At 62.7% G+C, this 55,988-nt stretch carries 52 protein-coding genes, 1 tRNA gene and 3 pseudogenes (2 of these 56 cut by a window edge); 34 read left to right on the forward strand and 22 right to left on the reverse strand.

Annotated features, from left to right (window positions below; genetic code table 11):
* From HX881_RS22385 to HX881_RS22395, 3 genes are all read left to right on the forward strand, one after another.
* Nucleotides 1-472, forward strand: the 3' end of a protein-coding gene (locus HX881_RS22385; protein WP_177086645.1) for an aminotransferase class I/II-fold pyridoxal phosphate-dependent enzyme. It extends 662 nt beyond the left edge of the window; the window shows 472 of its 1,134 coding nt (coding positions 663-1,134); its start codon lies off the left edge, out of view; its stop codon occupies nt 470-472.
* The gene (locus HX881_RS22390) at nt 472-1,443 is read left to right on the forward strand and encodes a Rossmann-fold NAD(P)-binding domain-containing protein (RefSeq protein ID WP_177086647.1); all 972 of its coding nucleotides are present in this window, start codon (nt 472-474) and stop codon (nt 1,441-1,443) included. Before HX881_RS22385 ends, HX881_RS22390 begins: the two co-directional genes overlap by 1 nt.
* 416 nt (nt 1,444-1,859) lie before the next feature.
* On the forward strand, nt 1,860-3,185 hold the full coding sequence (locus HX881_RS22395; protein WP_017129484.1) for an OprD family porin: 1,326 nt from the start codon (nt 1,860-1,862) through the stop codon (nt 3,183-3,185).
* On the opposite strand, the gene HX881_RS22400 is transcribed toward HX881_RS22395, so the two are convergent.
* Genes HX881_RS22400 through HX881_RS22415 form a run of 4 tightly spaced genes read right to left on the reverse strand, consistent with a single transcriptional unit; the run spans nt 3,164 to nt 6,217 of the window.
* Nucleotides 3,164-4,000, reverse strand: a complete 837-nt coding sequence (locus HX881_RS22400; RefSeq protein ID WP_017129483.1) for a GGDEF domain-containing protein — start codon at nt 3,998-4,000, stop codon at nt 3,164-3,166. The two genes, HX881_RS22395 and HX881_RS22400, sit on opposite strands and share 22 nt — an antisense overlap.
* A gap of 22 nt (nt 4,001-4,022) precedes the next feature.
* A complete protein-coding gene (locus tag HX881_RS22405; RefSeq protein ID WP_017129482.1) occupies nt 4,023-4,412 on the reverse strand; it encodes a DUF1987 domain-containing protein in 390 nt (129 codons plus the stop codon).
* 19 nt (nt 4,413-4,431) lie between these two features.
* Nucleotides 4,432-5,001, reverse strand: a complete 570-nt coding sequence (locus HX881_RS22410) for a SiaB family protein kinase (protein ID WP_017129481.1) — start codon at nt 4,999-5,001, stop codon at nt 4,432-4,434.
* Nucleotides 4,994-6,217, reverse strand: coding sequence for a SpoIIE family protein phosphatase (locus tag HX881_RS22415; protein WP_042937205.1), 1,224 nt, complete (start codon nt 6,215-6,217; stop codon nt 4,994-4,996). The genes HX881_RS22410 and HX881_RS22415 overlap by 8 nt, the downstream gene beginning before the upstream one ends.
* A 299-nt stretch (nt 6,218-6,516) precedes the next feature.
* On the opposite strand from HX881_RS22415, the gene HX881_RS22420 reads away from it, so the two are divergent.
* The 8 genes from HX881_RS22420 to HX881_RS22455 all read left to right on the forward strand — a co-directional run bounded on the left by HX881_RS22420 (nt 6,517) and on the right by HX881_RS22455 (nt 12,620).
* Nucleotides 6,517-6,792: a BufA1 family periplasmic bufferin-type metallophore gene (locus tag HX881_RS22420; RefSeq protein WP_017129478.1), complete on the forward strand. Its 276-nt coding sequence runs from the start codon at nt 6,517-6,519 to the stop codon at nt 6,790-6,792.
* Nucleotides 6,789-7,226: a DoxX family protein gene (locus HX881_RS22425; RefSeq protein ID WP_017129477.1), complete on the forward strand. Its 438-nt coding sequence runs from the start codon at nt 6,789-6,791 to the stop codon at nt 7,224-7,226. The genes HX881_RS22420 and HX881_RS22425 overlap by 4 nt, the downstream gene beginning before the upstream one ends.
* Nucleotides 7,227-7,290: 64 nt before the next feature.
* The gene (locus HX881_RS22430; RefSeq protein WP_103033063.1) at nt 7,291-8,055 is read left to right on the forward strand and encodes an alpha/beta fold hydrolase; all 765 of its coding nucleotides are present in this window, start codon (nt 7,291-7,293) and stop codon (nt 8,053-8,055) included.
* A 46-nt stretch (nt 8,056-8,101) separates the two neighbouring features.
* Complete coding sequence (bufA2, locus tag HX881_RS22435) at nt 8,102-8,368, forward strand: BufA2 family periplasmic bufferin-type metallophore (protein WP_017129476.1); 267 nt, start codon at nt 8,102-8,104, stop codon at nt 8,366-8,368.
* A gap of 158 nt (nt 8,369-8,526) precedes the next feature.
* On the forward strand, nt 8,527-9,378 hold the full coding sequence (gene bufB / locus HX881_RS22440; RefSeq protein WP_017129475.1) for an MNIO family bufferin maturase: 852 nt from the start codon (nt 8,527-8,529) through the stop codon (nt 9,376-9,378).
* Complete coding sequence (locus tag HX881_RS22445) at nt 9,375-10,121, forward strand: HvfC/BufC N-terminal domain-containing protein (protein WP_177086649.1); 747 nt, start codon at nt 9,375-9,377, stop codon at nt 10,119-10,121. The genes bufB and HX881_RS22445 overlap by 4 nt, the downstream gene beginning before the upstream one ends.
* Before the next feature lie 31 nt (nt 10,122-10,152).
* Nucleotides 10,153-11,211, forward strand: a complete 1,059-nt coding sequence (locus HX881_RS22450; RefSeq protein ID WP_177086651.1) for an alpha/beta fold hydrolase — start codon at nt 10,153-10,155, stop codon at nt 11,209-11,211.
* Nucleotides 11,212-11,285: 74 nt separating this feature from the next.
* The gene (locus HX881_RS22455; protein ID WP_177086653.1) at nt 11,286-12,620 is read left to right on the forward strand and encodes an acetamidase/formamidase family protein; all 1,335 of its coding nucleotides are present in this window, start codon (nt 11,286-11,288) and stop codon (nt 12,618-12,620) included.
* Between the two features lie 96 nt (nt 12,621-12,716).
* Here HX881_RS22455 and HX881_RS22460 read toward each other — a convergent pair whose 3' ends face one another.
* On the reverse strand, nt 12,717-13,667 hold the full coding sequence (locus HX881_RS22460) for a helix-turn-helix domain-containing protein (RefSeq protein ID WP_017129471.1): 951 nt from the start codon (nt 13,665-13,667) through the stop codon (nt 12,717-12,719).
* A gap of 287 nt (nt 13,668-13,954) precedes the next feature.
* On the opposite strand from HX881_RS22460, the gene HX881_RS22465 reads away from it, so the two are divergent.
* The 3 genes from HX881_RS22465 to lepB all read left to right on the forward strand — a co-directional run bounded on the left by HX881_RS22465 (nt 13,955) and on the right by lepB (nt 16,876).
* On the forward strand, nt 13,955-15,271 hold the full coding sequence (locus tag HX881_RS22465) for an ABC transporter substrate-binding protein (RefSeq protein WP_177086655.1): 1,317 nt from the start codon (nt 13,955-13,957) through the stop codon (nt 15,269-15,271).
* Nucleotides 15,272-15,329: 58 nt separating this feature from the next.
* Nucleotides 15,330-16,103, forward strand: coding sequence for an L-iditol 2-dehydrogenase (locus HX881_RS22470; protein ID WP_017129469.1), 774 nt, complete (start codon nt 15,330-15,332; stop codon nt 16,101-16,103).
* 104 nt (nt 16,104-16,207) lie between these two features.
* Nucleotides 16,208-16,876 (forward strand): signal peptidase I, encoded by a 669-nt coding sequence (gene lepB / locus HX881_RS22475; RefSeq protein WP_177086657.1) that lies wholly within the window; start codon nt 16,208-16,210, stop codon nt 16,874-16,876.
* A gap of 13 nt (nt 16,877-16,889) precedes the next feature.
* On the opposite strand, the gene HX881_RS22480 is transcribed toward lepB, so the two are convergent.
* Together HX881_RS22480 and HX881_RS22485 are read right to left on the reverse strand one after the other, a co-directional pair.
* Nucleotides 16,890-17,510: a glutathione S-transferase family protein gene (locus HX881_RS22480; RefSeq protein WP_177086659.1), complete on the reverse strand. Its 621-nt coding sequence runs from the start codon at nt 17,508-17,510 to the stop codon at nt 16,890-16,892.
* 182 nt (nt 17,511-17,692) lie between these two features.
* Nucleotides 17,693-18,589: a LysR substrate-binding domain-containing protein gene (locus HX881_RS22485; protein ID WP_017129466.1), complete on the reverse strand. Its 897-nt coding sequence runs from the start codon at nt 18,587-18,589 to the stop codon at nt 17,693-17,695.
* Nucleotides 18,590-18,697: 108 nt separating this feature from the next.
* Here HX881_RS22485 and HX881_RS22490 point away from each other — a divergent pair, with 108 nt between their 5' ends.
* From HX881_RS22490 to HX881_RS22510, 6 genes and pseudogenes are all read left to right on the forward strand, one after another.
* Entirely contained in the window at nt 18,698-19,618 is a 921-nt protein-coding gene (locus HX881_RS22490; protein ID WP_177086661.1) for an alpha/beta fold hydrolase, read from the forward strand.
* Between the two features lie 241 nt (nt 19,619-19,859).
* A pseudogene (locus tag HX881_RS33290) lies at nt 19,860-20,567 on the forward strand (cache domain-containing protein); the annotation flags it as partial.
* Nucleotides 20,568-20,936: 369 nt separating this feature from the next.
* Nucleotides 20,937-21,425, forward strand: a pseudogene (locus HX881_RS33295) (methyl-accepting chemotaxis protein); the annotation flags it as partial.
* Nucleotides 21,426-21,587: 162 nt separating this feature from the next.
* On the forward strand, nt 21,588-22,331 hold the full coding sequence (locus HX881_RS22500) for a gluconate 2-dehydrogenase subunit 3 family protein (protein WP_017129463.1): 744 nt from the start codon (nt 21,588-21,590) through the stop codon (nt 22,329-22,331).
* 2 nt (nt 22,332-22,333) lie between these two features.
* The gene (locus tag HX881_RS22505; protein ID WP_042937110.1) at nt 22,334-24,109 is read left to right on the forward strand and encodes a GMC family oxidoreductase; all 1,776 of its coding nucleotides are present in this window, start codon (nt 22,334-22,336) and stop codon (nt 24,107-24,109) included.
* Between the two features lie 12 nt (nt 24,110-24,121).
* A complete protein-coding gene (locus tag HX881_RS22510) occupies nt 24,122-25,483 on the forward strand; it encodes a cytochrome c (RefSeq protein WP_017129461.1) in 1,362 nt (453 codons plus the stop codon).
* A gap of 136 nt (nt 25,484-25,619) precedes the next feature.
* Here the strand turns inward: HX881_RS22510 and HX881_RS22515 are convergent.
* The 7 genes from HX881_RS22515 to HX881_RS22545 all read right to left on the reverse strand — a co-directional run bounded on the left by HX881_RS22515 (nt 25,620) and on the right by HX881_RS22545 (nt 31,554).
* Nucleotides 25,620-25,695 (reverse strand) — tRNA-Asn (locus tag HX881_RS22515).
* A gap of 67 nt (nt 25,696-25,762) precedes the next feature.
* Nucleotides 25,763-26,422, reverse strand: a complete 660-nt coding sequence (locus tag HX881_RS22520) for a glycoside hydrolase family 19 protein (RefSeq protein WP_177086663.1) — start codon at nt 26,420-26,422, stop codon at nt 25,763-25,765.
* Between the two features lie 59 nt (nt 26,423-26,481).
* Entirely contained in the window at nt 26,482-27,078 is a 597-nt protein-coding gene (locus HX881_RS22525; protein WP_158683279.1) for a phage tail protein, read from the reverse strand.
* Nucleotides 27,065-29,851 carry a hypothetical protein gene (locus HX881_RS22530; protein ID WP_017129458.1) on the reverse strand — a complete coding sequence of 929 codons (2,787 nt, stop codon included), beginning with the start codon at nt 29,849-29,851 and terminating at the stop codon, nt 27,065-27,067. Before HX881_RS22530 ends, HX881_RS22525 begins: the two co-directional genes overlap by 14 nt.
* Before the next feature lie 126 nt (nt 29,852-29,977).
* Nucleotides 29,978-30,319 (reverse strand): hypothetical protein, encoded by a 342-nt coding sequence (locus HX881_RS22535; protein WP_017129457.1) that lies wholly within the window; start codon nt 30,317-30,319, stop codon nt 29,978-29,980.
* A 37-nt stretch (nt 30,320-30,356) separates the two neighbouring features.
* Nucleotides 30,357-30,938, reverse strand: a complete 582-nt coding sequence (locus tag HX881_RS22540) for a hypothetical protein (protein WP_146049236.1) — start codon at nt 30,936-30,938, stop codon at nt 30,357-30,359.
* A gap of 67 nt (nt 30,939-31,005) precedes the next feature.
* Nucleotides 31,006-31,554 carry a hypothetical protein gene (locus HX881_RS22545; protein WP_017129455.1) on the reverse strand — a complete coding sequence of 183 codons (549 nt, stop codon included), beginning with the start codon at nt 31,552-31,554 and terminating at the stop codon, nt 31,006-31,008.
* Between the two features lie 298 nt (nt 31,555-31,852).
* On the opposite strand from HX881_RS22545, the gene HX881_RS22550 reads away from it, so the two are divergent.
* Nucleotides 31,853-34,402, forward strand: a complete 2,550-nt coding sequence (locus HX881_RS22550; RefSeq protein WP_177086665.1) for an ATP-binding protein — start codon at nt 31,853-31,855, stop codon at nt 34,400-34,402.
* Nucleotides 34,403-34,529: 127 nt separating this feature from the next.
* Entirely contained in the window at nt 34,530-34,952 is a 423-nt protein-coding gene (locus HX881_RS22555; protein ID WP_017129453.1) for a hypothetical protein, read from the forward strand.
* A gap of 38 nt (nt 34,953-34,990) precedes the next feature.
* Here HX881_RS22555 and HX881_RS22560 read toward each other — a convergent pair whose 3' ends face one another.
* Nucleotides 34,991-35,536: a hypothetical protein gene (locus HX881_RS22560; RefSeq protein WP_017129452.1), complete on the reverse strand. Its 546-nt coding sequence runs from the start codon at nt 35,534-35,536 to the stop codon at nt 34,991-34,993.
* Nucleotides 35,537-35,678: 142 nt separating this feature from the next.
* Between HX881_RS22560 and HX881_RS22565 the strand changes: the two genes are divergently transcribed.
* The 4 genes from HX881_RS22565 (at nt 35,679) to HX881_RS22580 (ending at nt 41,749) form a co-directional block, all read left to right on the forward strand.
* Nucleotides 35,679-36,020 carry a hypothetical protein gene (locus tag HX881_RS22565; RefSeq protein WP_177086667.1) on the forward strand — a complete coding sequence of 114 codons (342 nt, stop codon included), beginning with the start codon at nt 35,679-35,681 and terminating at the stop codon, nt 36,018-36,020.
* Between the two features lie 100 nt (nt 36,021-36,120).
* Nucleotides 36,121-37,386 carry a TolC family protein gene (locus tag HX881_RS22570; protein WP_177086669.1) on the forward strand — a complete coding sequence of 422 codons (1,266 nt, stop codon included), beginning with the start codon at nt 36,121-36,123 and terminating at the stop codon, nt 37,384-37,386.
* Complete coding sequence (locus HX881_RS22575) at nt 37,383-38,633, forward strand: efflux RND transporter periplasmic adaptor subunit (protein ID WP_177086671.1); 1,251 nt, start codon at nt 37,383-37,385, stop codon at nt 38,631-38,633. The genes HX881_RS22570 and HX881_RS22575 overlap by 4 nt, the downstream gene beginning before the upstream one ends.
* Entirely contained in the window at nt 38,630-41,749 is a 3,120-nt protein-coding gene (locus HX881_RS22580) for an efflux RND transporter permease subunit (RefSeq protein ID WP_177086673.1), read from the forward strand. Before HX881_RS22575 ends, HX881_RS22580 begins: the two co-directional genes overlap by 4 nt.
* 41 nt (nt 41,750-41,790) lie before the next feature.
* On the opposite strand, the gene HX881_RS22585 is transcribed toward HX881_RS22580, so the two are convergent.
* From HX881_RS22585 to HX881_RS22595, 3 genes are all read right to left on the reverse strand, one after another.
* The gene (locus HX881_RS22585; RefSeq protein ID WP_177086675.1) at nt 41,791-43,245 is read right to left on the reverse strand and encodes a hypothetical protein; all 1,455 of its coding nucleotides are present in this window, start codon (nt 43,243-43,245) and stop codon (nt 41,791-41,793) included.
* On the reverse strand, nt 43,232-43,603 hold the full coding sequence (locus HX881_RS22590) for a hypothetical protein (RefSeq protein ID WP_177086677.1): 372 nt from the start codon (nt 43,601-43,603) through the stop codon (nt 43,232-43,234). Before HX881_RS22590 ends, HX881_RS22585 begins: the two co-directional genes overlap by 14 nt.
* Nucleotides 43,604-43,788: 185 nt before the next feature.
* Complete coding sequence (locus HX881_RS22595; RefSeq protein ID WP_177086679.1) at nt 43,789-44,631, reverse strand: type 1 glutamine amidotransferase domain-containing protein; 843 nt, start codon at nt 44,629-44,631, stop codon at nt 43,789-43,791.
* A gap of 102 nt (nt 44,632-44,733) precedes the next feature.
* Between HX881_RS22595 and HX881_RS22600 the strand changes: the two genes are divergently transcribed.
* The 5 genes from HX881_RS22600 to HX881_RS22620 all read left to right on the forward strand — a co-directional run bounded on the left by HX881_RS22600 (nt 44,734) and on the right by HX881_RS22620 (nt 49,690).
* Nucleotides 44,734-45,639, forward strand: a complete 906-nt coding sequence (locus HX881_RS22600; protein ID WP_177086681.1) for a LysR family transcriptional regulator — start codon at nt 44,734-44,736, stop codon at nt 45,637-45,639.
* A 105-nt stretch (nt 45,640-45,744) separates the two neighbouring features.
* On the forward strand, nt 45,745-46,059 hold the full coding sequence (gene hcnA / locus HX881_RS22605) for a cyanide-forming glycine dehydrogenase subunit HcnA (RefSeq protein WP_017129443.1): 315 nt from the start codon (nt 45,745-45,747) through the stop codon (nt 46,057-46,059).
* Nucleotides 46,056-47,453, forward strand: coding sequence for a cyanide-forming glycine dehydrogenase subunit HcnB (gene hcnB, locus HX881_RS22610; RefSeq protein ID WP_177086683.1), 1,398 nt, complete (start codon nt 46,056-46,058; stop codon nt 47,451-47,453). Before hcnA ends, hcnB begins: the two co-directional genes overlap by 4 nt.
* A 3-nt stretch (nt 47,454-47,456) precedes the next feature.
* Entirely contained in the window at nt 47,457-48,725 is a 1,269-nt protein-coding gene (hcnC, locus tag HX881_RS22615) for a cyanide-forming glycine dehydrogenase subunit HcnC (RefSeq protein ID WP_177086685.1), read from the forward strand.
* Nucleotides 48,726-48,769: 44 nt separating this feature from the next.
* A complete protein-coding gene (locus HX881_RS22620) occupies nt 48,770-49,690 on the forward strand; it encodes a LysR family transcriptional regulator (RefSeq protein WP_177086687.1) in 921 nt (306 codons plus the stop codon).
* Between the two features lie 6 nt (nt 49,691-49,696).
* Here the strand turns inward: HX881_RS22620 and HX881_RS22625 are convergent, their stop codons facing one another.
* From HX881_RS22625 to HX881_RS22635, 3 genes and pseudogenes are all read right to left on the reverse strand, one after another.
* Nucleotides 49,697-50,638 carry a cupin domain-containing protein gene (locus HX881_RS22625; RefSeq protein WP_177086689.1) on the reverse strand — a complete coding sequence of 314 codons (942 nt, stop codon included), beginning with the start codon at nt 50,636-50,638 and terminating at the stop codon, nt 49,697-49,699.
* A 148-nt stretch (nt 50,639-50,786) separates the two neighbouring features.
* Nucleotides 50,787-51,101 carry a helix-turn-helix domain-containing protein gene (locus HX881_RS22630; RefSeq protein ID WP_017129438.1) on the reverse strand — a complete coding sequence of 105 codons (315 nt, stop codon included), beginning with the start codon at nt 51,099-51,101 and terminating at the stop codon, nt 50,787-50,789.
* Nucleotides 51,091-51,440, reverse strand: a pseudogene (locus tag HX881_RS22635) (toxin). Before HX881_RS22635 ends, HX881_RS22630 begins: the two are co-directional and overlap by 11 nt.
* A 272-nt stretch (nt 51,441-51,712) precedes the next feature.
* Between HX881_RS22635 and HX881_RS22640 the strand changes: the two are divergent.
* From HX881_RS22640 to HX881_RS22650, 3 genes are all read left to right on the forward strand, one after another.
* Nucleotides 51,713-52,882: an aromatic ring-hydroxylating oxygenase subunit alpha gene (locus HX881_RS22640; RefSeq protein WP_177086691.1), complete on the forward strand. Its 1,170-nt coding sequence runs from the start codon at nt 51,713-51,715 to the stop codon at nt 52,880-52,882.
* A 62-nt stretch (nt 52,883-52,944) separates the two neighbouring features.
* Entirely contained in the window at nt 52,945-54,606 is a 1,662-nt protein-coding gene (locus HX881_RS22645) for a choline dehydrogenase (RefSeq protein ID WP_177086693.1), read from the forward strand.
* Nucleotides 54,607-54,636: 30 nt separating this feature from the next.
* Entirely contained in the window at nt 54,637-55,668 is a 1,032-nt protein-coding gene (locus HX881_RS22650; protein WP_177086695.1) for a GlxA family transcriptional regulator, read from the forward strand.
* 43 nt (nt 55,669-55,711) lie between these two features.
* Here the strand turns inward: HX881_RS22650 and HX881_RS22655 are convergent, their stop codons facing one another.
* Nucleotides 55,712-55,988: the 3' portion of a class II aldolase and adducin N-terminal domain-containing protein gene (locus tag HX881_RS22655; RefSeq protein ID WP_177086697.1), read on the reverse strand. 458 nt of this gene lie beyond the right edge of the window; only the last 277 of its 735 coding nucleotides appear in the window; its start codon lies beyond the right edge, outside the window — the gene reads right to left on this strand; it ends in the stop codon at nt 55,712-55,714.

The raw sequence follows: 55,988 nt of genomic DNA on the forward strand, positions 1-55,988 counted from the left end.
ACCCTATGGCCTGCCCGGGCTGCGTATCGGCTGGATCGCCTGCCAGGACGCCGGGCTGCTGGTGCGCATGGAGCGGATGAAACACTACCTGTCCATCTGCAACTCGGGTCCCAGCGAAATCCTCTCGATCATCGCCCTCAAGGCCCGCGAGCGGATCCTCGCGCGCATCCACAAGCTGATGTCACACAACCTGGAAGTGCTGGACGGGTTCTTCGCCGAGTTCAGCGAGCGGTTCGACTGGTATCGTCCGGACGGTGGCTGCATTGCCTATCCGCGCTACCTGGGCGGGGAAGGGGTGGAAAGCTTTACCGCCGACCTGGTCGAGCGCACCGGGGTGTTGCTGCTGCCGTCCAGCATTTATACCTCGGCGCTCGGCCCGGTGCCGACGGATCGTTTCCGGATCGGCTACGGGCGGGCGAATATCGAAGAGGGCCTGGAGGTGTTCCGGCGCTACCTGAAAGGAGCGGCCTGATGTTGCCGGTGCATGACTGGCCGGCCTTGCGCGCGGTCCTGCGGCACGATGCGATACTGGCTGCCATCCGTGAAGCATTTATCCGGCATGCCGACGGCCAGGTGGTATCGCCCGCGCCCGGCGAGCTGCTGTTCGACCAGACACCCGGTGATTGCCATATCAAGTACGGCTACTTCAAGGGCGGCCCGGTCTTCGTCATCAAGATCGCCATGGGCTTCTACGACAATGCCCGGCACGGCTTGCCGACCAATAACGGCCTGATGGCGGTGTTCGATGCCCGCACCGGGCAGACCCTGGCACTGCTCAACGACGAAGGCTGGCTGACCAGCTGGCGCACCGCCGCATCGGGTGCCCTGGCGGCCGTCGCCCTGGCCCCCAGGCACATCACCGCGCTGGGGATCCTGGGCAGCGGCCATCAGGCGGAGCTCCAGGCCTTGTGGGCGTCCGTTGCGCTGGGCATCGACAAGGTCGTCATCTGGGGCCGCGACCCGCACAAGGCCGAGGCCCTGGCGGCTCGCCTGCGCGAGGAGGGGATCGCTGCCCACCCGATCGTGCGGGTCGAGGACCTGCTGCGCCAGTGCAACGTGATCATCACCTGCACCCCGGCGACCGAGCCGTTGTTTCCTGCCGCGGCGGTGAGGCCCGGCACCCATATCGTCGCGCTGGGTGCCGACAGCCATGGCAAGCAGGAGATCGATCCCCTGCTGTTCCAGGTCGCCGGCCGGGTGGTGGCGGACGATATCAGGCAGTGCACGGATCGTGGCGACCTCGGCCATGCCGTCCGTGACGGCCTGCTGGAACCCACCTCGATAGTGCTGCTGGGTGATGTGTTGTCGGGCAAGGTGAAGGGGCGCGAGAGCGAGGACGCCATCACCCTTGTCGACCTGACCGGACTGGCGGCCCATGACGTTGCCATCGCGACCCTGGCCATTGATGCCTTGCAGGACCCGGATACGCGCAACGCGATCTGATCCCCCTCTGGTTAATTGCTTCCCCTAGTCGAGTTAATATCAATGAAAAATCTTTCATGGCTAATTAACCCGACGAACATGGCTCGCTGTAATAAAAAAATATATATAGAAGCTGGCAGTCAAAAATAACAATAGAGGCCATTGGTTGATTTTCCGAAGTGTTCCGTTCCTGTATTGCACATGCCCTGCAAGGCAACTGTCGCCTGCGCGTCAGTGGCCGCAGGGCGTGCTCCGGAGCACACCCGGCAAGAGCTCGACCTGACCCACCTTCTGCAGCAGCGAAGATTGTCTTTGGCCTTCGGGCACTTCTGCCATTGATTGTTCCATGTTTCCACTCTCCTCGCGGATGACGGAGTGCGTTCTGTCGTTCGCACTAACAAGAGAGTGAAACTTTATTAACCAGGGGAATTACAACGATGTCGGTAAAAATCAACTTGCTCACACTGGCGGTATCGCTGGGCATGACCCAGTTCGCCATGGCGACCACCGTGACCGACCAGAGCGACGCCAAGGGCTTCGTCGACGACAGCAGTCTGAACCTGCACCTCAAGAACCAGTACTTCAACCGCGACCGGAAAAATGACAAGTCCGACCTCAGTGACTGGACCCAGGGGATCTTTGGCAACTACAGCTCCGGTTTCACCCAGGGTACGGTCGGTTTCGGCGTCGATGCCTTCGGCTACTGGGGCATCAAGCTCGACGGCGGACCGGGCACGGCCGGTACCGGCAACCTGCCGGTGGGACGCAACGGCTCTCCCGAAGACGATTACGCCAAGGCCGGTGGCGCGGTGAAGATCCGCGTCTCCAAGACCGAGTTGCTCTACGGTGACATGCAACCCACCGCACCGGTGTTCGCTGCCGGTGGTACGCGGCTGATCCCGGAAACCGCCACCGGTTTCAACCTGCTCAGCAGCGAGATCAAGGACCTGGACCTGGAAGCCGGCCACTTCACCAGTGGTACCGGGGTGGTCACCACCAGCAGCGACCATGACCTGTTCGCCACCTATGCCAACGTCACCACCAGTGCCGTCAACTACCTGGGCGGCAAATACACCGTCAACGACAACCTCAACTTCACCCTCTACGGTTCCGAGTTCGAGGACGTCTGGCGCCAGTACTACACCAACGCCAACTACACCTTGCCGATTTCCCAGGCACAGTCGCTGAACTTCGATTTCAACCTCTACCGCACCCTGGATGAGGGCGAGGCCAAGGCCGGTCCGATCAACAACACCGCGTTCTCCTTCGCCACCGCGTACACCTTCCTGACCGCCCACACCGTGACCCTGGCTTTCCAGAAAGTCCATGGCAATACCCCGTTCGACTATGTCGGTTTCGGGACCAACGGTCCTGGCGACGGCGGCGACTCGATCCTGCTGGCCAACTCCGTGCAGTACTCGGACTTCAACGGTCCTGGCGAGAAATCCTGGCAGGCGCGTTATGACCTGAAGATGGCGACCTACGGCGTTCCGGGCCTGAGCTTCATGACCCGCTACATCCACGGCGATGATATCGACGGCAGCAAGATAGCCGCGGACAGCCCTTACCATGCCTACGGCTATGGCGCCAACGGCGAGCACCACGAGACCGATGTGGAAGCCAAGTACGTGGTGCAGAACGGCCCGGCCAAGGACCTGTCCCTGCGCCTGCGCGAGTCTATCCACCGGGGCAATGCCGACCAGGCCGAAGGCGACAACAACGAGCTGCGCCTGATCGCCGACTATCCTATCTCGATCTTCTGATCGGGAACGGGAAGAGGAGGGCGCGGGTTCTCTTCTTTCGCGTGTTCCGGCGTACAGGCCGCGGCGTCTGCCCGCGCCGCCTCGACGCGATTGCGGCCGGAGCGCTTGGCCTGGTACAACGCCGCATCCGCCAGCCCATAGGCACTGTCGAAACGGGTGCCGACGGGGCTGGCGCTGACGCCGAAACTCGCGGTGATCCGGCGGTTTACCGGCTGGCCGAAAACATGCGAGGCAATCGTGTCGCGCAGGGTTTCGGCCAGGGCCAGGCCTTCCTCGAGCGTGCCGGCGGGCATCAGCACGGTGAACTCCTCGCCGCCCACTCGCCCGATGAATCCGCCATTGCCGACGACACGCCGCAGGCAACCGACGATGCCCTGGATTACCGCATCGCCGGCGGGGTGGCCGAACTCATCGTTGACCTGCTTGAAGTGGTCGATATCCAGCACCACCATCACCGCACCGGTTTTCTGCAGGGCCTGGACGGTCAGGTCAATGACCGCGCCACGATTCAGCACGCCGGTCAGCGCATCGTGGGTGGCGCGGTATTCGAGCTGATGGGCCAGGGTCTGCAACTGGGCATTGAGCGCGTTCATCTCGCGCTCGGCACGGTCGCTGCGGCGTATCAGGCGGCGTGTCTCGCGCATGAGCCGCTCGAAGTGCACGGTCAGGTCGGCGAGTGCCTGCTGGTACACCGGAGCCTCTGCTTCAGTCAGGGCCAGAATGGAACGGGCATGTTCAAGCGCGTCAGTTTCGCTTTTGAACAGGTCCGGTTCAGCGTCATCCTGTGCGCCAGCGAAAGTGACTGAAGCGGTCATGCTCATCATCCTTCTCGGGGTGTCATTGGAGAGTCGTGGCGTGGTCGTTGAAGATGATGGCGGTAAAGTCGGCCTTCAGTTCTTCACCGAACTCGAAAATGGTTTCGTCTTCTTCGTCATGGTACCAGTTCACCTGCATCTCGTTGCCCGATTGCGCGGCCTTGTCCAGCGCATCGAAGATGCTGAACAGCATCTTGGTGCTGGAACTGTTGAAATAGGCCAATGCGATATGGACGTTGATGGTGGTGTCCTCGCGGGAGGCGAGGTAGCCGCGCAGTTGCTGGAGCACGGGGGCATAGAAGGCGGCGGCGTTCTCCGGATAGGACTCGCCCTTTATCGTCAGCAGGTTCTGATCGAAACGGAAGTCGACTTCCGGCGATGTGGCGGTTGCTTCGATGTAGAAATTATCCATGGTGATTGCGTCACTCTACTCAAATGGTGGCTTTAAGGCAGAACAGCGTGGTTCCGGGCTCGTCCGCTCTCGGGTAGAAATCGAATTCCAGCGGGGCACAGGCATCGCGCGCCATGGTCAGGAAACCCAGGCCGGCGCCCTTGCTGTCGACGGGGGTTTCCGCGCGCAAGGTCACCTTGTAGGCCTGCTTGATCTCTTCCAGCGACATGTTGCGCAGGGGCTCCAGCTTTTCACGCAGGCGATCGACGTCGCTGGTGGCGATCGGGTTGGCGCAGAGCATCAGGTGGCGATCGCCGTCCGCACTGATGCATACCGCGCCCTGGCGCAGCGACGATTCGTCACCGGGGTCGGTGGGCAACGAGTCGGAGGAGTAGTGAATGATGTTTTGCGACAGCTCGACGAAAGACGAAAACAGCTTGCGTCGCGTCGGCCCGTTGACCCCCGAGATCTCCAGCTGCAGCCGGACCACTTCGGCCATGGCGGTGATGATCGTGTGGGAGAAATACCCCATGTGATAGAAAATCACATTGCGCTGTTGGGCCAGGTCGAAGAAGTGGCAGTCGGAGTGGACAGCATTCGGATTAATCATGATCGTTTCCAAGACGCGCGCAGAAGAGGGTGAGATCGTCACGGCGGGTTTGCTCTCCCTGCCAATTGGCCAGCGTGCGTTGCAAGGCTTCGCAGATGACGGTCGCCGGCTGATTGCGATGTTCCAGTATCGTGTCGAAGGCCTTGCTCTTGCCGAAGGCGATGTTGCGCGGGCCGCCGATCTGGTCGGTCAGGCCGTCGGTCGCGATGAACACCAGGCTGGCCGGCGACAGTGCGATGCGGCTGACCGGCCACTGGTAGTCGATGGCGCTGTCCACGTAGCCGACACCCACGCGCTGCCCGGACAGGGTTTCCATCTGCCGGGCGTCGGGCGGCAAGACATGAAGGGCCATGCGCGCACCGGCAAAGCTCAGGGTCTGGCTGGCGTTGTCGAACCAGAGAAACGCGGCATCCAGGCCATCGTCGGACTCGGGAATCTGCGCGCCGCTCTGCACCTGTCCCAGCAGTTCCTTGACGCTTTTGTTCACCGCCGCTAACAGCACGCCTGGATCCCGTGGACCGAAGCGCACCAGGGCCTGGGTCAGCGAGGAGGAGGCGATCAGGGTCATGAAGGCACCGGGAACGCCGTGGCCGGTACAGTCGGCAATTGCCCCGAACCAGCCGTCGGGATAGGCGCAGAAATGATAGAAGTCGCCACCGACCACATCCCGCGGTTCCCACAACAGGACGGCGTCTTCCAGGGTCGACTTCAAGGTATCGCGCGAGGCTCGCAGCATGGAGCGCTGGATAACGCTCGCGTACTCGATGCTCTGCATGATCTGGCGGTTTTTCTCGGCCTGCATGGCGGCGACCACAGCCATCAGTTGCAGGCCGTTGCCCAGCCCGGCGAACTGGCCGTTGCGGGTAATGATGAAACCGTCCGCGAGGGTCTTTTCGCCGGATTCCACGGTCTTGAAGGTCAATTCTTCAATGCTCATGCCGGCATCGACGATCAACGGTTCCTTGTCCATGAAGGCAATGCAGCTTTTCTTGTCGTAGAGCTCGCGGTGAAACGGCTTGCTCATCATCGACAGGAAGATGTTGCGATTGATCAGGCCGATGGGCCGCTCATCTTCCAGCACCGCCAGGCAGACCATCTCCTTCTGTGAGCTGAAAGTCTCCATGACCAGGGCATTGCTGCTGCTCCAGTCGATCGCTGGCACTTCCGTGCACAGATCGCCGGCACAGCGGTGATCCTTGGGCCGTTGTGGACGCATGAAGGAGAAGGTTTCTGCGCGCATGCTGGGGTCGCCGGGCAAAGTGAAGGCACAATGCTATCCCCGCAATATGAACCTTATGTTACGAATCTGCGCTGGGTCGCCGAGTGGCGACGGGGGTCGTATACCGCCCTTCGTGTATCAGAGTGTGTACGAACTCGGGGCTGATACATCCCGCGACCTCCTGCCCGGTTCCGGGACACAGAAGGGATACACGCTCGCGATTAACTTTGCTGGTCGAACAACGCAGCCCAAGACGCTGCTGATTCGCTCAATCCATTGTTGATCGGGAGATATCCATGAAGAGCAGATACGCGGCCCTCGCAGCCACCCTCGCCATTTCACTCAGCGCGTTTGCCGTCGGTGCCCAGGCCGCCGATGGACAGACTCCCCAGGAAAAATGCTACGGCGTGTCCAAGGCCGGTCAGAACGATTGCGCCGCCGGCAAAGGCACTTCCTGCGCGGGCACCGCCACCGCCGACTACCAGGGCAATGCCTGGGTCCTGGTGGACAAGGGCACCTGCACCCAGATCAAGACGCCCAAGGGCTTCGGGTCCCTGACGGAGCAGCCATGAGCCGCGGCGCCGGGGCAGTGAGTGCCGGCCTCGGCCGGTTGTTGCCCGAGTCTCTGTTGCTGCTGGTAGCCCGTGTCGGGATCGCCTCGGTGTTCTTCCTGTCGGGACGCACCAAGGTCGAAGGCCTGTTGACGCTGAAACCTTCGACCTACGTGCTGTTCCGCTCGGAGTACGCGCTGCCGCTGATTCCGGCGGACCTGGCGGCCCACCTGGCGACCTATGCCGAGCACCTGTTCCCGGTCCTGCTGGTGCTGGGCTTGCTGACCCGGCCCGCGGCCCTGGCCTTGCTGGGCATGACCGCGGTGATCGAGGTGTTCGTGTACCCCGATGCATGGCCGACGCACCTGAGCTGGGCGGGTCTGCTGCTGCCGCTGATCGCCCATGGCGGCGGGAACTGGTCGCTGGATGCGCTGCTGCGCCGCCGACCGGCCTGACACCGCCCTCTCGGAACATGACTTTCAACCACAACATCAGGCCGAAGGCTTGAGGAGAAGCACCATGCGTAAGTTACCCATCCTGGCCCTCAGTGCCCTGGCCATGAGCGCGCCACTGTTTGCCAGTGCGGCCGATCCGGTTCCGCCGACAGGTGCCAAGAACATCGTCATCGTGCACGGCTCGTTCGTCGACGGCTCGGGCTGGCGGGTGGTCCACGACATCCTGATCCACAAGGGCTACCACGTCAGCGTCGTGCATCAGCCGGCCACCAGCCTGGACGCCGATGTGGCCGCTACCCGGGAAATCCTCGACCAGCAGGTCGGCCCGGTGGTGCTGGTCGGCCACAGTTCCGGCGGTGCGGTGATCGGTATCGCTGGCGAGCGGGACAAGGTCAAGGCACTGGTCTACGTCGCCGCGCTGCAACCGGAAGTCGGCGAGACCCTGGGCCAGTTGCTGAGTTCGATGCCGTCACCGAGCAACGACATCCATGGCACCCGCGACGGTCTGCTGTTCGTCGACCGCGCCAAGTTCGGCGAAGACTTCGCCGCCGACCAGACCACCAACCGCACCGACTTCCTGGCCGCTTCGCAGGTCCCGGCGACCACCGCCACTTTCGGCGCGCAGAACTGGGCCGCCGCCTGGCACAAGAAGCCGAGCTACGGGATTGTCGCCACCGAAGACAAGGCCCTGAACCCGGACCTGCAGCGCTGGATGTACAAGCGTGCCGGCTCCAAGGTCACCGAGATCAAGGCCAGCCACACCCTGTACATCTCGCAGCCAGAAGCGGTGGCGAAAGTCATCGAAGAAGCCGCGCTGAACGCCAAGTAAACCCCAACCCGACCTGTTGCAACCCTTATCTATCTGGAGAAACACCATGGCTACCACCGCTTCCCGTTTGAGCATCGCTACCGCCGCCGCGCTGATCGCACTGTCTTGCGCTTCTTTCACCGTCTCCGCCAGCGCCGCCGACAAGGAGCAGCCGGGCCGCTGCTACGGCGTCAACAGCTGCAAGGGCGAAAGCCTCTGCGCCACCGCCAAGAATGACTGCAAGGGCCTGAACAGCTGCAAGGGGCAGGGCGTCGTGGTCAAGACCCCAAGCGAGTGCCTGAAGGCCGGCGGCACCCTGACCGAGCCCAAGTAAGCCTGAATCCATGACCCCGTGGGAGCCGGCTTGCTGGCGAGGGTATCGACGCCTTGTGTCTGCCAGACCGTGTCGTCTGTATCGCCAGCAAGCCGGTTCCCACAGGGGCGTGGTGTTCTTCGGTCGGTCTTCCCTTTCTCTCAAGCCGAGCACGCGCAATGTCCATCTCCATTCCTGTTTTTCCGGGCTACGGCCTGGGTCTGCGCAAGGAACACTATCGGGATTTCCTGGAGACCGAGGTCCCTGTCGATTTCGTCGAGGTCATCTCCGAGAACTTCATGGTCGCGGGCGGCCAGCCCCGGCATATCCTGCGCCAGATCCGCGAGCGGCATCCGGTGGCGTTGCATGGCGTGTCGATGTCCATCGGCTCGGCGGACGGGCTCAACCCCGACTACCTGCGCCGCCTCAAGGCGCTGGTCGACGAGATCGATCCGCTGTTCGTTTCCGATCACCTGAGCTGGTCGCGCATCGACCGGTTCAACTCCCATGACCTGTTGCCGGTGCCCTATACCGAAGAGGCCCTGGACAGCGTCTGCCGCAATATTTCCATGGCCCAGGATTTCCTTGGCCGGGCGATGCTGTTCGAGAACCCGTCGAGCTACCTGGCCTTCGACGGTGCGACGATGACCGAATGGGAGTTCATCGCGCGGATGTCGGAGCGCACCGGCTGCGGGCTGTTGCTCGACGTCAACAATATCTTCGTCAGTGCGACCAACCACGGTTTCGACGCATTGGCCTTTCTCGACGGCCTGCCGGCTGATCGCGTGCGACAGATCCACCTGGCCGGACACAGCCAGGGGGCCGAGTTGCTGATCGACACCCACGACAGTCCGGTCTGCCAGGAAGTCTGGGCACTCTACGCCCTGGCGATTTCACGCTTCGGCCCGGTCGCCACCATGATCGAGCGGGACGACCGGATCCCGCCGCTGGCCGACCTGCTCAAGGAGCTGGACATGGCCCGTGCCCTCGGCTCGCTGGACACCCGCGGCTGCTCACGGAGGGCGTCATGAACCTGGCCGAGTTGCAACGCGAGTTCCATCACTGGCTGGTCAGCGCGGACGAGAGTGTCGCGCGACGCCTCGGCAGCAACGTGGCCGCGGGCTTGGCGGTGTACCAGAACAACTATCGGGCGCAATTGGTGGGCTGCCTGGAACAGGCATTTACGCAATTGCGCCGCTGGCTCGGCGACGAGGCGTTCCTCGCCGCAGCGGTCAGTCATATCGACCGGCAACCGCCCCACGCCTGGACCCTGGATGCCTATCCCGAGGGCTTTCACGCCAGCCTGGTGGAGCTGTTCCCGAACAACCCGGATGTCCAGGAACTGGCCTGGATCGAGGCGGCGCTCAATGACGCGTTTGTCGCCGCGGATGCCGAGGCCCTGTCACTGGAGGCCCTGGCGACGATCGACTGGGATTCGGCGCGGCTGCGCCTGGCGCCATCCTTGCGCAGCCATGCCCTGACCACCAACGCCGAGGCGATCTGGTCCGCGTTGTGTGACGAGGTGACACCACCGGAAAGCGAGATGCTCGCCGAACCGGGCGGGGTGATCGTCTGGCGTCGGCAATTCACCTCGCGGCTGCGTCCGCTGGAGCAACTGGAATACGAAGCCCTGCTGCACCTGCAGGCCAACGGCAGTTTCGCCGCCCTGTGCGAGTGGCTGGTCGAGCGCCTCGGTGAAACCGAGGGCGTTGCCCGGGCCGGTGCGCTGCTGGCCGGCTGGCTCGCCAGCGAACTGATCGTCGATATCGCCTGATTCCTGTCCCCCTGATCCGAGGAACCCCATCATGTCCGAGTACCCGTTCAATCGCCGTCGTTTCCTGCTGTCCGCCGCTGCCGGAGCGGCGGCCATCGGCCTGGCGGATATGACCCCGGCACTGGCGTCGGCGAGCCAGGGCACGGCGCCTTACCAGCATCGGTCGAGCAAGCCGCTGACGCGTTTTCCGATCCGCCAGGTCAGTACCGACCTGCTGGATATCGGCTACCACGAGACCGGCCCGGAGAACGGTCGGCCGGTGATCCTGCTGCATGGTTATCCCTACGACATCCACAGTTATGTCGAGGTCGCGCCACTGCTCGCGGCCCAGGGGTTTCGAGTGGTCGTGCCGCACCTGCGCGGGCACGGCAGCACCCGTTTCCTCGACAGTGCCACGCCACGTTCGGGCCAGCAGGCGGCGCTCGGCCAGGATGTGCTGGACCTGATGAATGCGCTGCATATCCCCGAGGCGGTGCTCGCCGGCTACGACTGGGGCGGTCGTGCGGCCTGTGTCGCGGCGGCCTTGCGTCCGAGTCGCGTGGTCGGCCTGGTCTCGGTCAACAGCTACCTGATCCAGGACATCGCCAAGGCTGCCAGCCCGCTGCCGGCGCATGTCGAATGGGGACTCTGGTACCAGCATTACTTCCAGACCGAGCGCGGTCGCGCGGGGCTCGAGGCGAACCGTCGCGATATCGCGCGGATCCTCTGGCGCAACAACTCGCCGACCTGGCACTTCGATGACCGCACCTTCGACCGCGCGGCCGAGGCCTTTGATAACCCCGACTATGTCGACGTGGTCATCCATTCCTATCGCCATCGCATGGGGCTGGCGGCGGGTTATCCGGATTACGCCGAGGCCGAGCAGAAGCTCGCGCTGTTGCCGGCGATCAGCGTGCCGGCCATCACCCTCGACGGCGTCGCCGATGGCGTGATCGCGGCCACCGACGGCAAGGCCTCGGCGCCGCGTTTCAGCGGTCCGCGCAGTCATCGGCAGGTTCCCGGCGTGGGTCACAACCTGCCCCAGGAAGCCCCCAAGGTGTTTGCCGACGCCGTGACCGAACTGGTGCACGGCGGCAAATGGCGAACCTGATCGGCTGCCCCGGCGCAGCCTGTTGTCCCACCCCTGGTGATCCCTCCGTATCCGTGGAGGCAAGGAGATAGAACATGAACAACACCCTCTCTGAAGCAAGCGCCGCACCGACGCCGGTAGACCGGTTACGCGTCGACAGTTACACCCAGGGCCTGATCGGCCCGAGCCAGGCCATGCTCGGCCCGCTGGCCGACGGCGGCACCCTGATCACCGGCACGCCGCCGGGCTGCTGGGGGCCGATGATCACGCCGGCCTTCCAGGGCGGCCATGAAGTGACGCAGCCGGTGGCGATTGCCGGCGCCGAAGTGGGCGATGCCGTCGCCCTGAAGATCCGCCGCATGCGAGTCACTTCCCTGGCGACGTCCTCGGGCGTGATGAGCTTTGTCGAAGGGCGTTATCACGGCGATCCGTTTGTCGCCAAGTTCTGCGCGGCCTGCGGTACCGAACATCCGGCCAGCCATGTCGAGGGCATCGGCGAGGACGCGATCCGTTGCAACAACTGCGGTGCGGAAGTCAGTGCGTTTCGTTTCAGCCATGGCTACGTGATCGTGCTGGATGCCGAGAACCAGGTCAGTCTCACCGTCAACCAGGCGGTCGCCGACCGGCTGGCGGGCAATGCCGCGCAGATGTCGGCGTTGCCGGACATGGCGGCACAGCATTCGATCCTGTCACTGGCCCGTGCCGACATTCCGGGACTGGCGGCACACATGCGGCCGTTTCTCGGCAACATCGGCACCACACCGTCGCGGGACCTGCCGGACTCGCACAACTGCGCGGATTTCGGCCAGTACCTCGTGGGCGCGCCCCATCGTTATGGCATGACCCATGAGCAACTGCACGAAGCCAAGACCGACGGCCATATGGACACCAACTCGGTCCGCGAAGGCTGCGTGCTGATCTGCCCGGTGAAAGTGCCGGGGGCCGGCGTGTACATGGGGGATATGCATGCGCAGCAGGGCAATGGCGAAATCGCCGGGCATGCCACCGACGTTTCCGGCGAAACCGAACTGACGGTAGAGGTGATCAAGGGGCTGACGATCGATGGCCCGATCCTGTTGCAGAACCTCGATGACCTGCCGCCCATGGCCCGGCCGATGAACGCCGAACAGCGCCAGAAGGTGCGTGAGCTGGGGGCCCTGTGGGGCCAGCACGAGGTCGAGGAGAGCGGCCCGATCACCTTTATCGGCAGTGGCGTGAACCTCAATGTGGCGACGGAGAACGGTTTGCGTCGTGCCGCTGCGGCCACCGGCCTGCCCTACGATGAAGTGCTCAATCGTGCCACGCTCAACGGTTCCATCGACATCAGCCGCTTGCCCGGCACCGTACGGGTGACCTTCCTGTGTCCGTTGCCGGTGCTGGACCGGATGGGCATCGGCCATCTGGTGCGGGAAAAGTATCAGTTGGCCTAGATCGCCATCACGCAGTGCTCCCTGCAAGTCTGGATAGACGTCTGTATCCCCGGCCCCGATCAGGCTCTTCGATCGGGGCTGTTTTTTTTCGTCTGCTCAATGCCGCTGACCCACAGGCAGGGACGGGTAGGCGCCGTTGTGCCGGAGCAGAGTCATGGCCGCTCCACGCCGATAGTCGCTGGGCGTCTGGTTCATCTCGAAGCGAAAGTGCCGGTTGAAGTTGGACAGGTTGCCGTAACCGACTTCGAAGCAGATATCGGCCACCGACATCTCGCTCTGCAGCAACAGCCGACAGGCACGTTGCACCCGCAACTTGCGCATCAGGTCGATGAAACCGTGCCCGGTGATGCGCTTGAAGAAGCGGGAAAAGCCCGGCTCGCTCATCCCCAGGCGCTGGGCGATGACCGACAGCCGCAGGTCGCCGGTCAGTTCCGTCAGCAGGTAGTCGAAGGCCTTGTGAATCCGTTCGGAGCTGCGTGCATCCAGGCTCGGGGCATAACAGACGCTGGCCAGCAGATGCACCTCCGGCTCCGGAGCCTGCACCAGGGTATTGATCAGTTGCAGGAACAGGATCAGGCGCTCCAGGCCCTCGGCGCGGCCAATCTGCTCCATCAGCCGGGCGGCCTGCAGCGCGGTCGCGCCAGTGAACTCCAGGCCGCGCCGGGCGCGTTCGAACAGGCTCTGCAGGCTCCCCAGTTCCGGTAGCGTGGCACGCAGGGCGAGCAGGGCGGCGCCGTCGAATTGCAGGACGACATCGCGGCCCACCAGGTACTCGCCGGGCGTCAGGTCGCCGATCCAGTCATGGGGCAGGTCGGGACCGATCAGCGCGACATGGCCGGGACCGAACGCACCGATGTAGTCGCCCGCCACCAGCTTGCCGCTGCCATGGCGGATCAGGTGCAGCTCGAATTCGGGATGATGGTTCCAGCGGGCGAGCGGCGAGGGATAGTCGTGTTCATGCCAGCGAAAGCCGTGGTCGGGTTGCGGCAGGATCACTTCCAGCTCGGCCGGTCGTTGCTCGAACAGGGCTGTTCGACTGTCAGCCATGGCTTGTGCCTCTTGTTGTCATGCAGCTCATTGTCGTGCAGCCCTTGACCATACGCCGTCTCCACCCGGGTTCGCTAGCGCCTGTCCTGCCCATGACCGGTACTTTTTTGATCGCCGGAGGCTTTGCCGTGGCCGGTTAAAAAAGTATCGGAAGGGCATCCCCGATTCGTTTGTCCGCCCCGGTGGAAGTTGCTGTAATCGAAGCGTCCGCCACCGCTGGCCGGCGTTCGTCCGGCCGTGGTCAACAACAAAAATAACAGTGCCTGGCGCCCAGGCCGGAGAACACGATGAAGTTGATTGCCACCGCGCTTGCCCTGTCCGCTGGCCTCTCGGCCGCCTGGGCCTGCCAGGCCGCCGAGACCGTGACCATCGCCACCGTCAACAACGGTGACATGATCCGCATGCAACGCCTGTCCAGGGTCTTCGAGCAACAGCACCCCGAGGTGAAGCTGAACTGGGTGGTGCTGGAAGAAAACGTCCTGCGCCAGCGCCTGACCACCGATATCGCCACCCAGGGCGGCCAGTTCGACGTCTTGACCATCGGCACCTACGAAACACCGCTGTGGGGGGCCAAGCACTGGCTGGAGCCGATGACCGGGTTGCCCGCCGATTATGATGTCGAGGACATTTTCCCCTCGGTGCGCCAGGGCCTGTCGGTCGGCGGTACGCTGTATGCCTTGCCGTTCTATGGCGAAAGTACGGTCACCTATTACCGCACCGACCTGTTCAGGCAGGCCGGGTTGAGCATGCCCGAGCATCCGACCTGGACCCAGCTCGGCGAATTCGCCGCCAGGCTCAATCAGCCGGACAAGGAGCAATACGGCATGTGCCTGCGGGGCAAGGCCGGCTGGGGCGAGAACATGGCGCTGCTGAGCACCATGGCCAATGCCTTTGGTGCGCGCTGGTTCAACGAACAGTGGCAGCCGCAGTTGACCAGCCCGGAATGGACCGCCGCCGCCGATTTCTACGTCAATACCCTGAAAAAATACGGTCCGCCCGGCGTATCGAGCAATGGCTTCAACGAAACCCTGGCGCTGTTCAACAGCGGCAAGTGTGCGCTGTGGGTCGATGCCAGCGTCGCCGGTTCCTTCACCACCGACAAGGCGCAGAGCAAGGTGGCCGACGACGTCGGCTTTGTCGCGGCGCCGACGCAGGCGACCGACAAGGGCTCCTCATGGCTGTATGCCTGGTCGCTGGCAATACCCACCACCTCGCGGCACAAGGAGGCGGCCAAGGCCTTCGTGGCGTGGGCGACCTCCAGGCAATATATCCAGCTGGTCACCGACACCGATGGCATCACCAACGTACCGCCGGGCACCCGCCTGTCCACCTACAGCGACGCCTACCTGAAGGCCGCGCCGTTCGCCAGGGTGACCCTGCAGATGATGCAGCACGCCGACCCGACGCACCCCTCGGCGCAGCCGGTGCCGTATGTGGGAATCCAGTACGTGACCATTCCCGAGTTCCAGGCCATCGGCACTTCGGTCGGCAAGTCGTTCTCGGCGGCGCTGACCGGGCAGGTGACGGTCGAGCAGGCCCTGGCCGAAGCCCAGGCCAATACCGAGCGTGAAATGAAACGTGCGGGTTACCCGAAAAAGGGCTGATCGCCGGCGCCCGTCGCCGGGCGCATTCCCCCAATCTGACGCAATGGATGAACCCTCAATGAAACGACTGGAAGGCAAGAGTGCCCTGGTGACCGGTGCTGCCCGTGGTATCGGGCGAGCGTTCGCCCAGGCCTACATCGGCGAAGGCGCCACCGTGGCGATCGCCGACATCGACCTGGCGCGTGCCCGGGCCACGGCCACCGAACTGGGACCGAACGCTTATGCGGTGAAGATGGACGTGACCGACCAGGGCTCCATCGACGCGGCCATCGCCACGGTGGTCGGGCATGCCGGCAAGCTGGACATCCTGATCAACAATGCCGCGCTGTTCGACCTGGCGCCGATTACCGAGATCACCCGCGACAGTTATGACCGGTTGTTCTCGATCAATGTCGCCGGGACCCTGTTCACCCTGCAGGCGGCTGCCCGGCAGATGATCAGCCAGGGCCACGGCGGCAAGATCATCAACATGGCCAGCCAGGCCGGACGGCGCGGCGAAGCGCTGGTGGCGGTGTATTGCGCCACCAAGGCGGCGGTGATCAGCCTGACGCAATCGGCGGGCCTGAACCTGATCGGCCATCGCATCAACGTCAATGCCATCGCGCCCGGCGTCGTCGACGGCGAGCACTGGGACGGTGTCGATGCCCTGTTCGCCAGGCATGAGGGGCGGCCGCTGGGGGAAAAGAAACGACTGGTGGGACAGGAAGTGCCCTATGGCCGCATGGGCACCGCCGAGGACCTGACCGGCATGGCGATCTTCCTGGCCAGTGCCGAGAGCGACTTCGTCGTGGCGCAAACCTATAACGTCGACGGCGGCAACTGGATGAGCTAGCAGCGATCATGAAAACTCGCTGATCGGCGTACAAGGGACTTGGCTCGGCCCGAGGCACGGTGCTACAAGAATCGCTGAAAACGTTATTCCTTTCAGAGGTCGATATGAAGCGCTGGATCGTCAATAACCGCGGGCTGCTGATCTTTCTCCTGTGCTTCGGCATCTTTCGGACTTCCATGGCGGACTGGAACCCGATTCCGTCGGGTTCGATGCGACCGACCCTGCTTGAAGGCGATGTGGTGCTGGTCAACCGGCTGGCCTATGACTTCAAGCTGCCGCTGAGCGATATCTCCCTCGCGGCCCTGGGTACTCCCCGGCGCGGCGATGTGGTGACTTTCACCTCGCCCAAGGACGGCGTGCGCCTGATCAAGCGGCTGGTCGGGGTGCCGGGTGACGTGCTGGAAATGCGCAACGAGGTGCTGTTCGTCAACGGTGTGGCGGCCCACTACAGCGATGCGCGCGATATCGCCGAGCCGGGTGCCCACGACACGAGCATTCCCGGCGTGTCCGTCACCGAGGCGGCGGACAGCAGCGTGCGCCGGGTCCAGTTCCTGCGCGGCGTTGCCGCCGCGCGGGATTTCGGACCGATCACCGTGCCGGCGGACAGCTACTTCATGCTGGGCGACAACCGCGACAACAGTGCCGACTCGCGTTATATCGGTTTCGTGCCACGCCACCTGCTGATCGGCCGGGCCCATCACATCGTGGTTTCGGCCGATATCCTCGGGCGCTGGATGCCGCGCCTGGATCGCACCGGCAAGCGCATTCTCTGAGGCAGGACAGGCTTCAGGGCAGCGTCGCCTTGAAGCTGGGCAGGGCCTGCACCTGTTGCCACCACTGGGCAAAACCCTCGACGTCGAATACCTGCGCGGCATCCGGGGTCAGGGCGATATAGGTGCAGAACGGCACCAGGTAGAAGTCGGCGAGCGAAACATTCGGCCCGGCGATAAAGCGGTCTTGCCCCTTGATCTTCATCAGTTCGCGCAGGACCCGGCGCGAGTTCTCTATGCCGTTGCGCCGGGATTCTTCGTTCTGCCCGCCGATAAAGTCGGGGAACAGGTGATAACCGGCCACCGACACCAGCGCACCGTAGCCATAGGAGTCGTAGATACCGATGGCCATGTTGGCACGGGCGCGGTCCCAGGCGGTTTCCGGCATCAGTGACGGTCCCGGCAGCACCTCGTTCAGATAGGCGGTGATGGCTCCGCTCTCGATCACCCGGAAACCGTCATGGTCGATCACCGGTACCTTGCCGAAGGGATGACGCAACAGGTGTTCGGGAGAGTGGGGTTCGCCCTGGAGGACATCGACCGGAACCTGTTCATAGTCCGCGCCTTTCTCGGCGAGAAGCATTCTGACGGTGCGCACGTAGGTGCTGCCGCTGTAGCCGTAAAGGGTGATGCTCATGATGATGACCTCCTGGGTGAACCCTGCACTGTGATGATCGGGCCACCCGGTGCGGGTGGCTTGGGACCGGCACAGTTCATCGCGTGGATGTATCCACGGTGTGTCCGCTGGCGGCGACAGCTTGAGTCAGTGTGTCCGGCGCAAGGCTGTACACACTGTGATACGTGGGGGGAGGTCGACGCTTATTGATCGATGAAACGCCGGCGCCTGCCGATCTCCTGCACGGACTCGATCAGCGCATGGATGGCTGGGTCGGCGCGGTCGGAAAAGGCATGGAAACGTGCGTTCGCCAGCGCTGGAAGACCCTCGGCCGGGCCCAGCTCCCTGAGTCCGTCGCGCAACTGGCTGCGGGCAATCGGGGTTACGGCGAAGCCCGCCAGGGCCGCGGCAATGCAACCGGCCATGCTGCTGCTTTCAAACGCCAGGCGCCAGGGCGTTCCCGCCAGGGCCAGCGCCTGGATGGCCGCCTCCCGGTAGACGCAAGGTTCCGGAAAGACGGCCAGGGGCAAGGGGATCGCGGTATCCAGGGGGATTTTCGCGGCGTAGGCCCAGACCAGCGGTTCTTCCCATAGCAACTCGCCGCCTTCGTCCACCCGGCTGCACTGTTTGCCGAACACCACGTCGAGCTGGCCGAGTTGCCGCTGTTGCACCAGATCGGAAGTGATGCCGACCTTCAACTCGATGGAGGCCCGTGGATGGCTGCGGCTGAAGGACTGCAACACGGCGGCCAGCCAGGTGCCGGCAAAGTCTTCCGAGGAGCCGACGCGGATCCGCCCTTGAATATGGGCTCCCCGCAGTTTTGCCCGGGCCTCGCGTTCCAGGCTGAGGATATTGCGGGCATAGGTGTAGAGGATCTCGCCCTCGGCGGTCAGGGACAGGCGGCGCGTGGTACGCGACAGCAGCTTCACCGCGACATCGTCTTCGAGGCGTTTGATATGCCCGCTCACCGCCGAGGGTGTCAGCGCCAGCAGGTCGGCAGCCGAGGCGAAGCTGTGGGTGTCTACCACCGTGAGAAACGTGCGCAGCAAGGCAATGTCGAGGGAGGCGGAAAGGGCGACGAGGGAGCGGTCCGTGTTCATCACTGATTCAACTTGAAAAATTGATAATAGGCCTTTACTCATCATGAATGATTCGTGGTGGCGACGGTAGTCTTTCTCCAGACAACCGCCAACTCCGCAGGAATCGCCATGAACTACTCATTTGTCACCACGCCATTGCTGGACATCGCCTACCTGGAGTGGAACCCCGCTGGAGCCCGGGTGGCCGTGCTGGTCCATGGCTGGCCGGACAGTCCCGAGACCTGGACACGCACTGCCGGCCATCTGGCCGAAGCCGGCTACCGGGTGCTGGCGCCGGCACTCCGGGGTTTTGCACCGACGCGTTTTCGCCATGACGATACGCCGCGCAGTGGCGCGCTGGCAGCGCTGGGCATGGACCTGCTGGATTTCATCGATGCCCTGGGGCTCGATCGTCCGGTGCTGGTCGGACATGACTGGGGCGCAAGGGCCGTGGCCAATGCCTGTGGACTCAGGCCCGGTGTGGCCGCGGGGCTGGTGATGCTGTCGGTCGGCTACGGCACCAACGATCCGAACCAGGTGATTTCCCTGCAGCAGGCGCGCAATTACTGGTACCACTGGTTCATGGCGACACCCCGCGGCCAGCAGGTCGTCGAGCACGAGCGCAATGTCTTCGCCCGCATGATGTGGGACACCTGGTCGCCCGCCGGCTGGTACACGGAGCAGGATTTCCAGACCGCCTGTCGCGCCTTCGCAGGGCCGGACTGGGCTGCGGTGGTATTGCATTCCTACCGGCATCGCTGGGGTTTCGTCGAAGGTGACGCGGCCTCCCGTGCCGAAGAAGCCAGGCTCAACCCGGCACCGGTATTGTCGGTACCCACGCTGGTGCTGCACGGTGGTGCGGACAGTTGCAATCACCCGGACAGTTCCAAGGGACGCGAAGGCTACTTCTCGGCGCGCTACGAACGCGTGCTGATCGACGGAGCGGGGCACTTTCCCCAGCGTGAGGCACCGGAGATTGTCGCGTACGAGATCCTGAGGTTTCTCAGGGCCGGGACTCGGGAGCTGCCGGTTATAGAGGAGAGGCGCTGAGGAATTTTCATACGCGGAGTACGTCGATTAATTTTTGACGTCAAAATGCCATCATTTTTATCAAGATATTTCTAACCGGGTCGATACGCTGAAAAACCACACTGACCTGGAGGACATATCGTTCATGAAGCTTACAGTCAAAGGCAAATTGCTGTGTCTGGCTATCATCCCCTCGTTGTTGTTCGCATTGATTATCAGCGGCCTTGCGTCGTGGATGTTGCAGCGCACTGCCGACCAGCAAATGCTCGAAACCCGGGAGGGTTTGATCAAGCGCAATCGTGACGTGCTGAAGAACTATGTCGAGGTGGCCCTGACCACCATCAAGCCGCTGCACGATGCCTCGGCAAAGGGCGATATGGCGGCCCGTGACAAGGCCCTCGAATTGCTCAAACCGGTAAAGTTCGGGGAGGAAGGCTACTTCTTCGGTTACGACACCAAAGGCGTGCGCATCTTCCGTGGCGACAGCACCGCCGGGATCGGCAAGAGCTTCTGGGACACCAAGGATCCGGACGGTTCCTTCCACTACCAGACCTTTGTCGAAGTGGCTAAAAACGGCAAGCACTACGTCGATTACTTCGCGCCAAAACCAGGCCAGGAAAGTGTTCAGGTGCCCAAGCTTGGCTACACCATTTACCTGGAAAAATGGGACATGGTGCTCGGCAGCGCAATCAATATGGATGACATCGACGCCGCCATGGTGCTGGAGCAGGCAGCGGTAACCGAACGCACCCGCGCTCTGCTGGGCAGCATCTTCCTGGTGACCCTGGTGCTGTTGCTGGTAACCGCAACGGCCGGTATCTGGACCGCCAATGGTGTTGTCCGCCCGCTGCGTGTGCTCAAGACCAACCTGGATGACATTGCCGCCGGGGACGGTGACCTTACCCATCGCCTGGCGATCACCAGCAACGATGAGTTGGGTGATCTCGCCGCCTCGTTCAACCGGTTCGTCGACAAGATCCACACCATGGTCAGCCAGGTGGCGAAGATGACTACCGACCTCGACGGTCTGGTGCATCAGGCGACCCAGCAAACCTTGCGTTCTGAACAAGCGATGCAGCGCCAGCGCAACGAGACCGACCAGGTTGCCACCGCTATCCATGAAATGTCGGCGGCAGCCCAGGAAGTCGCGGTCAGTGCCCAGCGTGCTGCCCAGGCTGCGGCAGAGACCGACCAGCAAGGCCATGTCGCGCGCAAGGTAGTGGGCGACAACATCAAGGGAATGAGCGCACTGGTATCGGATATTCGCCTGAGCGGTACCAGCCTCGACAACCTGCAACAGGACGTGCGCTCCATTGTCTCGGTGCTCGATGTGATTCGCTCGATTGCCGACCAGACCAATTTGCTGGCGCTCAACGCCGCGATTGAAGCCGCGCGTGCTGGTGAAGCCGGTCGTGGTTTTGCGGTGGTCGCCGATGAAGTTCGCGCACTCGCCAGCCGCACGCAACAAAGCACTCAAGAGATCCAGGACATGATCACGCGCCTGGAAGCGGGTACCACTGCCTCGGTCGCCGCGATGCATCGTTCGACCGAAGCCGGCGAGGGTGCGAACCAGCAGACCAACGAAGTGGGGGTTTCGCTGGATTCGATCTCGGACCTGATCGGCACGATCAACGCGATGAACGCGCAGATTGCCAGTGCCGCCGAAGAGCAGACCTCGGTCGCCGAAGAGATCAACCGCAGCGTGCATCAGATTGCTGGCGCGGTGGAAAGCCTGGCCGATGAAACCGAGCAAAGCGCGCGCACCATGCGTGATGTGTCTTCGCTGGGTGCCAACCTGAACGGCCTGGTACGCCAATTCAAGATCTGAACAAGTGCGCCATTACCCTGAAACAGGTGGTGATAACCGTTTTAGCTACGGGTTATTTGTTAGCTTGATAATAATTAGGTAGCAATCAATTTGCCGTTTCCCACGGCAAATCATAAGAAAAACCCATGTACACCCGTGTTTAGACCCAGGAGTGAGTAACCGATGTCCGAGAACGATACCTCCCCAGGGCGTCGCGACTTTCTACGCAAGTCGTTGACGATGATCCCTGTTGTCACACTGGCCAGTACCGGCCTTTCCACTGGCGCCTTCGCGCAGACCCCGGCAAGCGACAGCCAGACCGGTACGCCGGTACCAGCCAAGGTCGCTGACTACAAACCGACGTTCTTCACCCCGCAGGAGTGGGCCTTCCTGATTGCAGCCTGCGACCGCCTGATTCCGTCCGATCAGGTTGGCCCTGGTGCCGTCGAACTCGGCGTACCGGAGTTTCTCGACCGGCACATGCAGACGCCCTATGCCAATGGCGGCATCTGGTACATGCAGGGGCCATTCATCGAAGCGGCGCCGGAGTTTGGCTACCAGGGCCGCCTCACGTTGCGCGAAACCCTGCGGGTCGGGATCAAGGCCATTGACGCCAGTTGCCAGAAAAACTTCGCCGGCAAAGCCTTCGCCCAGCTCTCGACCGCCCAGCAGGAAGACCTGTTGAAAAACGCCGAGAGCGGCAAGCTGGCGCTGGAAGACATTTCCTCGAAGCTGTTTTTCAGCAACCTGCTCAACGAAGTGCGCAACGGCTATTTCGCCGACCCGTCCCACGGCGGCAATAAAAACATGGGGGCGTGGAAGATGATCGGTTATCCCGGCATGCGTGCCGATTACATGGACTGGGTAACGGTGCGTGACAAGCCGTACCCGTTGCCGCCGGTTGATCTGGCCGGGCGAAGGGGTTGAGCATGGCGAACATCAAGGCAAAAGCAGACGTAGTGATTGTAGGTATGGGCTGGACCGGGGCGATCATGGCCAAGGAGCTCACCGATGCAGGACTGCATGTGGTGGTACTTGAGCGCGGCGCCGACCGTGACACGCAGCCTGATTTCGCTTACCCGAAAGTGGTCGATGAGCTTGAAGGTTCGGTACATCGCCGGTACCTGCAAAGCTTGTCCCAGGAAACCGTCACCGCGCGGCACAACCTGACCTCCACGGCTGTGCCGTATCGGCAGATGGGCTCGTTCAAACCGGGCACGGGTGTCGGCGGGGCAGGTAGCCACTGGTCTGGCTGCCACTTCCGCGCGCTGCCGGAAGACTTCAAGTTGCGCAGCAATACCGAGCAGCGCTATGGCGCCAAATTCATTCCCGACGACATGACCATCCAGGATTTTCCGGTCAGCTACGAAGACCTCGAACCGCACTTCGATCATTTCGAACACGTGTGTGGCACGTCCGGCAAGGCCGGTGTGATCCAAGGGGTGAAACAGGCGGGCGGCAACCCGTTCGAAGGGTCGCGCTCGCGTGAATTCCCGCTGGGCCCGAACCGTGATTACCTTGGTGCAGAGATGTTTTACGGTGCGGCCCGCGAGATGGGTTGGGACCCGTACCCGATCCCTGCGTCCAATGCATCGGCGCCTTACGTCAACCCCTACGGCTGCCAGATGGGCCCGTGCAACGCCTGCGGTTTCTGCAGTGATTACGGTTGCCTGAACTACTCCAAGGCCAGCCCGAACATCAGCATCTTGCCGGTGCTGCGCCAGCGCAAGAACTTTGAATTGCGTACCCATGCGCAAGTGCTCAAGGTCAATCTCGACAGCGATGGCAAGAAGGCCACTGGTGTGACGTACCTGGATGCCCAGGGGCGTGAAGTGGAGCAACAGGCCGACCTGGTGCTGCTCTGCGCATTTTCGTTGTTCAACGTGCACTTGATGCTGCTCTCGGGGATCGGCAAACCCTACGACCCACTGAGCGGTGAAGGCACCATCGGGCGCAATTACTCCTACCAGAACCTCAACCGAGTGGTGCTGTTTTTTGGCAAGGAAGTGCAGGCCAACCAATTCATCGGGATCGGCGGCGCGGGCACCACCATGGACAACCTCAACGGTAACCAGCTGGACAATGCCAAGGCCGGTTTTGTCGGCGGTGGGATCATCTGGGCACGCCAGCCGGGTGCCGGCCCGGTACGCGGGATCAACGTACCGCCGGGCACGCCCGCCTGGGGCACGCAGTGGAAACAGGCGGCCAGCGATGCGTTCCGTCACTCGTTCTACTTCGAAGTGCAGGGCGCCTGCATGTCTTACCGCCAGCACTACCTGAGCCTGGACCCAACCTACAAGGACGGTTTCGGTCGGCCGCTGCTGCGGATGAACTTCGACTGGCACAACAACGAGATCAAGGCGTCGCAATTCCTGGTCGGCAAGGCGTTGGAAATGTCGAAGATCCTCAACCCGACCGCCATGGCCGGCGACGCCAAGAAGCCGGGTGAGCACTACAACATCACCAAGTACCAGAGTACCCACACCTGTGGTGGCGCGATCATGGGCAGCGACCCGAAAACCTCGGCATTGAACCGCTACTTGCAGTCGTGGGACGTGCATAACGTGTTCGCCATAGGCGCCAACGCGTTCCCGCAAAACAACGGTTACAACCCGACCGGCATGGTCGGCGCACTGGCGTATTGGTCTGCCTCGGCGATTCGTGAGCAGTACCTCAAAAACCCCGGCCCGCTGGTTCAGGCATAAGGAGAAAGACCGATGAAAAAGTTTCTCCTGAGCCTGGTTGGATTGGCTGTGGCGGTTTTGGTTGGATTGTTGGTGTTCGCTTTCTGGCCGACACACACACGGGCATTGCAAACGGCACCTGAAGCCGGGCAGGCCGCGTTGATCGAGAAAGGGCGCTACCTGGCTGACGCAGGTGATTGCACGGCATGTCACACCGCCAAGGGGGGGCAACCGTTCGCTGGTGGCTTGGCGATTGCCTCGCCAATCGGCACGCTCTACAGCAGCAACATTACGCCAGACAAAACCACAGGTATCGGCGGTTATTCACTGGAGGATTTTGACCGCGCGGTTCGTCACGGTATCGCGGCCAATGGCAGCAGCCTGTACCCCGCCATGCCTTACCCGGCGTATGCCAAGGTCAACGACGATGACCTGCGGGCGCTCTACGCCTATTTCATGCACGGCGTCACGCCGGTCAATGCCGAGAACCGCGCCAACGCGGTGCCGTGGCCGTTGTCCATGCGCTGGCCGCTGGCGATCTGGCGCAAGGTGTTTGCGCCCGACCCCGATGCGGTGGTGTTCAAGGCCGATGGCTACAAGGACGCCGGGGTGGCACGTGGTGCGTATCTGATCCAGGGCCTGGGCCACTGCGGCAGTTGCCACACACCGCGTGCGGTGACCTTGCAGGAGAAGGCGCAGGATGAGTCCAGTCCGGCCTACTTGTCTGGTGGACCAGTGATCGATGGCTGGCTGGCAGTGAATTTGCGCGGTAGTCCGGCGGACGGCCTGGGCAGTTGGAGCCTCGACGACATTGTCGCGACCCTGCGCAGTGCCCGCAGCGAAACCCATGCAGTGTTGGGTGGTGCGATGGGCGATGTGGTGGTTCACAGCACCCAGAACCTCAACGATAGCGACCTGCACGCGATGGCGGCGTACCTGAAAACGCTGCCTGCCGGCGAGCGTCAGGTATCGGGTTTCAGCGCCGACCCGGCCACCGCCAAGGCCTTGGCTGCGGGTCAGGAGGGCAGCCGTGGTGCGCAGCTGTACATCGACAACTGTGCGGCCTGCCACCGTACCAACGGTCAGGGCGACGCGCGGGTATTCCCGAAAATCGCCGGTAACTCGTCGGTGCTGTCTGAAGATCCGGTGTCGATGATCCGCCTGGTGCTGGCGGGCGGTAAATTACCTGCCACCACTACCGCGCCTTCTGAGCTGGGGATGCCGGGTTTCGCCTGGCGCCTGTCGGATGAAGAAGTGGCACAACTGCTGAGCTTCATCCGCACCAGTTGGGGCAACCAGGCGCCGACCGTCAACGCAGCACAGGTCAAGCAACTGCGGGACACTTTGCCGAAGTCGTCACCTGATGTTTCGCGCACGGATATCGCCAGGCCATAGGCGGTGCGATAGTTGAAGAGGGTGGGCTGACGTGCAAGGCGTCAGCCTTGCCGATGTGGCCAAAACGAAAAAACCGCCAGAAGGCGGTTTTTTCGGTGGTTTCAGAGATTTTTAAAGCCTTCCCCGCAACCTTGTCTGGCTCCACGACCTGGACTCGAACCAGGGACCCAATGATTAACAGTCATTTGCTCTACCAACTGAGCTATCGCGGAATGAGATGTATGTTACTGATATAAAAAGAGAAGTCAAGCCTGGAAAGTGATGCGCGCAAATCGCGACCTATCTCCGGTCAGGGGTCGGGTTATCGGCGGCATCTGACTCGACAGGTACTTTCAGCACTTGCAGGGCGGTGTGGTAAAGCGCCAGTCGCTGGTCTGCGCCATTCGAACCGCCGTTTATGATTTGGGTGATTTCCTCAAAACACCTGTGGTCCGCCAGGTGATTGAGATTGTTGCATTTCCAGAACCAGCCGGCGGACAACGCAGCTCCCGATGGCTCGGCAAGCTGGCCAGGGTTGTCGATCAGGCCCAGTTCGAGTTCTGCATCGCAATCGCGATAGTTATCGCGGAAGGTCAGTTGAATCAGGCCGCGCCCTCGGTATTTCCAGCCGTCTCCCGTATTGGCGAGCCCGTTGCCGTAGCGGGAAGCGTAGGCGATGTTGGCGATCATGTCTGGTTTGTACGCGCATTCATTGGCTGCCTTGCAATTGAAGCGATTTTTCCAGAGAAGCATCAACTGGGCTGCGCTGTAGTCGAGATTTTCGCTCAGTATGCGTAACTGCTCACTTTCATAACCTACCTGGGCGAGAAAGGCGGCGATACGCAGCGGGCTGTCGATTGCATACCTCTGCATGGCTTCATTGAGAGGGGCGATGAACAAGGCGGCGGAGTCGCCCGATTTCGGCAGGATCGCCCGTAATACTTCTAGAGTGATGGTCATCCCTGTTTCCTCTGAGAGTTATGTCTGCACGGTGTTGCGCGGCGGGCTGTCGGTTTTGCTCAACCGCGATGGTGGATGCGATACCGATAACGAATGATGTGGTTGAGATACAGATTGACCGGGCGCGTTTCCTTGGCCGTGCGTGGCGTGTCGTAGTCCGGGCTGGTGTCCTCGACAATGTCGGCGGTGGTTTTGGGGGCAGGGTCGAGGATCCAGCCTGGCGTACCTTCCCCGACTGCCGGCGGCCCTTTCTGGACCAGGGCGGTGTAATGGTGTTCGTGCCCCTGGAAGGCATCGGCCTGCAATGTCCCGACCCGATTGCCGACCGCCCCTTTTCCATCGGAACTCGATGCCTTGCGCGAATCTTTGTCGGGGTCTGTCGAACTATCGGCGCTGACGCCCCGGATGAATCGACCGCGCAGGTCTGGCAGATTGAAATGATCGGCATCCTTGTAGCCATATGCCTGGCCGATCACACCAAACAACTCCGGATAATCCTGACGATTCAATGAGGCGCCGTTACAGAACAACCAACCGGCGCGGGCAAGGTTGGTCCTGATCTGATCCAGGTTGACGCCATCCCCGGAATCGGAGCTGGCCAGGGGACCCGCATAGGGGACAACCGCTCCCACCGGGAAACAATCATTCATGTCCATGATTGATCGCCTGTGTCGGCTCTTGAGCGGTGGTCGGCATTGCCGGCAGTTGCGCCCCTTGCTGCAAGTACAGCAGCGAGGTCGGTAGCCGTACGGTCCAACGCCGACGTGTGCGCGCGACGTAGTCGGGCTCTGGTCCCTGTAGTTCTTCCAGCAAAAAGAGCGTGCCTTCGGTGACGGGAGTGCAGTGGATATCACCGATCCAGGGCTGGGGGAATTGCAGGGCAAACAGCAGTCGGGCCTCATGCCCCGGAGCGACCGGTATCCGTGCGGTGGCAACGCTGGCTTGCAAGAAGCGCGTGAACAGTTTTTCGGAGGTGGACGCGGTGATGGCAAGAGCGCCCACCGGGTCCTCCCCAACGATCTGCGCTTCGTAATGCCAACCCATTTCAGTCCAGCGCAGTTGTGCCGCCAGGTACCCGGCGTCGGTAGCCGGGGCGGGTGCCAGCAATGCCAGGCAGCCCTGCATCAGGGTTGTACGCTGTATTTCAGTGGTATGCCCGGCGCTGGTACTGGCGATCTGTCGGGCCAGTGCCGCCTGATAGTCATCCTGGGCCTGTTGCCAGGCCTGCTGCAGACGTTCGTAGGTACGCACTTGCCAGGACACCAGCAATGGGTCGCCATTTGTGGTGTCGCGCTTGCAGTTCACTTCGAGCGTCACACCCCAGACGGCGGCGGCCGACATGGCTGTCACGGGAATAGCCCCGATGAGACCTGCGACATGCTGCAGTTCCACGCTGCTGACCTGCGAGACCGGCATCGGCGTAGGTGTGATCACCACGTTGCCCACGCTGGTCGAACTGTTGGTGCTCGGTGTGACGACGGTCAGTACCGCGGGTGTGCTCGTTGTGCCGGGAATAGTCTGGACCTGGCCGGCAACGGCGCAGGTCAGGTTGTGCTGATTGTCCAGGAGGGCAAGGGTCATCTGCCCGTCAACGCCCAGATAACCTTTGGGAACGCTCAGGACGCTCAGGTCACCCACCAGCATCTGGTTGACCGTGACGACCACTCGGCGCGTGTCCGCCGGCGGTGGGGCCATGTCGCTGAGCCCGTATTGTGCGCCCAGGGCCTGATAATTGCTCGGCAGCACATCACTGTAACTGTCGATTGCAGGCGTTGAGTCGGCCAGGGAAAGGGGCGCGCAAAGGGGTGGGGAACAGGACTGCAGAACTTGTTCGGTCCAGCTCTGGGCGGGTTCCTTTATCTTGAACTCCAGCACCAGGCGCCGGCCGATATCCACCAAATGCACCTGCATCAACTTGTCCACCCAGTGATAGATGCCAACCAGACGCTGGTTGCCGGCATTGTCGATCAGACTGCTCCGGCGACGCTCGCAGGCCTGCCGCCAGACATGCCCACGATGCCGGGTCACCCGATCGCCGATATGCCGGGCGGCCTTTTCGGTCAGTTGTTGTATCCGTTGCGAGCGATCCTGCTCTGCCCACGAGGCACCGGCGTTGGCGCCTGTCCAACTGCCGCTGAGGTACTCATTGAGGTTTTCATAGCTCGGTGAGACATCGCTCAGGTTGCGTGCAACCCCTTCGCTGGCCATGACTTCCTGAAGGGCATTGGTGAGGTCGCTGCTGGCGGATGTCTGCTGGCTCTGGTCACGTACGCTTTGCCGCTCGGTGTCGTTGTCGTCGTGCTCCTGGCGATAGCTGCGCGATTGTTCCTGATGTTCCTGGCGCTCATGGGGCATGACGTTGACGACATCGGCCAGTTCCCCCGGGCTATAACCCAGCAGGCACTGGTGCGCGCGCTTCAGCGTGGCCGGTCCCAGTATGCTCCATGTGCTGTCGGTCGCGGGCGCCGCAAGGGCCAGGTCGGTGGTGGTGACGGCGTCGGGAAGTGCGGTGATTGCCGACAGTACCAGTGTCCGTGTCCCGGGGGCTTCGAGGCGGGGGTCGCACTGCTCCAGGCGGTCGAGGAAGTGTCCTGTACGCAATATGTCGATCAACTGCGCTGCGAGACCGGCCTGTTGGCTTGTACCTGTTAGGGCCAGGACAAACAGGCTTTGCCAGACGCTGGCCTGACTGCTGGTCCAGTCCGCGCTGGCGAGGAAATGATCGATCTCTTCACCCAGCAGCAGCTCGGTCTGTTTCCAGATATCGGGTAATGACTGTTCGCCGGGGAGTGTGGCCAGCAACTCCAGGCGTAGTGCCGGAAAGCGGTTGATGGGGGCCGGCAGGGTCGAGATATCACTGATGAAACCGCCGAACGCCAGGGCGGTGGCCTGTTTTTCGGCCGTATTGGTGCACTGGCTCAGGCTGGTATAGAGCGGCAGGCTCTCCGGTGACTTGAGGCGGATGAAGCGCAGTTGCATGTCGGCGCGTTCACCCGGCGTGAGTGGATGCAGCCAGATGAAGGGCGGCAGATCCATGGCCTCGTGAGGCATTTCGGTGAATGACTGCCCGTCTTCGTCAATGAGCTCGTGAGGTTGGGCGTCCAGTAACCAGCCACCAATGGCGGTGTTGAGAAACTTGTCATGGCTCAGGGGCAGGTTGCCTATCAGGTGCGCTTCCCCGGGGGCGATATCCAGTGTCAGTGTGACTTCTATGTTGCCTACCTTTTTTTCCACCCAGCGCTCCGGGTGAGCAGGGGTTCCGAGCTGGAAGGGGTATGCTTCGTTGAGGTTGCGGTAGAGGATCTGACCACTGACTGAGGTCTTGTCATCGCCCACGATCCAGGAGATTTCCAGCTCGATACCGCCGCGTGCGACGATTTTCCATGGGGACTGTCGGTGCGCCATCTCCACCGCTTCGTTGTTGCTCATGGTGTGCTCCTGCAATAAGTCCTGGGCAGCGGTTTGGGCCAGTTGTCCTGACTCCGAAGGCATGGAGAGGGCGGCTGGCGTCGTGCATGAGAGCGCTGTCCGGTATGGGCTGTCCTTTTGATGCGTTCAGTTGTCTTGAGGCGGCCTGGTGTCGCCGGCTTTGGCCTCATCGCCCTGGGTGACCTGTGTCAGCCTGTACGTGGCCTCGTCCGCCACTGCCGAGCACAAAAGCGTTGCGTTGGCGGAGGTCGGGCTCAGTTCGGGTGTCAGGATGCTGACCTTGGTTTTGTTCGAAGTGACGATGGCATACGCGCGCCATCCGCCACTGTCCGGATCGGTCGGGTGAGTCGCCTGGCCACCGGGCGGTAGCGTCAGCATGGTCAGTTGATCCTTGTCGTCGGCTATCAGGTAGGTCACCTGGGCGTCCGTAGTGTCGGCGGTGAGTGTCAGTTTTGTCGGGTCGGCCATGTTGTTCATTCCTGCCAGAAGGCGTAGGTGTCGGGCATCATCGGTGATGCCTGCGGACTATCAGGTTGATGATGGGGCTGGTATTGCCCTGGTGTGTCCGGGTATCGATCAGAAGGTCGCTGTACCACTGCTTGATCGGTACACGGGCGGTGGTGACCCCATTGACGAGGGCCACGACTTCCATGCCCGCTGCGGCCAGCAGAGTGCTACGACTACTCGGCAACTCGAATGTCCTGGCGAAAGGACTGCGCAGGAAGCGGACTTCAAACCGCACGCTGCCCGCACACTGGTTGTACAGCTCGATACCTTCGGCGGTGCCTGGTGCTTCGTCGTCGAGACGGAACTGGTAGGTATCCCCCCGGGCTTGCATCTTGGCGACCAGACGTCCCGGTTTTGCCGGCGGATGCGCGGGAGCCATATGGGTCACGCAAGTGTTTTCATCGGTGAAATAGGCTCGGATATCGATGCCACTGCCCTCGGGATCGGGAATCGACAGGCCGGCACCGGCACCGAGCCAGGAGTCCCAGATCAGGCAGTTTTCCTGGTAGAACCTGAGCTGCACGGCACAAAGACTGCGATTGAGAACCCTGAGAGCGGACGTCCGAGCGTGTAGAGTCACGGGAATTATCCTGGCGGCAAGGCAGCCATAAGGGCGATGTGCCATTATGGCTGCTTCTGATGCCTGCTTAGCCGGTGATGGTCAGCGAGTAATAGTCGCGCTCAAGGATCGAACCGTTGGTGACGGCGGTGACGGTGGCTTTAGGACTGGAGGTCACCAGTGTCTCGGTGGTGACACCGTTGATCACGGCATAGATGTAGAACGTGTTGCTGATGTCCAGGGTCTGGTTCTGGCCACTGTCGTTCACCACGATGTTTTGCAGCGGCTTGCCATCTTTGAGGATGGTGAAGGTTACCGGATTGATGCAGGTTTTCTGGAAGCTCAGCTGGTTGGAGACGTTGCTCGGGAATTCAACCACATCGAACTCATAGGTTCCCTGAGCCTTGACCTGCAGGACTTGCGCCAGGAAGCCCATGCTGCCTGACACATCCAGTGGTGCAGAGGTGTAGGTGTTGCCTTCGATCAGGGTGGTAGCGGTGATCTGGTAGGTGTCGCCCACTGGGACGGTTTGCATGGCGTTCGGTTGGATGGCCGGCAGGTTGGAAATGATCTGCTGACCCTTCTTGACGACGTACTGGGCATCGAACTGGGTCTGGTTGAGCAAGGTAATAGTCATGAACAGCTCCTGGGTGTGGGCTTGGCCTTCGCCCGAATGGGGTTGGGTGGCCTGTGCAACGTGTCGGTTTCCGGTTCCAACACACTTGAAAACCGGGTTGTCAGTTTTGTTGTGTCAGCGCAATCCTGGCTCAGGATCGGTGCTCTGGAGGCCTGGCCGGTTGACGGAAGTGACTTTCGAGTAAGGAGGGGGCCCAAGTCCTTAAGCGCCCTGAAATCGGGCTGAAATTTTCTGAAGATCGATGTTCGCCCTGGCTCGAAGGGGCAGAGGCTCGAGCAGGTTGTTTACAGGGAAGAAAATGACGCGCGACTACCGATTTGGACGATTTGAAGTTCGCCCAGCCGAGCGGAGGTTGTATGTCGATGGCAGTCCCATTGTCTTGGGAACTCGTGCTTTTGATGTATTACTGGCCTTGATCGAGCGCCGCGAGCGCATGGTGACCAAAGGCGAGCTGCTTGAGCTGGTGTGGCCGAACCTGTTCGTCGAGGAAAACAACCTGCAGGTTCAGGTTTCGACATTGCGCAAGGTGTTGGGAGGACAGGCGGTGGTCACGGTGACTGGCCAGGGCTACCGCTTTGCAATGGTGGTGGAGGAACCGCCTTTACCCTCTGCCGGGGCCGTTGATGCGCTTGTGCCAAGCCTGCCCGCGGCGCTGCGAAAACTCATGGGGCGGGATCGAGAGCTCGTCGATCTGCTGGAGCTCGTCCAGGCTTACCCGCTGGTGTCTGTCGTCGGGGCGGCGGGGATAGGCAAGAGTGCATTGGCGCTGGCGGCGGCCCACCAGTTGAAACCTGCCGTCTGGGTCGAGCTCTCCGGTGTCACCGATCCGGAGCAGTTGGTGCAGACGATTGCGCGCGCTGCGATGCTGCCGATCCGAACCGATGAGCCACTGGGCGAATTACTTCTGGCCCTGGGCCCCCTCGGGGCCGTGCTGGTCCTTGATGGCGCCGAACATCTGCTGGAGGCCATCGCCCGGTTCGCCGGGGCCGTTGGCAAGAAAGCGCCTGGAGTTCGATTGCTGATTACCAGCCAGGCCGCGATCAGGGGCGAAAGCGAGCGGGTCTTTCGGCTCGCAGGCCTGTCGGTGCCCGGCACCGATGTGTCGGCCCACGAAGCCATGCAGTATGGGGCGGTGAGCTTGTTCGCCGACCAGGCACAGGCGGTCGACCGTACCTTCAGGGTCACCCCCGAGAATGTCGCCGCCGTGATTTCCGTGTGTCGGCAGCTCAACGGCATGGCCTTGCCGATCAAGTTGGCCGCCGCCAGGTTGCCCTTGCTCGGGGTGCGAGGCGTGGCATCGCGGCTGGGGGAACGTCTGGGGATGTTGAACGGTCTCCGGCGAGGTGGCGGCGGTAGTCGCCAGCAGACCGTTGGTGCGGGACTCGACTGGAGCTATAGCCTGCTCTCTACCCCGGAGCAGACCTTGTTGCGTCGCTGCGTGGTGTTTGTCGCAGGCTTCACCCTGGAGTTGGCGACGGCGGTATGCGGTGAGATCACGCTGGATAAATGGACCGCGATAGATGCCCTGGATGCCCTGGTGGATCGATCGCTGGTCGAGGTTCAGGACGGTCCGGTCCGGCGTTACCAACTTTGCGAGTATGTAGTCGAGTACGCCAGGGCCAGGTTGCACCAGGCGGGGGAAACAGAGCTTTTGCGTCATCGGCACGCGTTGAGTTGCACCGAGTTGATGATCCGGGCGTATGAGGCTTACTGGGACTGCGGTGACAAGTATTGGCTGGAGGACTATGCAGCGGACACCGACAACGTCCGGGCGGCATTGGACTGGAGCCTGGAACACCAGCCGGAACTGGCCTTGAGGTTGCTTGGTGTATCCGGCCCGCTGTTCTTCCAGCAAGGGCTGGTCAGTGAAGGTCGCCAGCGTTTTCTTGCGCTTGAGTCCGTTGCCCTGGCACTGGATCGGACTCTTGTGCTGGAGGCTTCACCCTTCGAGCTGGAGACACTGCTGGCCAGGTACTGGCTGGAGTTCAGTCGGCTGCATGCGGGGAACGGCACATGCCGTTCGACGGATTTTGCTCCCCGGGCACTGGCGTTCTATCGCTCGCTGGATGATCCGCGTGGGGTTTTCCTGGCGCTGTGTCGAGCCATGGACTGTGCGTTCCTGCCATCTGGCGAGGCACCTTGCATTCTCGAGGAGATTATCGAAATCGAGTCTGCCGACTGGTCGCCTCGACTGCGGGCCGAGCGACTGATGGCGGAAGTCAGCCTGTACCAGCGTTGCGAGCAACCCGAAGAAGCCTGTTTCGCCCTGGAGTCCCTGCACCTGTTGGCGCTGTCGGCAGGGCTGGAAAGCATTGAGCGGCTGGCACTCAATGCCCAGGCCAAGCTCAACCTGGCCAGGGGCGAGTATGAGCGTGCCCTGCAGCGCAGTCAGGCATTGTGCCGCCAGCGTGGTATCCATCGAAACATCGTCCTGCCACATGCCTTGGCCACGATGGCGATGGCTTTGCTCTCGCTGGGCAAAATGCGCGAGGCGCGCAAGGTGCTGGTGGACTTCGTGGCCGAGTCCAGGCGCCTGGGCTGGGAGTGGTTCGGTCTGTATACCGATCTTTTTGTCTGGTTGGCGGCACTGGAGAACCGGCTCGCCGCTGCCGCCCGCCTGATGGGGTATGCAAAGCTTGCCTATGACGCCGCGGGGGCACGGGATTTCGGCACGACAAGAATCCGTGTGCGCAACTCGCATATGATCTTCAAACGCCTGGACAAACCATTCATTTCCCGACTGATGGTCGAAGGCGCCCGCATGGACCGTGAGATGTTCTGCACTCTGGCATTGTCCAGGCAATCCGTCGAGCAGGTGATGCCGACGGCATCCGAACTGGAGGATTGAGCGCCGGGTGTCAGGCGAAACACGGGTTGCTTTGACTTCCGAAAGTCGAGGCATTAACTTCGCGACTTTTTACCCGCGACTCCCGACGTTCGCGGGCACGCGCACTCTATTGTTAAGGAAGGGCACGATGGCCGAAATGGCACAGCAGGACGATTTGTTCCAGGTAGACAAGCGGCTCTCCCTCAAGCCCGTGACGGACTTCAATGCCTTCCTGCTCCAGGCGTTTGCCGATGGGCCGTGCCAGTGCATGCGCTGCGTGGACGCGGCGGGTAGCGAGAGCGGTTATGCCTTCCAGCACACCTTCGAACTGGGCAAGGTGGTCAACCGCCAGTTCGCCAGGACCACCCCGAGCGAGGTCCTGCTGGTGCTGAAGAAGGCCTGGCTGTCGTTCTTCAAGACCGACCTGGAGGTTCCCGGACTGCTGGACCTCCCGGCAGTACAGGAGTTCGTCAAACCCGAGTTGCATATTCGCCTGCGTCCGTTGTTGCTGGCTTGCGGCCTGATCGAGGAGCGCGAAGGCGGGTGGATGTTGCAGGCGGTTGCGGAATAGCGCGTTATGGGCGTCCTTGCCCTCTGCATGCTGTTTGATTACTGAACGACCAGGGTGAAGTAGCCGCTTTCCAGCGTGGAGGTGTCCTGCACTGCGCTGATGGTCGCGTTGGGATTGCTGGTCGAGACGGTAGCCGTGGTGATCCCGTTGATGATGGCATAGGCGGAAAAGGTATGGCCGATGTTCAGTGTCTCGACCCTGAAAGAATCGCTCACCACCACGTTTTGCAGAGGTTTATCGTCCCTGGTCAGGGTAAATGTCACCGGGTTGAGGCAGGTTTTCTGAAAGCTCAGTTGGTCAGCCACCGGGCTCGGTGATTCGACGACCTCGAACTCATAGCTTCCCTGGCTGGGCACCTGGAGGACCTGGGCGAGAAAGCCCATGCTGCCGCGTATTTCCAGCGGGGCCGAAACATAGGTATTGCCGTCGATCACCGTGCTGGCATTGACTTGGCGAGTGTCATCCAAGGGGACGATAAGGGTTGCATCGGGTTCCAGCCCCGGTAAACGGGCGATGATCAGATCTCCCTGTTTGACGACAAACTGGCTGATAAAGCCGGTCTGATTGTGCAGTGTGATGGCCATGAAGAGCTCCTTGGGAACGGGACAGCCGGAAGTCCGTGCGGCTTCGGCGCAACGAAGCGTAGAACATTAATCTCTACTTAACCCACGCCCCTTCAAATAGCGTATCTTTTCCCTCAACCCTCCTTTTCAGTTGGCGTTTCCGATGTTCAGGTTTCGATTGATCTTGACCCTGGTGCTCAGCCTGATGCTGCCGATCTTCGGTAGCGTGGCCGCGGCCGCGTCTTTTGCCGAACCCTGCCCGATGCCACTGATGAGTCATGACGGCTCGGCAATGAGCCATGCCCCCTGCTGCAATGACATGCAGCACGGCACCGTCTCCAAGTCGCCGTGCAAGTCGGGGGAGGAGTGCAAGATCGGCGGCCTGGTCCGGATCCTGAATATCGGCACCTTCTCTTCGCTGCCACCGTTGCCGCTCACCCTGTCAACGCCCACCGTGCTCCAGTCCGAGCCGGCCGACCTGTGGCGCCCTCCGCGTTACGTCTGATGCCCTGATGTTCATTCCACGTTCCCTGTAAAGGGCGCGGGAGCCTGTGTGTGCGCCTGTGACGGCGGACACCTCGATCATCTGCATTGGAGACGAACGCATGTTCGCTTTCATTCCCTCACACCGCCTGCTGGCCGGTGTGATCGCTGTTGTCCTGGGCGCGAGCCCGTGGCTGGCCGTCCAGGCCGAGCCCCTGAGTTTCGAGCGGGCACAGCAACTCGCCGAACATACCGCGCCGGAGAACCTTGCCCGTATGGCACAGGTGCAGTCGGCGCAATCTTCCGTCGGGCCGGCCGATGCGCTGCCCGATCCCAAGCTGATGCTGGGCATCCAGGATCTGCCGATCCAGGGCTCCGGTCGCTATTCGTTCAACGGTGATTCGATGACTGAACGGCAGATCGGGCTGCGCCAGGAAGTTCCCAACAGCGACAAGCGCCTGGCCCGCAAGAACCTCGCCCTGGCGTCCGTCGACGTCGCCGAGGCCGAGCAGCGCGCGGCCCTGCTGGAGGTCAAGCGGCAAACCGCACTGGCCTGGCTCGGGGTCTATTACGCCGAGCGCAGCGTGAGCCTGTTCGATCAGTTGGACCATCAGGTCGCCTTGCTGCGCACCACCACCGCCTCGCGCATCGCCGGTGGCGGTGCCCAGGCCGGGGATCTGCTGCAGGCTGACCAGGAAGCGCTGAGCCTGGCGGATCGTCGCGACGAGCTGGTGCAGAACATCGCCGTCGCCCGAGCGAAACTGCGCCGCTGGATCGGTGCCGACGCCGATCAACCGCTGCAGGACGGGCCGCCGACCTGGGCGCCAATCCTGCCCCACAGCCAACACACCCTGGGTCGTCATCCGGACCTGCAAGCCGCCACCGCCCGGGTCGGCGAAGCCAATGCCGAACTGGCCGAGGCCATCGCCGAGAAGAAACCCGACTGGGGTGTCGAGCTGGTATACGGCCATCGCGACCGCCAGTTTGGCGGCGACATGGCGTCGTTGCAGTTCACTTTCGACCTGCCACTGTTCGTCGGCTCCCGCCAGGGGCCGCGAATCAATGCCCGGCAACACGCGCTCGAACAGCGTGAAGCTGAGCAGGAAGTGATGTTGCGCGAGCATCGGGCCGAACTGGAAAGTGGTCTGGCCGAGCTCGAGCGCCTGAAAAAAGCCGTCGAACGCTCGCAGCAATCGTCGATTCCCCTGGCCAGCCGGCGCAGCGACCTGGAACTGGCCTCCTACAAGGCCGGGAAAAGTCCATTGAACGCGGTGATCAGCGCGCGCCGCGAACTGATCGAAGCCCACCTGCGCGAGATCAGTCAGCAGGCCCAACTCGGCCAACTGTCCGCCAGCCTCTATTTCGCCTATGTTGAGGGCCTCAAATGAAGACGCTCGCTTATTCCGTACTGACCCTCGCGCTGGCGGGACTGGGTGTTGCCGGTGGCTACTGGCTCGGCCACGGCGGGACCGCGATGTCCGCCACCACCGATGCCGGCAAGAAGGAACGCCCGGCGTTGTACTGGTTCGACCCGATGTACCCGACCCAGCATTTCGATGCCCCGGGCAAATCACCGTTCATGGACATGCAACTGGTGCCCAAGTATGTCGATGCCGCCGAGGACAGCACGTCCATCAGCGTATCGCCGCAACTGGCGCAGAACCTCGGCATGCGTACCGCCGCGGTGGTTCGCGAATCTCTGCCCGGCGGCCTGGAGGCCGTCGGCGCGCTGGCCTACAACCAGCGCGACGTGGTCAACCTGCAAGCCCGTGCCGCCGGTTTTGTCGAGCGGGTCTACGATCGCGCACCCGGCGATGTCCTGCAGGCCGGCGCACCGCTGGTGGATCTGCTGATCCCGGAATGGTCCGCCGCGCAACTGGAGTTTGTCGCGGTACTCGCCACCGGTGACAGCCGGCTGGTCCAGGCCACCCGCGAGCGCCTGCGCCTGCTGGGCATGCCCGACGACGTGATCGCCCAGGTGGCGAAGACCCGCAAGGTCCGTCCGGTGCTGACCCTGTCCACGCCGATTGCCGGCGAACTGCAGAGCCTCGAAGTGCGTGCCGGGATGACCGTCTCCGCCGGGATGAGCCTGGCGCGCATCAATGGCCTGTCCAGCGTCTGGCTCGATACTTCGGTGCCGGAGGCCCTGGCTTCTTCGGTGGCGGTGGGCGCGCAGGTCGCGGTGGCGTTGTCGGCTTATCCCGGTCGTGGGGTACAGGGCAAGGTGCTGGCGATCCTGCCGGGGGTCGATGGGCAGAGCCGTACCCTGACGGTGCGCAGCCAGTTGCCCAATACCGACGGCAGCCTGCGTCCCGGCATGTTTGCCTCGGTGCGCTTCGCTGCGACCGACCCGCGTCCGAGCCTGTTGATCCCCAGTGAAGCGCTGATCCGTACCGGCAAGCGCGACCTGGTGATGCTGGCCGGGGACAAGGGGCGCTACAAACCGGTGCAAGTCCGTACCGGACGTGAGTCGGCAGGGCGCATCGAAGTCCTCGAAGGCCTCACCGAAGGGCAGCAGGTGGTGACTTCCGGCCAGTTCCTGCTGGATTCCGAAGCCAGCCTGCAAGGCCTCGCCGAGCCGCAGGAAGCGACGTCCGCCACGCCATCGATGAACGCGATGGAGGGCATGAAATGATCAAGCGCCTGATCCACTGGTCCATCGGCAATCGCTTCCTGGTGCTGCTGGCGACCCTGTTCATCGTGGCGTGGGGTATCTGGTCGGTGCGCAACACCCCGCTGGATGCGCTGCCGGACCTTTCCGATACCCAGGTGATCATCCGCACCAGCTTTCCCGGGCAGGCACCGCAGATCGTCGAGAACCAGGTCACCTACCCGCTGGCCAGTACCATGCTCTCGGTGCCGGGGGCGAAGACCGTGCGTGGTTACTCGTTTTTTGGCGACTCCTTCGTCTATGTGATTTTCGACGACGGCACCGACCTGTACTGGGCCCGCTCGCGGGTGCTGGAGTACCTGAACCAGGCCCAGGGACGCCTGCCCAAGGGGGTGACCAGCGCCCTCGGGCCGGACGCCACCGGGGTCGGCTGGATCTACCAGTACGCCCTCGTGGATCGCAGTGGCCAGCACGACCTGGCGCAGTTGCGCGGGATCCAGGACTGGTTCCTCAAGTACGAACTCAAGACCGTGCCCAACGTGGCGGAAGTCGCCACCATCGGCGGCATGGTCAAGGAATACCAGGTGCTGCTCGACCCGCAGAAGATGGTGGCTTACGGGATCACCCAGCAGCAGGTCGGCGAGGCCCTGGGCAATGCCAACCAGGAAGCCGGTGGTTCGGTGCTGGAACTGGCGGAGCGCGAATACATGGTGCGCGCCACCGGCTACCTGAAGACCCTGGATGACTTTCGCAATATCCCGCTGAAGACCTCGGCCACCGGTGTGCCGACGCTGCTCGGGCAGGTCGCGACGATCCAGCTCGGCCCGGAAATGCGCCGGGGAGTCGCCGAACTCGACGGTGAAGGCGAGGCGGTGGGGGGCGTCATCATCCTGCGTTCGGGCAAGAACGCCCACGAGACCCTCGAAGCGGTCAAGGCCCGTCTCGCCGACCTGCGCTCCAGCCTGCCGGCGGGTGTCGAGCTGGTGACCACCTATGATCGCTCGCAACTGATCGACCGGGCGATCCACAACCTGAGTTTCAAGCTGCTGGAAGAGTTCGGCGTGGTGGCGCTGGTGTGCCTGGTGTTTCTCTGGCACCTGCGTTCCTCGCTGGTGGCGATCATCACCTTGCCGCTGGGGGTGCTCATGGCGTTTATCGTCATGCGCATCGAAGGCGTCAACGCCAATATCATGTCCCTCGGCGGTATTGCGATTGCCATCGGCGCGATGGTCGATGCCGCCGTGGTGATGATCGAGAACGCCCATAAACATATCGAGGCCTGGCAAGTGCGACACCCCGGCCAGAAGCTGCAGGGCGAAACCCATTGGCGGGTGATCGGCGAGGCGGCGGCGGAGGTCGGCCCGGCACTGTTCTTCAGCCTGTTGATCATCACCCTGTCGTTCCTGCCGGTGTTCACCTTGCAGGCCCAGGAAGGGCGGTTGTTCGGTCCGCTGGCGTTTACCAAGTCCTATTCGATGGCGGCGGCGGCGGGCTTGTCGGTGACGCTGGTGCCGGTACTGATGGGCTACTGGATTCGCGGGCACATTCCCACCGAGCAGCAGAACCCGCTCAATCGCTGGTTGATCGCGGCTTATCGGCCCGTGCTGGAAGCGGTACTGAAATGGCCGAAACTGACCCTGGCGCTGGCGACCGTGATCTTCCTGTCCAGCTTCTGGCCGTTGAGCCAGCTGGGAGGCGAGTTCATCCCGGCGCTGGACGAAGGCGACCTGCTCTACATGCCCTCGGCGTTGCCCGGCCTGCCGGTCAGCAAGGCGGCGCAACTGCTGCAGCAGACCAACCGGATGATTCGCAGCGTGCCGGAAGTCGAGCATGTCTTCGGCAAGTCCGGGCGGGCGGAGACCGCCACCGATCCGGCGCCGCTGGAGATGTTCGAGACCACCATCAAGTTCAAGCCCCGTGACCAGTGGCGGCCGGGCATGACCCCGGAAAAACTGATCGAGGCCCTGGATCAGGCGGTCAAGGTGCCGGGGCTGTCGAACCTCTGGGTGCCGCCGATTCGCAACCGTATCGATATGCTCGCCACCGGCATCAAGAGCCCGATCGGGGTCAAGGTGGCCGGTACTTCCCTGGCCGATATCGATGACATCGCCCACCAGATCGAGAGCGTCGCCAAGCAGGTGCCCGGCGTGACCTCGGCCCTGGCCGAACGCCTGACCGGCGGCAGCTATCTCGATATCGGGATCAATCGCCTGGCGGCGGCACGCTACGGCTTGAGCATCGCCGATGTGCAGGCGGTGGTCTCCGGGGCGGTGGGTGGCAGCACGGTCGGCGAGACGGTCGAAGGTGTGGCGCGCTATCCCATCAGCCTGCGTTATCCACGGGAATGGCGCGACAGTCCCCAGGCCCTCAGGCAATTGCCGATACTGACCGCCGGCGGCCAGCAGATCACCCTGGGCGCGGTGGCCGATATCGGCGTGAGCGCCGGGCCGCCGATGCTGCGCAGCGAGAACGGGCGCTTGTCCGGCTGGATCTATGTCGATGTGCGCGGCCGTGACCTGGCGTCCACCGCCCGCGACCTGCAACAGCAGGTGGCGCAGCAGGTACAGCTCAAGCCGGGGATGACCGTGTCCTACTCCGGCCAGTACGAGTTCCTGGAACGGGCCAATGCGCGGTTGATGTGGGTGGTGCCGGCGACCTTGCTGATCATCTTCGTGCTGCTGTACCTGACCTTCGGGCGCTTCAGCGAAGCGGGGCTGATCATGGTCACGTTGCCGTTCGCCCTGTCGGGCGGGGTGTGGTTGCTCTATCTGCTGGGGTTCAACCAGTCGGTGGCGACCGGCGTGGGTTTTATCGCCCTCGCCGGGGTGTCGGCGGAATTCGGCGTGATCATGCTGCTCTACCTGAAGAACGCCTGGGCCACGCGGTTGGAGGAGGGGCGGGATGACAACGCCGGCCTGCTCGAATCGATTCGCGAGGGCGCGGTGCTGCGGGTGCGGCCCAAGGTGATGACCGTGGCGGTGATCATCGCCGGCCTGCTGCCGATTCTCTGGGGCAGCGGCACCGGCTCCGAGGTGATGAAGCGGATTGCCGCGCCGATGGTCGGCGGGATGATCACCGCCCCCCTGTTGTCGATGCTGGTGCTGCCGGCGGCGTATTGGCTGATGAAGCGTCGGCGCTAGGCCATGAAAGCGTTCCCACGCTCTGCGTGGGAACGCGTCCGCTAGCGCCAGCTATGGAATATCTCCTTGCAGACCGGGATCATCGGGCTGAGCCTGTCGTCCGGATCCTGTGCTTTCCTGTGAACCCAGATCAGCGAATGGAATGCTGCCACGACCTTCTCTTTCGTTTTGAACACTCCCGCTCCACCCCCGTAGTATCTGACGATCCCCGCGTGGGTGAATTTCAGGCAGGCTTCGTACAGGTTCAGGCCACTGTCCGTTGCATCCTCCCCGACCGTCGCAGCGCTGGTGGTCAGAAATGCGTTCCAGGTTTGCGGCACCCTGATTTTTTTCTTCCTGATTTTTTTGGTCGGACTGCCGAAGACCGACCCGAACAGTCCGGTGGGTGGAACCTCGTACTCCTCGTCCACTTCCGTTTCGATTTGAACCGTCTTGGTCACGAAGCGCAGGCCGCTTCTCGAGCTGCCGTACTCTGCTTCTTTCACTATCTTGTCCAACGGATCGGCCCACACGACGATAGGTTCGACCGTACCGGGACATCCGATCTGCTCGAGGAGGCCACGCACGAACCGGCAGATGGCCTGGCACTCAGCCGTGTATTCCCGATGCTGGCCAAGGGCCCAGGCGCCGATTTCCGGATGTGTGTAATACGGATGACCGAGCTCGTCGGGAACATTCGCGTTCTTTTCAAGCGTATAGGTCGGGAAATAGCCCATCAGTGTCTCGACGATCTTGTGGGGCGCGCTCAGCCCGATCTTCTTGACTGCCGCGATCGAGTGTTTCATGCGGTAGGAGGTAACCCCATCATCTGGCTCGGATGGGCGCAAACGTGGGGTCGAAAAGGTCAGAAAAAGATGATTGCTTGTGGCGCCTATCGACACCTGTGCTCCACGCCTGGTGGTGGCCGTCCAGGCAATCTTGAACACTCCGCTGGCGATGTTCGGCAGTTCTGAGTCCGAGGTCAGATCCAGCGTGTTCCTGCCGATGTTGAAGGTTACGGCGGCGGAGGAAAATCGAACGGGTCCGACAGCCCCTTCGATGCTACCGTCATCCGGCGCTTCTCCCTCGGCCTCGATCACAATCCGGACGCGGAATTTCGTGTTGATGCTGTGGCTGATCATATTGGATTTGCCCGGCGTCCAATCCGGCTTGGTATATAAGGCACCGGTGTTTTTCCAGTCGGTCGTATTGTCCTTGAGCAGCCCATGGTCCGAGAGGAACGTCAGTTCAATGATCTTGAGCGTGAGGGGAGGGATGACCTTGGGCTTTGGTGGTGGCTTGCTGGCCTCGCATGGCACCACCATGGGAGTCAGGGGCTTCTCCTGTTTCTTGACGATAATGACTTTTCCGCCTTCTTCCTCATAGCGATTGAACCAGAGTTCACGCAGCTCCTCCGTGTCGGGAGTATTCGTTCGTCCGCGAGTCTTGATGAAGACGGCGTGCGATGCCCTGTCGAAGGCAATCTTATTGATATTGTCGGGGTCAACCGAGCGCATTCCGTTTCTCCAGCATGAGGGATAACCGGTGACGCAGCAGCTCGGCGATTTTCTCGTCTTCCGTGAGTTCGCTCCGCGAAAGAATGTCCATTGCCCATGAGGTTTGCGTGGAACTCTGAAAGTTCCAGCCAAAATCGACCATCAGTTCGAGAAGGGCCATGACGAACGCTTCATCCGAAATGCCATGATCCAGTGCAACACGGATCCCGTTGTGCACACAGATGCGCAAGGTGTCATCGTCGAGTTCGTGCAGGTGGTGTGCACGGGACGCGCGCAACTGCGCGATTGCGCGCGTCTCGAAGGCGCTATGGAGCGACGATTCGATTGCGCGCCATTGAGCCTCTCTTATCACCAGCATGGCGTACTCCATCGGTCGGCAGGCGCGAGTGGGTCAGGCGCGCCTGAAGACTAGCTCCAATCCTGTCAAACCGTTAGCCGGTGTCCAGGGGCACGGTCTGTCGGCGGCGTACCGGGCTTTCTCGATGTCCTGATCGCGGCGGTGGCGAGCGATGCGGGGCATGGATTTTCAAGGCCTTGCAGTGATCACTTCAGGCGCTTGAGCAACTCATCGCCCACCGCGGTAGCCGAGCCTGGGTTCTGGCCGGTGATCAGTTCGCGGTCGACCACCACATGGGCGGCCCAGGGTGAGGTGTTGCTGCTGTACAGCCCGCCGGCCTGTTCCAGGGCGGTCTGCGGATAGAACTTCATGCGTCCGCCGGCCAGCAGGCCCTTGGCAAGTTCTTCTTCCTGATTGCTGATCACGGTCATTTTGTAGCCCGCATAGATCCAGTCCGGCTTGCCGGCTGCTTTCCCGTCGTGTTCCATCTGCTGTTTGAAACCGTCGGCGTCGGCCAGGGTCGAGAGCAGGGCAATCGGCCCGTGACAGACCAGTGCCGTGGTCTTGCCGCGGGCATGGAGGTCCGCCAGCAGTTTGCCCAGGCGCGGGCTGGTCAGCAGGTCTTGCATCGGCGCATGGCCGCCGGGGATATAGACCGCATCGAAATGCCGATAGCCGATCTGCTCGACCCGCGACAGGCTGATCACCGGCGATTCCCCGGCCGAGGTCAGCTTGAGCCGTTCCAGCAACGCGGCGTGGGTATTCATTGCCGCCTGGTCGTTATTGAAATACATCGGGTCCAGCGAACTCTTGTCCAGCGTCGGGGCATCGCCATTGGGCGTGGCGAAGGTCACCTGGTGGCCGGCGTCCAGCAGGCGCTTGACCGGTTGCATCAGTTCGTTGAGATAGAAACCGGTGGGGAATACCTTGCCGTCCTGCAGGTCGAGATGGTTGGCATCCGACAGCACCACCAGCACATTGGCGGCCTGGGCGCCAAGGCTGGCGGTGGCGAGGGTGATGGCCATGGCCAGTTTGAGTATGGGTTTCATGTGAGGCTCCGAAGTGCGAATGAACAGGCTGACGACTTTATTGATGCCTGGATGGGCGATAAAGTAGCCTCGCAGGAATTCATCTGGCCTCTGGAGGCAATAATGGCGCGGCGATTCGATTACCTTGGCGATGTCGAGGCGTTCGTCACGGTGGTCGAGCAGGGCACCGTCAGTGCCGGGGCCGTGGCTCTGGGAACGACGCCCTCGGTGATCAGCCGGGCGATTGCGCGGCTGGAAAGCCGGCTCGGCGTCCAGTTGCTGCGGCGCACTACCCGGCGCCTGAGCCTGACCGAGGCCGGGCGCCTGTATCTGGAGCAGTCGCGCCAGGCCTTCAGCCTGATCGACGACGCCGAGCGCGCCATCCAGGGACAGGATGGCGCGCTGAGCGGGCGCATCCGCCTGAGCGTGCCGACCACCTACGGCCACTATCGTCTGCCACCGTTACTGAAGCGCTTCCACGCGGCGCATCCCGATGTGCGGATCGAATTGAGCATCACCAACCGCAATGTCGACCTGGTTGCCGAAGGGTATGACCTGGCGATTCGCCTGGGGGCGTTACCCGACAGCGGTCTGATCGGCCGCAAGCTGGAGGATGCGCTGCTCTGTGTGGTGGCCGCGCCGGACTACCTCAAGCGCTGCGGCACGCCGCTGCATCTCGGGGAACTGGCCCGGCACCAGTGCCTGCCCTTTGTCATGCCCAGCAGCGGGCGGGTCGGCCACTGGCTGTTTCGCGACGGTGAGCGGGAGGTCGACTGGGCGCCGGCGGCCGGTATCGAGGTGACCGACGATGTGCTGGGCATCGTGTCCCTGGCCGAGCACGGCCTGGGTCTCTGCCAGACCTACGAGTTCATCGTCCGCGAGCGCCTTGCCAATGGCCGTCTGGTCAAGCTGCTGGAGCCCTGGAGCGGACGTACCCGGCCGTTCTCGCTGATCTATCCGCCACACCGGCAACTGTCGGCGGCGTGCCGGGCCTTTATCGATTTCATGAGCACGGCGGTGGCGAGCTGATACACGGTCCTGCTTTTCAAGGCTTTACTGGCCTGGATCAAGGTTTTGCCCGGGCAGACTCCTTATCGTGATGGACGATTATGTCAATCACGGATGATACGGACCATGCACGACCTGGATCGAAAATACGATATCCAGCCCCTTGTCCGGGCGGATATGACCCTCCATCTGAACGGCCAGAGTGTAGTGGCGGCGGCAGGCGAGACAGTGCTCTCGGTACTCCAGTCGGTCGGCCTGCGCCAGGTTTCGCGCAACGATCACGGGCAAGTGGCAGGTGCCTTCTGTGGCATGGGGGTGTGCCAGAGCTGTCTGGTATCGATTGACGGCCGGCTCAAGCGCCGGGCCTGCCAGACCCTGGTCCGGCCGGGCATGCGCATCGAGACCGGAGTCAGCCGGTTTGCCGTGCTGGAGGTGCTATGAGCCTGCCTCCAGTGATCGTCGGCGGTGGCCCGGCAGGCATGGCCGCCGCGGTTGAACTGGCCCGCCACGGGGTGTCCAGCGTGCTGTTCGAAGAGGCCTCGCGGTTGGGAGGCGTGGTCTATCGCGGGCCGCTGCGCAGCGGGGTCGACCTCGGTTACCTGGGCGCGCGCTACAGCGCGACCCTGGAGAAACTCCACGGTGAATTCGCCACCTGCGCCGATCGCGTCGAGGTGCGTTGCAACACCCGGATCGTCGGCGGTGAGGGCGCGCGGACGCTGATGGCGCTGGATGCCGACGAGTCCCTGCAACAGATCGAGTACCCGCAGTTGCTGCTGGCGGCCGGCTGCCATGAGCGCAATGTGCCGTTTCCCGGCTGGACCCTGCCCGGGGTGATGCTGCTGGGCGGCCTGCAACTGCAGATCAAGAGCGGCGTGGTCAAGCCGCTGGGGACCACGGTGATCGCCGGTACCGGGCCGTTGCTGCCGCTGGTGGCCTGCCAGTTGCACGCGGCGGGCGTAGCGGTTGCCGGTGTCTACGAGGCCAGTGCCTTCGCTCGGATCGCCCGGGAAAGCCTGGCGCTGTTGCACAAGCCGCAGATGTTCCTCGATGGCCTGAGCATGCTCGCCTACCTGAAATTGCACGGCATCGCCATGAACTATGGCTGGGGTGTGGTCGAGGCACAGGGCCAGGACGAGTTGATGCGCGTGACCCTGGCGCCTTATTCCGCTGACTGGCAAGCGGACCTGCGGCGTGCCCATCAGGTCGAGGCCCAGACCCTGGCCGTCGGCTACGGATTTATCCCGCGCACCCAGCTCAGCCAGCAGATGGGCCTGGGCCATGGCTTCAATGCCGACGGCTACCTGTGTGCCGAAACCAATATCTGGCAGCAGAGCAGCGAGCCGCATATCCACCTGGCCGGGGACATGGGCGGTATTCGTGGTGGCGAGGCGGCGATGCTGGCCGGGCGGATCGCCGCGGTATCGATCCTGATGCAACGCGATGTCCTCGACGCCGAGGCCGCCCTGGCGTTGCGCCAGGTCTATCTCGACAAGCTGGCGGGCATCAGGAAATTCCGCTCGGGGGTCGACCGCTACACCCGGCGCGGTATCCGGCAGATCGACCTGGCGAAGGCCGATACGGTGGTCTGTCGTTGCGAACATGCGACCCGGGCCGATATCGACCGGGCGCTGTCCCAGGGTGTTGAGGACATGGCCGGCCTGAAGATGCGCACCCGCGTCAGCATGGGCGATTGCCAGGGGCGGATGTGTGTCGGCTATTGCAGCGACCGTCTGCGCGAGGCCACCGGGCGCGCCGATGTCGGCTGGTTGCGGCCACGTTTTCCCATCGAGCCGATTCCCTTTTCCGCTTTCCAGCACCTGGGCAAGGACGCCTGAACCATGAGCAGAACCTACGATGTCGTGATTGCCGGTGGCGGTGTGATCGGTGCTTCCTGTGCCTATCATCTGTCGCGCCAGAAGAAACTGCGGATTGCCCTGATCGACGCCAAGCGTCCGGGCAACGCGACCCGCGCTTCGGCCGGCGGCCTGTGGGCCATCGGCGAATCGGTGGGGCTGGGTTGCGGGGTGATCTTCTTTCGCATGATGTCCGCCCAACGCCGTCGCGAGGCCCATGGCGCGGCGGTGGCGGTGGACGCCAGCACGCCGCATATCCTGCCACCGGCCTTCTTCGAGTTTGCCTTGCAGTCCAATGCGCTGTACCCGGAACTGCATCGCGAGCTGATCGAGCGCCATGGCATGGATTTCAAGTTCGAACGCACCGGCCTGAAATACGTGATCTACGACGATGAAGATCGTTTGTATGCCGAGCATATCGTTTCGCGCATCCCGCACCTGGCGGACCAGTTGCGCTGGCTGGATCGCGAGTCCCTGCGCGAAGCCGAGCCGGCGGTGAGCCCCGAGGCGCAAGGCGCGCTGGAGTTTCTCTGTGATCACCAGGTCAGTCCCTTCCGCCTGGCCGATGCCTATACCGAGGCGGCGCGGCAGAATGGCGTGGACCTGTACTTCAATACCAACGTCACCGAAGTCCTGCATCAGGGCGAGCGTGTCAGTGGCGTGCGGACCGCGGAGGCGGGCGAGTTCCATTGCGCGACCCTGATCAACGCCGCCGGCGCCTGGGCGGCCGAGCTCAGCCGGCAGGCCACCGGCATCGCGATCCCGGTCAGGCCGGTCAAGGGCCAGATTCTCCTGACCGAGCGCCTGCCCAGCCTGTTGCAGGGCTGCCTGACCACCAGTGACTGCTACATGGCGCAGAAGGACAACGGGGAAATCCTCATTGGCAGCACCACCGAGGACAAGGGCTTCGACGTGAGTACCACCTTCCCCGAGGTAACGGCGCTGGTGCAGGGGGCGATTCGCTGCGTGCCGCAACTCGGGGAGATCAATCTCAAGCGCTGCTGGGCCGGCCTGCGTCCCGGGTCGCCCGACGAGCTGCCGATCCTCGGGCCGATGGCGGGTGTCGACGGCTACCTCAATGCCTGCGGGCATTTCCGCACCGGCATTCTCACGTCGGCGATCACCGGGGTCATGCTCGAACGCCTGCTCCATCAGCAGTCGTTGCCGCTGGACATCACGCCGTTCCTGGCGGATCGCTTCGATTTTGCCGACGGGCTTGCCCAAAGGCGGCAGATAGCGGTATCTACTCGGTAGTTCCCGCGGCTCAAGCGCCGAGCCGCCCCCGAGTGGATACCCGTATGGACTATTTCGCCGCGTTGACGGCCTTTGTCGAAGCCGCCCAGGCCAACAACTTTTCCCGGGCGGCCGAGAAGCTCTCGATCAAGGCCTCGACCGTATCGCGCTACATCAAGGACCTGGAGCAGGACCTGGGGATCGCCCTGTTCAATCGTTCGACCCGTACCCTGCGCCTGACCGAGGGTGGTGAAACCTTCCTGCACCATGCGTTGCGGGTACTGGCCGAACTGGATCAGGCCAGGGCCGCGACCTCGGCGCTGAACCAGCAACCCCGGGGCCTGCTCAAGCTCAACCTGCCGCCGGCCTTCGCCCGCCACCATGTGTTGCCGCTGCTCGGCGACTTTGCCAGACGCTTTCCGGAAATTCGCCTGGAGCTGACCCTGGAAGACAGCCACGTCAACCTGATCAGTGCCGGCGTCGACCTGGCGCTGCGCGTCGGTGTGTTGCCGGACTCTTCGCTCAAGGCCCGCAAGCTGGCGGCCGAACACACGCTGCTGTGCGTCAGCCCTGGATATGCCCGGCAGCATCCGGCACCGGGCTCACCGCAGGAGCTGGCGGAGTGTGGCACGCTGTTGAACGGCAACCTGCCCGACGAAGTGTTTTTTGTGCCGCGGCAGGCGCCAGGGGCCCAGGCCGAGCGTGTCGTGCTCAGGGGGGATCTGCGCATCAACGATCTGGATGCGCAACTGCTGGCGGTGCGCCAGGGCCTGGGCATGGCGTTGTTGCCGGACTGGCTGGTGAATGATTTGCTCAGGCAGGGCGAACTGCTGCACTGGCTGCCCGACTGGCAGGCCCAGGCCACGCAGATCGCCTCGTCGCTGTGGTTCGTCTATCCGCCCAAGCGCACCGTCTCGTCGAAGGTGCGCAGCTTTATCGACTTCATGCTCGAACGTATCGGCACACCGCCTTACTGGCAGCGTTGAGAGCGCTCAGATGAAGCGGATATCCAGGGCGCGCAGGTAGGTCTGCAGACCGGCATCCTGGATGGGGATCAGGAAGGCTTCGCGGTCCGACTCGTTGTAGTGCGCATGCCAGTAACCCGGCGGGGTGACGAACGCCAGTCCAGGCGCCCAGTCGACCCGGGTCGGGTTGCGGATCTGTCCCTGTTCGTCGACGTCGGTGCCCACCAGGCTGTAGCAACCGGGCGGGCAGTCGATGATGAAATCAAGGGCGATCGACTGGTGGCGATGGGGTTTCTGGACCGAGCCCGGTGGCAGGATGCCGTACATCGCCCAGAGCACATGGGTCACGGTGCGGGTCTGGGGGAAATGCCGGTTGCCGAGCAGGATGCTGATGCGGCTGCGGTCCTGGGCACGCGGGTCGTCGGCGGCTTCGCGCAGCTTGGCGTTGGCGATCTGCGCCGGGTACAGGGTGGCGCTGAAGCGATCCTGCTGGCTGCTGACACCGAGGTAACGCAGCAACGGTTCGTCATGCACGTAGTAGAAACGGCTGTCCTCGCTGGCGGCCAGTTCCACCGCCTGGCGGCCGGGCAGGGCGACAAAGCAGCCCTTGTACCAGTCGAACCGGCTCTCGCCCTGGGCCAGGCTGCCATGTCCCGCGATCACATAGAGCACCTGGGAGGTGGCGTTGGGTTGTAGCGTCAGCGTGTCACCAGCGTTGAGCCGGATAAAGTTGGCACACAGCCCGGGGCCGGTAGCCGGACCTTCGCAACCCAGGGCTTCGCTCAGGTCCAGGGGCACGAGCCGCGACGGCCCGCTGTCGTAGAGCGAGGCGGGGAAGTCCTGGTAGGGGATGCGCGAGATCAATCCGGCGCTGATCGGGTTGGCGGCCTTGCTGTATTCGAAGTATTCGGCGTCCTGCTCGCAGGCGGGCAGTTCGGTGCTGGCGATCATCGGCTGTGGACGGTTCATGCTCGGGCCTCTCGACGTTCTGGTTATGGGGCACTGAGCGCTCACTATACGAAGCCCGCCGACGGGGATTAAGGCCCCGGGGGGAACAGCAGTTATGTGCAAAAGGGCAGTGAGAGCGTGATGCCCGGTTGCAAATCCTCATGTTGCCTCAGCCCAGGGAGGCCAGGTGCTCGACGGTTTCGGGGTACTTCTCCACCAGCCGGATCAGCGTGGTGGCCTGGGCATTGGGCCTGGCGCGGCCCTGCTCCCAGTTCTCCAGGGTCCGGGTGTTGGTGCGCAGGTACAGGGCGAACACCGCCCGAGACAGTTTCAACTGGGTGCGGATCGCCACCAGTTCATCGGCGCTGATCGGTTGCAGCTTGCCCAGTTGGACCTTGTGGGTACGCAGGGTGACTTTCCCCTGGCGCTGGTCGGCCAGTGCATCGAAGCCCTCGACCAGTTCTGCAAAAATGTCACGTTTCATGGTGGTTTCTCGCCTCTATCTCTCTGTTCAGCAGTTGTTTCAGGATGTGCTTCTGCTGTGGACTCAAATCATCCCGTTCGTCCTTGTCGTACAGGGTGAATAGCCAGAACTGGGAGCCTTGCGGCCACCTGTAGTAGATCACCCGGATGCCGCCTCGTTTGCCTTTGTGTCGTTGCAGGTCAACGCAACGGACCTTGCGCAGCCCGCGGTGCCCTGGATGACCTCGCCTGCTTCTGGGTTGTGCAGCAAGGCGAGCTGGAGACAGCGGAATGCCTCGTCGCCCAGGTAGTCTCTGCGATGGCGTTCGAAGGGCGGCAGTTCGATAAACAAAGCATTCATTATTTGTACGCTACTTACGTATGGATATAAAGGGGAAAAATATGTCTGCTCTTCACCCTAGTTGAGGCCTGACAGCTCATTTGCAGGACTTTTCCTGCAGTTTTGCGGCTTTAGGCGGCGGCACCTGCCAGAGGATGGTGGTCAAGGGTGATTGATGTTTTTCCTGCCCAACGGGTCGTTTTCCATCAATCCCGGCCAGGGATGGCGCTCTAGATTAGGTTCCAACGCCGGCAGCCGAACCGAGCGCTCAACCCTGGTCGAGGAGCACGTCCATGCAACCTATTCATATCCAGAAACAACAATCCCGGGTCGAAGGTTGGGATCAGCAGAATCCCGAGGAAGCCTTCACCCTGCCATCGCGTTATTTCTTCGATGAGGGACTGTTCCAGGCCGAGCGCGACAATATTTTCATGCACGCCTGGCACGTGGCGGGGCACAGGAACGAGTTCGCCCAGCCCGGGCAATACGTGGTCTGCGACCTGTTCGACCAGAGCATCGTGGTCGCCTGTAACCGTGAAGGGCAGGTCCATGCCTTCCATAACGTCTGCCAGCATCGCGGCAACCGCCTGCTGGAAGAGCGGCGCGGTACCACTGGCGGAGTGGTGCGCTGTGCCTATCACTCATGGTGCTATGAAATGGATGGCAGCCTGCGCGGCGCGCCCCGTTGCGAACGGATGAAGAACTTCGAATTGCAGCAGTTCAATATTCCCAAGGTACGGATCGAGGAAATGGGCGGTTTCGTCTACTTCAACCTCGATCCCCAGGCGCCGTCCCTGCGCGAACTGTTCCCCGGCGCCGACGAGGAAATGCGCCGGGTCTTCCCGGACCTGGAACAGATGCAACTGATCGACGAGCAGGACGTGATCGTGCCGGCCAACTGGAAAGTGATCATGGACAACTCCATCGAGGGCTATCACTTCAAGCTCTCCGGCCCGTGCCACATCGACCTGGCCAGACTGATCGACTTCAAGGGCTACGAGCTGATCAAGCGGGACAACTGGTGGACCTATGCGGCCCCGGCCAACCTGTCGGCGACCGAAGCCTATGGGGTGAAGCTGCGCGGCGACCTGAACCCCGATGAGTGCTTCTTCAATATCGGCATGTGGCCGAACAATACCTTCTATACCTTTCCGTTTTCCGAGTTCCTCGGCTCGTTCATGATGATTCCACTGGATGCCGAGCGCTCGCTGCTGCGCTTCGGCTACTACTCCTCCAACGCCCGCACGGCCGAGGTCAGCACCGCCTGCATGAAGTGGATGAACGAGGACCTGGGACCGGAAGATATCGCGCTGAATATCTCGGTGCAGAAGGGCCTGCGCTCGCTGGGCTACGACCAGGGTCGCTACATGATCGACGCGCAGCGCAGCAATGAAAGCGAGCATCTGGTGCATCACTTTCACCGCCTGGTGTTCCAGGGTATCCACGGTACTGCCGACCGCTGAGTCCGCTTGTCGCGATCGGCGTCGCCGATCGCCCCAGACCTTCTGATGGAGCACGCCCGGTCATGTCCGAGCACGAATTCGATTACCTGATTGTCGGCGCCGGGTCCGCCGGCTGTGTCCTGGCCAACCGCCTGGGAGAAGACCCTGCGCTCAGGATCCTGTTGCTGGAGGCGGGACCGGCCGACAACAGCTGGACCATCGACATGCCCTCCGCTGTGGGCGTGGTCGTCGGCGGCACGCGCTACAACTGGGGTTTCAGCTCGGAACCCGAGCCGTGGCTCGACGGCCGCCGGATCGGCACGCCCCGTGGGCGTACCCTCGGCGGTTCCTCGTCGATCAATGGCATGGTGTATATCCGCGGGCATGCCCGGGATTACGACAACTGGGCGGAGCAGGGCTGCGTCGGCTGGAGCTACCAGGAAGTGCTGCCGTATTTCATCCGCGCGCAGAACCATGCCGATGGACCTGACAGTTATCGCGGTGCGCAGGGGCATCTGCATGTCACGCCGGGGGATATCAGCACGCCGTTGTGTGCCGCCTTCGTCGCGGCCGGGGAGCAGGCCGGCTATGCGCCGAGCAACGACCTGAACGGCTATCGCCAGGAAGGTTTCGGCCCGGTGGACCGCACGACTCGCCACGGCAGGCGCTGGAGCACCGCCCGCGGTTATCTGCGCGAAGCCTTGCAGCGCGGCAATGTGCAGGTGGCGACCGGTGCCCTGGCGTTGCGCATCCTGTTCAAGGACAAGCGGGCCTGTGGTATCGAGTACGAGCAGAACGGTCACGTCTGGCAGGCCCGGGCCCGGCGCGAAGTGCTCTTGACCGCCGGGGCGATCAGTTCGCCGCAGTTGCTGTTGTTGTCCGGCATCGGCCCGGCCGCGGAGCTGCGTGACCTGGGGCTGACGGTCCTGCACGACCTGCCCGGCGTCGGCAAACGTCTCAACGACCATCCGGATACGGTGGTGCAGTACCTGTGCAAGAAGCCTGTGTCGCTGTACCCGTGGACCAGCGCACCGGGCAAGTGGTGGATCGGCGCGCGCTGGTTCATCCGCCATGACGGCCTGGCGGCCAGTAACCATTTCGAGGCCGGGGCCTTTATCCGTTCGCGGGCCGGGGTCGAGCACCCGGACCTGCAACTGACCTTCATGCCCCTGGCGGTGCAACCGGGCACGGTGGACCTGGTGCCTGCCCATGCGTTCCAGGTGCATATCGACCTGATGCGGCCCACCAGCTTGGGCAGTGTCACCCTCAAGAGTCGCGATCCGCGCCAGCCGCCGAAGATCCTCTTCAACTACCTGAGCACCGAGCAGGACCGTGCCGACATGCGTGCCGGTGCGCGACTGGTGCGCGAAATCCTCGGGCAACCGGCCATGGCGGCCTTTGCCGGCGAGGAGCTGGTGCCCGGTCCGGATGTGCAGAGCGATGAGGCGCTCGATGCCTGGGCCCGGCGGGTCACGGAAACCGGTTACCATGCCAGCGGCACCTGCAAGATGGGACCCGCCGCCGATGCCGCGGCGGTGGTCGATCCGCAGTTGCGGGTCCATGGCGTGGAAGGGCTGCGGGTGGTGGATGCCTCGATCATGCCGATGATCGTCAGCGGCAATACCAATGCGCCGACGGTGATGATTGCCGAGAAGGCCAGCGATATGATCCGCGGGCGACCGCCGTTGCCGGCGCTCTCGGTGCCGGTGTGGGTGCATCCGCACTGGCAGAGCCAGCAACGCTGAGCCTGCGGGTTGGGTGGAGGGAGTTCACTGATGAGCCACGAGTCACGCGATACACCGCCGCTGCATATCGCCGTGCTGCTGCTGCCGGCCTTTTCCCAGTTGGGGCTGGCGGCGGTTATCGAGCCTTTGGCGATTGCCAACTGGTTGAGCCAGCGCACGCTGTTCCAATGGACGCTGCTGTCCCTCGATGGTCAGCCCGTTCCGGCCAGTAACGGCCTGAGCACGGCGGTCGGTGGTTGTCCCGAGGCCGGGCAGGGCTTCGATGCCTGCCTGGTGATCGCCAGTTTCGATGTGCACAAGCACAGCCGCAACCAGTCGCTGAAAAGCTGGCTGCGCAAGCAGGCACTGTTCGGCGCGGTGCTGATGGGCGTGGAAACCGGAACCGAGCTGCTGGCCGCGGCCGGGGTGCTCGACGGCCACGAAGCGGCGGTGCACTGGGACAACCTGCAGGGTTTCCAGGAAAGCTATCCCCGGGTCAAGGCCCGGCCCCAGCTCTACACCCTGGAACGCCAGCGCCTGACCTGTGCCGGTGCCACCTCGACCCTGGACATGATGATCGCCTGGCTGGGACAGAGCGTCGACAGCGACCTGGCGCGGGAGATCGCCATGCACCTGCTGATGGGGCGGGTACGCCAGCCCATGGACAACCAGCTCGACGATGGCCCGGCCAGCCCGCGGCTGCAGGGGGCGAAGATGCGGCGGGCGGTGATGCTGATGGAGCAGGCCCTGGAAGAGCCGCTGGATTGCGAAGCCATCGCTCGCCAGGTGGGGTTGTCACAGCGCCAGCTGGAACGTCAGTTCAAGCAGCACACCGGCCTGTCGCCGCTCAAGTACTACATGACCCTGCGCCTGGCGCGGGCCCACAGCCTGTTGCAGCAGACACAGATGAGCGTGGCCCAGGTCGCGGCCTGTTCCGGGTTCGGTTCGCTGGAGCATTTTTCCCGCACTTACCGGGCACGTTTCGGTTGCCCGCCCAGCGAGGATCGCAGCCAGGTGTTCAGTGCCCCCGTGATGCGCCAGCCGCTGAGCCGTGAACTGCGTTCTTCGCTGATCGAAGAATGACAGGTTGCCGGTAATACCTGTGTGGGAGCCGGCAAGCCGGTTCCTACCGTGCAAACTCCGGTTCCTCCTCCTCCAGGATCCCCCGCAGGGCCGCGAAATGCTTCTCGGCAAATCCCGGGTAGTCGAGCCATTGTCGTGCCGTCTTGCGTGCCACCTCATCGCTGGCGATACGCAGCGGGCGTCCTGTCGACAGCGCCGTGACATACACGTCGCAGGCCCGCTCGAAGTAGTACAGGTCGTCGAACGCCTGGGCCACGCTGGGCGCGGCGACCAGCAAGCCATGATTGCCCATCAGCAGGATCGGCTTGTCCCCCAGCAGG

Origin of the sequence: Pseudomonas gingeri, assembly GCF_013386115.1 — a bacterium.
Taxonomy (GTDB): Bacteria; Pseudomonadota; Gammaproteobacteria; order Pseudomonadales; family Pseudomonadaceae; genus Aquipseudomonas; species Aquipseudomonas gingeri.

Coding starts and splice junctions, on each gene's coding strand:
- HX881_RS22390 (WP_177086647.1), top strand. CDS start 472: ATGTTGCCGGTGCATGACTGGCCGGCCTTGCGCGCGGTCCTGCGGCAC.
- HX881_RS22395 (WP_017129484.1), top strand. CDS start 1,860: ATGTCGGTAAAAATCAACTTGCTCACACTGGCGGTATCGCTGGGCATG.
- HX881_RS22400 (WP_017129483.1), bottom strand. CDS start 4,000: ATGACCGCTTCAGTCACTTTCGCTGGCGCACAGGATGACGCTGAACCG.
- HX881_RS22405 (WP_017129482.1), bottom strand. CDS start 4,412: ATGGATAATTTCTACATCGAAGCAACCGCCACATCGCCGGAAGTCGAC.
- HX881_RS22410 (WP_017129481.1), bottom strand. CDS start 5,001: ATGATTAATCCGAATGCTGTCCACTCCGACTGCCACTTCTTCGACCTG.
- HX881_RS22415 (WP_042937205.1), bottom strand. CDS start 6,217: ATGCGTCCACAACGGCCCAAGGATCACCGCTGTGCCGGCGATCTGTGC.
- HX881_RS22420 (WP_017129478.1), top strand. CDS start 6,517: ATGAAGAGCAGATACGCGGCCCTCGCAGCCACCCTCGCCATTTCACTC.
- HX881_RS22425 (WP_017129477.1), top strand. CDS start 6,789: ATGAGCCGCGGCGCCGGGGCAGTGAGTGCCGGCCTCGGCCGGTTGTTG.
- HX881_RS22430 (WP_103033063.1), top strand. CDS start 7,291: ATGCGTAAGTTACCCATCCTGGCCCTCAGTGCCCTGGCCATGAGCGCG.
- bufA2 (WP_017129476.1), top strand. CDS start 8,102: ATGGCTACCACCGCTTCCCGTTTGAGCATCGCTACCGCCGCCGCGCTG.
- bufB (WP_017129475.1), top strand. CDS start 8,527: ATGTCCATCTCCATTCCTGTTTTTCCGGGCTACGGCCTGGGTCTGCGC.
- HX881_RS22445 (WP_177086649.1), top strand. CDS start 9,375: ATGAACCTGGCCGAGTTGCAACGCGAGTTCCATCACTGGCTGGTCAGC.
- HX881_RS22450 (WP_177086651.1), top strand. CDS start 10,153: ATGTCCGAGTACCCGTTCAATCGCCGTCGTTTCCTGCTGTCCGCCGCT.
- HX881_RS22455 (WP_177086653.1), top strand. CDS start 11,286: ATGAACAACACCCTCTCTGAAGCAAGCGCCGCACCGACGCCGGTAGAC.
- HX881_RS22460 (WP_017129471.1), bottom strand. CDS start 13,667: ATGGCTGACAGTCGAACAGCCCTGTTCGAGCAACGACCGGCCGAGCTG.
- HX881_RS22465 (WP_177086655.1), top strand. CDS start 13,955: ATGAAGTTGATTGCCACCGCGCTTGCCCTGTCCGCTGGCCTCTCGGCC.
- HX881_RS22470 (WP_017129469.1), top strand. CDS start 15,330: ATGAAACGACTGGAAGGCAAGAGTGCCCTGGTGACCGGTGCTGCCCGT.
- lepB (WP_177086657.1), top strand. CDS start 16,208: ATGAAGCGCTGGATCGTCAATAACCGCGGGCTGCTGATCTTTCTCCTG.
- HX881_RS22480 (WP_177086659.1), bottom strand. CDS start 17,510: ATGAGCATCACCCTTTACGGCTACAGCGGCAGCACCTACGTGCGCACC.
- HX881_RS22485 (WP_017129466.1), bottom strand. CDS start 18,589: ATGAACACGGACCGCTCCCTCGTCGCCCTTTCCGCCTCCCTCGACATT.
- HX881_RS22490 (WP_177086661.1), top strand. CDS start 18,698: ATGAACTACTCATTTGTCACCACGCCATTGCTGGACATCGCCTACCTG.
- HX881_RS22500 (WP_017129463.1), top strand. CDS start 21,588: ATGTCCGAGAACGATACCTCCCCAGGGCGTCGCGACTTTCTACGCAAG.
- HX881_RS22505 (WP_042937110.1), top strand. CDS start 22,334: ATGGCGAACATCAAGGCAAAAGCAGACGTAGTGATTGTAGGTATGGGC.
- HX881_RS22510 (WP_017129461.1), top strand. CDS start 24,122: ATGAAAAAGTTTCTCCTGAGCCTGGTTGGATTGGCTGTGGCGGTTTTG.
- HX881_RS22520 (WP_177086663.1), bottom strand. CDS start 26,422: ATGACCATCACTCTAGAAGTATTACGGGCGATCCTGCCGAAATCGGGC.
- HX881_RS22525 (WP_158683279.1), bottom strand. CDS start 27,078: ATGGACATGAATGATTGTTTCCCGGTGGGAGCGGTTGTCCCCTATGCG.
- HX881_RS22530 (WP_017129458.1), bottom strand. CDS start 29,851: ATGAGCAACAACGAAGCGGTGGAGATGGCGCACCGACAGTCCCCATGG.
- HX881_RS22535 (WP_017129457.1), bottom strand. CDS start 30,319: ATGGCCGACCCGACAAAACTGACACTCACCGCCGACACTACGGACGCC.
- HX881_RS22545 (WP_017129455.1), bottom strand. CDS start 31,554: ATGACTATTACCTTGCTCAACCAGACCCAGTTCGATGCCCAGTACGTC.
- HX881_RS22550 (WP_177086665.1), top strand. CDS start 31,853: ATGACGCGCGACTACCGATTTGGACGATTTGAAGTTCGCCCAGCCGAG.
- HX881_RS22555 (WP_017129453.1), top strand. CDS start 34,530: ATGGCCGAAATGGCACAGCAGGACGATTTGTTCCAGGTAGACAAGCGG.
- HX881_RS22560 (WP_017129452.1), bottom strand. CDS start 35,536: ATGGCCATCACACTGCACAATCAGACCGGCTTTATCAGCCAGTTTGTC.
- HX881_RS22565 (WP_177086667.1), top strand. CDS start 35,679: ATGTTCAGGTTTCGATTGATCTTGACCCTGGTGCTCAGCCTGATGCTG.
- HX881_RS22570 (WP_177086669.1), top strand. CDS start 36,121: ATGTTCGCTTTCATTCCCTCACACCGCCTGCTGGCCGGTGTGATCGCT.
- HX881_RS22575 (WP_177086671.1), top strand. CDS start 37,383: ATGAAGACGCTCGCTTATTCCGTACTGACCCTCGCGCTGGCGGGACTG.
- HX881_RS22580 (WP_177086673.1), top strand. CDS start 38,630: ATGATCAAGCGCCTGATCCACTGGTCCATCGGCAATCGCTTCCTGGTG.
- HX881_RS22585 (WP_177086675.1), bottom strand. CDS start 43,245: ATGCGCTCGGTTGACCCCGACAATATCAATAAGATTGCCTTCGACAGG.
- HX881_RS22590 (WP_177086677.1), bottom strand. CDS start 43,603: ATGCTGGTGATAAGAGAGGCTCAATGGCGCGCAATCGAATCGTCGCTC.
- HX881_RS22595 (WP_177086679.1), bottom strand. CDS start 44,631: ATGAAACCCATACTCAAACTGGCCATGGCCATCACCCTCGCCACCGCC.
- HX881_RS22600 (WP_177086681.1), top strand. CDS start 44,734: ATGGCGCGGCGATTCGATTACCTTGGCGATGTCGAGGCGTTCGTCACG.
- hcnA (WP_017129443.1), top strand. CDS start 45,745: ATGCACGACCTGGATCGAAAATACGATATCCAGCCCCTTGTCCGGGCG.
- hcnB (WP_177086683.1), top strand. CDS start 46,056: ATGAGCCTGCCTCCAGTGATCGTCGGCGGTGGCCCGGCAGGCATGGCC.
- hcnC (WP_177086685.1), top strand. CDS start 47,457: ATGAGCAGAACCTACGATGTCGTGATTGCCGGTGGCGGTGTGATCGGT.
- HX881_RS22620 (WP_177086687.1), top strand. CDS start 48,770: ATGGACTATTTCGCCGCGTTGACGGCCTTTGTCGAAGCCGCCCAGGCC.
- HX881_RS22625 (WP_177086689.1), bottom strand. CDS start 50,638: ATGAACCGTCCACAGCCGATGATCGCCAGCACCGAACTGCCCGCCTGC.
- HX881_RS22630 (WP_017129438.1), bottom strand. CDS start 51,101: ATGAAACGTGACATTTTTGCAGAACTGGTCGAGGGCTTCGATGCACTG.
- HX881_RS22640 (WP_177086691.1), top strand. CDS start 51,713: ATGCAACCTATTCATATCCAGAAACAACAATCCCGGGTCGAAGGTTGG.
- HX881_RS22645 (WP_177086693.1), top strand. CDS start 52,945: ATGTCCGAGCACGAATTCGATTACCTGATTGTCGGCGCCGGGTCCGCC.
- HX881_RS22650 (WP_177086695.1), top strand. CDS start 54,637: ATGAGCCACGAGTCACGCGATACACCGCCGCTGCATATCGCCGTGCTG.